60 protein-coding genes, 1 other RNA gene and 1 pseudogene (1 of these 62 running past the window's edge) are annotated in these 54,373 nt (G+C 63.4%); 30 read left to right on the top strand and 32 right to left on the bottom strand.

The features are described from left to right. Positions 1-152 precede the first annotated feature (152 nt). From Q6D67_RS12235 to Q6D67_RS21805, 16 genes and pseudogenes are all read right to left on the bottom strand, one after another. The gene (locus Q6D67_RS12235; RefSeq protein WP_304705894.1) at positions 153-362 is read right to left on the bottom strand and encodes a hypothetical protein; all 210 of its coding nucleotides are present in this window, start codon (positions 360-362) and stop codon (positions 153-155) included. Continuing rightward, positions 363-659: a P27 family phage terminase small subunit gene (locus Q6D67_RS12230; RefSeq protein WP_304705893.1), complete on the bottom strand. Its 297-nt coding sequence runs from the start codon at positions 657-659 to the stop codon at positions 363-365. A gap of 299 nt (positions 660-958) precedes the next feature. Beyond that, on the bottom strand, positions 959-2,071 hold the full coding sequence (locus tag Q6D67_RS12225) for a phage major capsid protein (RefSeq protein ID WP_304705892.1): 1,113 nt from the start codon (positions 2,069-2,071) through the stop codon (positions 959-961). A gap of 6 nt (positions 2,072-2,077) precedes the next feature. Next, positions 2,078-2,746 (bottom strand): HK97 family phage prohead protease, encoded by a 669-nt coding sequence (locus Q6D67_RS12220; protein ID WP_304705891.1) that lies wholly within the window; start codon positions 2,744-2,746, stop codon positions 2,078-2,080. A 133-nt stretch (positions 2,747-2,879) separates the two neighbouring features. Beyond that, positions 2,880-3,107: a hypothetical protein gene (locus tag Q6D67_RS12215; protein ID WP_304705890.1), complete on the bottom strand. Its 228-nt coding sequence runs from the start codon at positions 3,105-3,107 to the stop codon at positions 2,880-2,882. Further along, positions 3,097-3,267 carry a hypothetical protein gene (locus Q6D67_RS12210; protein WP_304705889.1) on the bottom strand — a complete coding sequence of 57 codons (171 nt, stop codon included), beginning with the start codon at positions 3,265-3,267 and terminating at the stop codon, positions 3,097-3,099. Before Q6D67_RS12210 ends, Q6D67_RS12215 begins: the two co-directional genes overlap by 11 nt. 327 nt (positions 3,268-3,594) lie before the next feature. After that, positions 3,595-3,951, bottom strand: a complete 357-nt coding sequence (locus Q6D67_RS12205; RefSeq protein ID WP_304705888.1) for a hypothetical protein — start codon at positions 3,949-3,951, stop codon at positions 3,595-3,597. After that, on the bottom strand, positions 3,932-4,258 hold the full coding sequence (locus Q6D67_RS12200) for a helix-turn-helix domain-containing protein (RefSeq protein WP_304705887.1): 327 nt from the start codon (positions 4,256-4,258) through the stop codon (positions 3,932-3,934). The genes Q6D67_RS12205 and Q6D67_RS12200 overlap by 20 nt, the downstream gene beginning before the upstream one ends. Beyond that, positions 4,255-4,512 (bottom strand): hypothetical protein, encoded by a 258-nt coding sequence (locus Q6D67_RS12195; protein ID WP_304705886.1) that lies wholly within the window; start codon positions 4,510-4,512, stop codon positions 4,255-4,257. Before Q6D67_RS12195 ends, Q6D67_RS12200 begins: the two co-directional genes overlap by 4 nt. Before the next feature lie 205 nt (positions 4,513-4,717). After that, entirely contained in the window at positions 4,718-5,128 is a 411-nt protein-coding gene (locus tag Q6D67_RS12190) for a hypothetical protein (RefSeq protein ID WP_304705885.1), read from the bottom strand. A gap of 144 nt (positions 5,129-5,272) precedes the next feature. Next, positions 5,273-5,491 (bottom strand): hypothetical protein, encoded by a 219-nt coding sequence (locus Q6D67_RS12185; protein ID WP_304705884.1) that lies wholly within the window; start codon positions 5,489-5,491, stop codon positions 5,273-5,275. 253 nt (positions 5,492-5,744) lie between these two features. Then, positions 5,745-5,963: a hypothetical protein gene (locus Q6D67_RS12180; RefSeq protein WP_304705883.1), complete on the bottom strand. Its 219-nt coding sequence runs from the start codon at positions 5,961-5,963 to the stop codon at positions 5,745-5,747. A gap of 122 nt (positions 5,964-6,085) precedes the next feature. Continuing rightward, positions 6,086-6,709, bottom strand: a complete 624-nt coding sequence (locus Q6D67_RS12175; RefSeq protein ID WP_304705882.1) for a hypothetical protein — start codon at positions 6,707-6,709, stop codon at positions 6,086-6,088. After that, positions 6,706-7,977 carry a site-specific integrase gene (locus tag Q6D67_RS12170; protein WP_304705881.1) on the bottom strand — a complete coding sequence of 424 codons (1,272 nt, stop codon included), beginning with the start codon at positions 7,975-7,977 and terminating at the stop codon, positions 6,706-6,708. Before Q6D67_RS12170 ends, Q6D67_RS12175 begins: the two co-directional genes overlap by 4 nt. 239 nt (positions 7,978-8,216) lie before the next feature. Continuing rightward, positions 8,217-9,086: an integrase core domain-containing protein gene (locus Q6D67_RS12165; protein ID WP_304705880.1), complete on the bottom strand. Its 870-nt coding sequence runs from the start codon at positions 9,084-9,086 to the stop codon at positions 8,217-8,219. An 18-nt stretch (positions 9,087-9,104) separates the two neighbouring features. Continuing rightward, positions 9,105-9,227: pseudogene (locus tag Q6D67_RS21805) on the bottom strand (IS481 family transposase); the annotation flags it as partial. A 252-nt stretch (positions 9,228-9,479) separates the two neighbouring features. On the opposite strand from Q6D67_RS21805, the gene Q6D67_RS12160 reads away from it, so the two are divergent. After that, on the top strand, positions 9,480-9,983 hold the full coding sequence (locus Q6D67_RS12160) for a DUF86 domain-containing protein (protein ID WP_304705879.1): 504 nt from the start codon (positions 9,480-9,482) through the stop codon (positions 9,981-9,983). Positions 9,984-10,298: 315 nt separating this feature from the next. After that, positions 10,299-11,066: a hypothetical protein gene (locus tag Q6D67_RS12155; RefSeq protein ID WP_304705878.1), complete on the top strand. Its 768-nt coding sequence runs from the start codon at positions 10,299-10,301 to the stop codon at positions 11,064-11,066. A 35-nt stretch (positions 11,067-11,101) separates the two neighbouring features. On the opposite strand, the gene Q6D67_RS12150 is transcribed toward Q6D67_RS12155, so the two are convergent. The 5 genes from Q6D67_RS12150 to Q6D67_RS12130 all read right to left on the bottom strand — a co-directional run bounded on the left by Q6D67_RS12150 (position 11,102) and on the right by Q6D67_RS12130 (position 15,797). After that, complete coding sequence (locus Q6D67_RS12150; protein ID WP_304705877.1) at positions 11,102-13,333, bottom strand: serine/threonine-protein kinase; 2,232 nt, start codon at positions 13,331-13,333, stop codon at positions 11,102-11,104. 305 nt (positions 13,334-13,638) lie between these two features. Next, the gene (locus tag Q6D67_RS12145; protein WP_304705876.1) at positions 13,639-13,959 is read right to left on the bottom strand and encodes a thioredoxin family protein; all 321 of its coding nucleotides are present in this window, start codon (positions 13,957-13,959) and stop codon (positions 13,639-13,641) included. 148 nt (positions 13,960-14,107) lie between these two features. After that, the gene (locus Q6D67_RS12140) at positions 14,108-14,797 is read right to left on the bottom strand and encodes a DUF3618 domain-containing protein (RefSeq protein ID WP_304705875.1); all 690 of its coding nucleotides are present in this window, start codon (positions 14,795-14,797) and stop codon (positions 14,108-14,110) included. Continuing rightward, the gene (locus Q6D67_RS12135) at positions 14,794-15,222 is read right to left on the bottom strand and encodes a phage holin family protein (protein WP_304705874.1); all 429 of its coding nucleotides are present in this window, start codon (positions 15,220-15,222) and stop codon (positions 14,794-14,796) included. Before Q6D67_RS12135 ends, Q6D67_RS12140 begins: the two co-directional genes overlap by 4 nt. After that, entirely contained in the window at positions 15,219-15,797 is a 579-nt protein-coding gene (locus Q6D67_RS12130; RefSeq protein WP_304705873.1) for a hypothetical protein, read from the bottom strand. The genes Q6D67_RS12135 and Q6D67_RS12130 overlap by 4 nt, the downstream gene beginning before the upstream one ends. A gap of 199 nt (positions 15,798-15,996) precedes the next feature. Between Q6D67_RS12130 and Q6D67_RS12125 the strand changes: the two genes are divergently transcribed. Both Q6D67_RS12125 and Q6D67_RS12120 read left to right on the top strand, forming a co-directional pair. Then, complete coding sequence (locus tag Q6D67_RS12125) at positions 15,997-17,340, top strand: MFS transporter (RefSeq protein ID WP_304705872.1); 1,344 nt, start codon at positions 15,997-15,999, stop codon at positions 17,338-17,340. Between the two features lie 134 nt (positions 17,341-17,474). Next, positions 17,475-18,161: a transposase gene (locus Q6D67_RS12120; RefSeq protein WP_304705871.1), complete on the top strand. Its 687-nt coding sequence runs from the start codon at positions 17,475-17,477 to the stop codon at positions 18,159-18,161. 19 nt (positions 18,162-18,180) lie between these two features. On the opposite strand, the gene Q6D67_RS12115 is transcribed toward Q6D67_RS12120, so the two are convergent. Both Q6D67_RS12115 and Q6D67_RS12110 read right to left on the bottom strand, forming a co-directional pair. Then, complete coding sequence (locus Q6D67_RS12115) at positions 18,181-18,840, bottom strand: TetR/AcrR family transcriptional regulator (protein ID WP_304705870.1); 660 nt, start codon at positions 18,838-18,840, stop codon at positions 18,181-18,183. Positions 18,841-18,911: 71 nt separating this feature from the next. Then, entirely contained in the window at positions 18,912-19,391 is a 480-nt protein-coding gene (locus tag Q6D67_RS12110; RefSeq protein WP_304705869.1) for a hypothetical protein, read from the bottom strand. Here Q6D67_RS12110 and Q6D67_RS12105 point away from each other — a divergent pair. The 6 genes from Q6D67_RS12105 to Q6D67_RS12080 all read left to right on the top strand — a co-directional run bounded on the left by Q6D67_RS12105 (position 19,390) and on the right by Q6D67_RS12080 (position 24,492). Continuing rightward, the gene (locus Q6D67_RS12105; RefSeq protein WP_304705868.1) at positions 19,390-19,674 is read left to right on the top strand and encodes a hypothetical protein; all 285 of its coding nucleotides are present in this window, start codon (positions 19,390-19,392) and stop codon (positions 19,672-19,674) included. The genes Q6D67_RS12110 and Q6D67_RS12105 overlap by 2 nt on opposite strands. Positions 19,675-19,704: 30 nt before the next feature. Further along, positions 19,705-20,340, top strand: coding sequence for a SatD family protein (locus tag Q6D67_RS12100; protein WP_304705867.1), 636 nt, complete (start codon positions 19,705-19,707; stop codon positions 20,338-20,340). Next, complete coding sequence (locus tag Q6D67_RS12095; RefSeq protein ID WP_304705866.1) at positions 20,330-21,067, top strand: hypothetical protein; 738 nt, start codon at positions 20,330-20,332, stop codon at positions 21,065-21,067. The genes Q6D67_RS12100 and Q6D67_RS12095 overlap by 11 nt, the downstream gene beginning before the upstream one ends. A 92-nt stretch (positions 21,068-21,159) precedes the next feature. Next, complete coding sequence (locus Q6D67_RS12090) at positions 21,160-22,116, top strand: UDP-glucuronic acid decarboxylase family protein (protein ID WP_304705865.1); 957 nt, start codon at positions 21,160-21,162, stop codon at positions 22,114-22,116. Continuing rightward, positions 22,113-23,492, top strand: coding sequence for a lipopolysaccharide biosynthesis protein (locus tag Q6D67_RS12085; RefSeq protein WP_304705864.1), 1,380 nt, complete (start codon positions 22,113-22,115; stop codon positions 23,490-23,492). Before Q6D67_RS12090 ends, Q6D67_RS12085 begins: the two co-directional genes overlap by 4 nt. Before the next feature lie 7 nt (positions 23,493-23,499). Beyond that, positions 23,500-24,492, top strand: coding sequence for a glycosyltransferase (locus tag Q6D67_RS12080; RefSeq protein WP_304705863.1), 993 nt, complete (start codon positions 23,500-23,502; stop codon positions 24,490-24,492). Here Q6D67_RS12080 and Q6D67_RS12075 read toward each other — a convergent pair. The 6 genes from Q6D67_RS12075 to Q6D67_RS12050 are packed head-to-tail and all read right to left on the bottom strand — an operon-like array spanning position 24,475 to position 31,173. Beyond that, positions 24,475-25,278 carry a WecB/TagA/CpsF family glycosyltransferase gene (locus Q6D67_RS12075; protein WP_304705862.1) on the bottom strand — a complete coding sequence of 268 codons (804 nt, stop codon included), beginning with the start codon at positions 25,276-25,278 and terminating at the stop codon, positions 24,475-24,477. The two genes, Q6D67_RS12080 and Q6D67_RS12075, sit on opposite strands and share 18 nt — an antisense overlap. Beyond that, positions 25,271-26,263 carry a sulfotransferase gene (locus Q6D67_RS12070; RefSeq protein ID WP_304705861.1) on the bottom strand — a complete coding sequence of 331 codons (993 nt, stop codon included), beginning with the start codon at positions 26,261-26,263 and terminating at the stop codon, positions 25,271-25,273. The genes Q6D67_RS12075 and Q6D67_RS12070 overlap by 8 nt, the downstream gene beginning before the upstream one ends. Beyond that, positions 26,253-27,632, bottom strand: a complete 1,380-nt coding sequence (locus Q6D67_RS12065) for an undecaprenyl-phosphate glucose phosphotransferase (RefSeq protein WP_304705860.1) — start codon at positions 27,630-27,632, stop codon at positions 26,253-26,255. The genes Q6D67_RS12070 and Q6D67_RS12065 overlap by 11 nt, the downstream gene beginning before the upstream one ends. Next, a complete protein-coding gene (locus tag Q6D67_RS12060) occupies positions 27,629-29,059 on the bottom strand; it encodes a hypothetical protein (RefSeq protein ID WP_304705859.1) in 1,431 nt (476 codons plus the stop codon). Before Q6D67_RS12060 ends, Q6D67_RS12065 begins: the two co-directional genes overlap by 4 nt. Positions 29,060-29,077: 18 nt before the next feature. Beyond that, complete coding sequence (locus tag Q6D67_RS12055) at positions 29,078-30,319, bottom strand: hypothetical protein (protein ID WP_304705858.1); 1,242 nt, start codon at positions 30,317-30,319, stop codon at positions 29,078-29,080. A 53-nt stretch (positions 30,320-30,372) separates the two neighbouring features. Continuing rightward, complete coding sequence (locus Q6D67_RS12050) at positions 30,373-31,173, bottom strand: tyrosine-protein phosphatase (protein WP_304705857.1); 801 nt, start codon at positions 31,171-31,173, stop codon at positions 30,373-30,375. Between the two features lie 116 nt (positions 31,174-31,289). Between Q6D67_RS12050 and Q6D67_RS12045 the strand changes: the two genes are divergently transcribed. The 16 genes from Q6D67_RS12045 (at position 31,290) to Q6D67_RS11970 (ending at position 47,824) form a co-directional block, all read left to right on the top strand. Then, positions 31,290-32,768, top strand: coding sequence for an O-antigen ligase (locus Q6D67_RS12045; protein ID WP_304705856.1), 1,479 nt, complete (start codon positions 31,290-31,292; stop codon positions 32,766-32,768). A 75-nt stretch (positions 32,769-32,843) separates the two neighbouring features. Beyond that, the gene (locus Q6D67_RS12040; protein WP_304705855.1) at positions 32,844-33,632 is read left to right on the top strand and encodes a polysaccharide biosynthesis/export family protein; all 789 of its coding nucleotides are present in this window, start codon (positions 32,844-32,846) and stop codon (positions 33,630-33,632) included. An 18-nt stretch (positions 33,633-33,650) separates the two neighbouring features. Then, positions 33,651-35,960: a polysaccharide biosynthesis tyrosine autokinase gene (locus tag Q6D67_RS12035; RefSeq protein WP_304705854.1), complete on the top strand. Its 2,310-nt coding sequence runs from the start codon at positions 33,651-33,653 to the stop codon at positions 35,958-35,960. Positions 35,961-35,975: 15 nt separating this feature from the next. Then, on the top strand, positions 35,976-37,661 hold the full coding sequence (locus Q6D67_RS12030) for a DnaJ domain-containing protein (RefSeq protein ID WP_304705853.1): 1,686 nt from the start codon (positions 35,976-35,978) through the stop codon (positions 37,659-37,661). A gap of 21 nt (positions 37,662-37,682) precedes the next feature. Further along, positions 37,683-38,990, top strand: a complete 1,308-nt coding sequence (locus Q6D67_RS12025; protein ID WP_304705852.1) for a hypothetical protein — start codon at positions 37,683-37,685, stop codon at positions 38,988-38,990. Positions 38,991-39,054: 64 nt separating this feature from the next. Then, positions 39,055-39,151, top strand: an RNA gene (gene ffs / locus Q6D67_RS12020) — signal recognition particle sRNA small type. A 121-nt stretch (positions 39,152-39,272) separates the two neighbouring features. Continuing rightward, positions 39,273-41,057 carry a DNA polymerase III subunit gamma/tau gene (dnaX, locus tag Q6D67_RS12015; protein ID WP_304705851.1) on the top strand — a complete coding sequence of 595 codons (1,785 nt, stop codon included), beginning with the start codon at positions 39,273-39,275 and terminating at the stop codon, positions 41,055-41,057. A gap of 9 nt (positions 41,058-41,066) precedes the next feature. Continuing rightward, a complete protein-coding gene (locus Q6D67_RS12010; protein ID WP_304705850.1) occupies positions 41,067-41,387 on the top strand; it encodes a YbaB/EbfC family nucleoid-associated protein in 321 nt (106 codons plus the stop codon). Between the two features lie 22 nt (positions 41,388-41,409). Next, positions 41,410-42,018, top strand: coding sequence for a recombination mediator RecR (gene recR / locus Q6D67_RS12005; protein ID WP_304705849.1), 609 nt, complete (start codon positions 41,410-41,412; stop codon positions 42,016-42,018). Between the two features lie 2 nt (positions 42,019-42,020). Next, on the top strand, positions 42,021-43,133 hold the full coding sequence (gene rnd / locus Q6D67_RS12000; protein WP_304705848.1) for a ribonuclease D: 1,113 nt from the start codon (positions 42,021-42,023) through the stop codon (positions 43,131-43,133). Then, positions 43,130-43,420 (top strand): YcgL domain-containing protein, encoded by a 291-nt coding sequence (locus Q6D67_RS11995; RefSeq protein ID WP_304705847.1) that lies wholly within the window; start codon positions 43,130-43,132, stop codon positions 43,418-43,420. Before rnd ends, Q6D67_RS11995 begins: the two co-directional genes overlap by 4 nt. Further along, positions 43,413-43,856 carry a YcgN family cysteine cluster protein gene (locus tag Q6D67_RS11990; protein ID WP_304705899.1) on the top strand — a complete coding sequence of 148 codons (444 nt, stop codon included), beginning with the start codon at positions 43,413-43,415 and terminating at the stop codon, positions 43,854-43,856. The genes Q6D67_RS11995 and Q6D67_RS11990 overlap by 8 nt, the downstream gene beginning before the upstream one ends. Further along, entirely contained in the window at positions 43,856-44,206 is a 351-nt protein-coding gene (locus tag Q6D67_RS11985) for a hypothetical protein (RefSeq protein WP_304705846.1), read from the top strand. Before Q6D67_RS11990 ends, Q6D67_RS11985 begins: the two co-directional genes overlap by 1 nt. A gap of 14 nt (positions 44,207-44,220) precedes the next feature. Continuing rightward, positions 44,221-45,738, top strand: coding sequence for a vWA domain-containing protein (locus Q6D67_RS11980; protein ID WP_304705845.1), 1,518 nt, complete (start codon positions 44,221-44,223; stop codon positions 45,736-45,738). 60 nt (positions 45,739-45,798) lie between these two features. Then, positions 45,799-46,644, top strand: a complete 846-nt coding sequence (locus Q6D67_RS11975) for a MoxR family ATPase (protein ID WP_304705844.1) — start codon at positions 45,799-45,801, stop codon at positions 46,642-46,644. A 4-nt stretch (positions 46,645-46,648) separates the two neighbouring features. Then, on the top strand, positions 46,649-47,824 hold the full coding sequence (locus Q6D67_RS11970) for a VWA domain-containing protein (RefSeq protein WP_304705843.1): 1,176 nt from the start codon (positions 46,649-46,651) through the stop codon (positions 47,822-47,824). Positions 47,825-47,875: 51 nt separating this feature from the next. Here Q6D67_RS11970 and Q6D67_RS11965 read toward each other — a convergent pair whose 3' ends face one another. Together Q6D67_RS11965 and Q6D67_RS11960 are read right to left on the bottom strand one after the other, a co-directional pair. Next, a complete protein-coding gene (locus tag Q6D67_RS11965; RefSeq protein ID WP_304705842.1) occupies positions 47,876-48,655 on the bottom strand; it encodes an RNA methyltransferase in 780 nt (259 codons plus the stop codon). A 4-nt stretch (positions 48,656-48,659) separates the two neighbouring features. Continuing rightward, positions 48,660-49,568 (bottom strand): IclR family transcriptional regulator, encoded by a 909-nt coding sequence (locus tag Q6D67_RS11960; protein WP_304705841.1) that lies wholly within the window; start codon positions 49,566-49,568, stop codon positions 48,660-48,662. 171 nt (positions 49,569-49,739) lie between these two features. Here Q6D67_RS11960 and Q6D67_RS11955 point away from each other — a divergent pair, with 171 nt between their 5' ends. Next, positions 49,740-49,979 carry a glutaredoxin family protein gene (locus Q6D67_RS11955; RefSeq protein ID WP_370551956.1) on the top strand — a complete coding sequence of 80 codons (240 nt, stop codon included), beginning with the start codon at positions 49,740-49,742 and terminating at the stop codon, positions 49,977-49,979. A 54-nt stretch (positions 49,980-50,033) separates the two neighbouring features. Here Q6D67_RS11955 and Q6D67_RS11950 read toward each other — a convergent pair whose 3' ends face one another. Then, the gene (locus Q6D67_RS11950; RefSeq protein WP_304705840.1) at positions 50,034-50,483 is read right to left on the bottom strand and encodes a universal stress protein; all 450 of its coding nucleotides are present in this window, start codon (positions 50,481-50,483) and stop codon (positions 50,034-50,036) included. A 138-nt stretch (positions 50,484-50,621) separates the two neighbouring features. Between Q6D67_RS11950 and Q6D67_RS11945 the strand changes: the two genes are divergently transcribed. From Q6D67_RS11945 to Q6D67_RS11935, 3 genes are all read left to right on the top strand, one after another. Continuing rightward, positions 50,622-51,077 (top strand): hypothetical protein, encoded by a 456-nt coding sequence (locus Q6D67_RS11945; RefSeq protein ID WP_304705839.1) that lies wholly within the window; start codon positions 50,622-50,624, stop codon positions 51,075-51,077. 88 nt (positions 51,078-51,165) lie between these two features. Then, complete coding sequence (gene topA, locus Q6D67_RS11940) at positions 51,166-53,922, top strand: type I DNA topoisomerase (RefSeq protein WP_304705838.1); 2,757 nt, start codon at positions 51,166-51,168, stop codon at positions 53,920-53,922. Then, positions 53,919-54,373: the 5' portion of a DUF6586 family protein gene (locus tag Q6D67_RS11935; protein WP_304705837.1), read on the top strand. 10 nt of this gene lie beyond the right edge of the window; 455 of the gene's 465 nt are visible here — the first part of the coding sequence; it begins with the start codon at positions 53,919-53,921; the stop codon falls past the right edge of the window. The genes topA and Q6D67_RS11935 overlap by 4 nt, the downstream gene beginning before the upstream one ends.

Below are 54,373 nucleotides of genomic sequence, written 5' to 3'. Positions count from 1 at the left end.
GCACAGCGTCCAGTCAGGTCTGGTGACTGCGATCAATGCCCTGCTCAAATCGTGGAAAGAAAAGCCCGTAACTGATCCCGGCAGCGCAGGGAAAACCAAACCTTCAGAATGAAGAAGCCCCCGCCGCTCGGCTGATCCGGGACAAGAAATAGCTACTGCTCGCCAGCAGGCGGGCCAAGCTGCATCTCAGCGAATGAGTCTGGATTGTGGCGGCGGTATTCCGCTCCGTACAGATTCCACAGCCTTTGCACTTCCTCGTTGCCGTATTGATTCCAGCCGCAGCCAACACCGAACAACGCCTTCGTCTTTTCATCCAGCCCAGTACCGCGCAGTCGGGATACTCTCTTTCTGGTAGTGGCCATTTAAGCTCCTGGGGGGCGGCCTACGCCATCCCGTAAAGGTTCAAGGTCTAGGTTCAGGGCTTTGAGTGCAGACAGCATCTGTGCCCTTGCATCGCGCTCAGTGGCCAGCAGCGGGTGCGGCTTCAACTGGTCGAAGCGGTCTTTAATCATTGCGCCGTCACGCGTCACGGCTGCCTGACAGTCGCGCATCCTGTCGAATGACTCCAGGGCGGTCTGCATCAGCAGCAGGCCAGCATCGTCAGCAATGCCGTACTCAGCCAGCAGGCGATCCCACCAGCTCCGGGCCTCGGTACTCAAGTGCTTTGGTGCTGTGGATTTTTTCAAAGGAAATACTCAATTAAGTTATAAGGCATGTACCACGCCGATATTGTATTCGGTCGGCCAGCACTTCGCATCGGCCCCCCTGGGGTGTCTCCGGTCGAAACCGAATACTGCGGACGTGGGACTGTAAGCAAACACGCGGTCATGTGTATCCGTTGCGGGCCACTTGATCCGGCCCCCTGGTAGGGTGGCACCGCGCCTCGGGTTGGTGAGCTTTCCGAGACACGGTGCCGAGTGGTGCTACTGGCGAGGATGACCAGCAGCACCGGGACAACTCAGAATGAGCCGTGAACAATGGCAGCCGGACGGATCACAGACAGACCATAGCGGCCCTCGCCCAAAACCGTCCAAAGATTGCGCTGAACATTATCTTCATCCTGTTCATAGAACTGGACAGTAGCCTGCATACGGTCCCAAAGGATCGCGGCTTGATCGAAGTCAGCAACCAGGAACTGCCCCTGTGCCATTGAGTTACTCACAGCAACCGGGATACCCCACACTGCGGGAATCGGTGTACCTGCCGGGCCTGCCATGAGGTAGCGCGACTCCGCATCCTTCACGCGAGTAATGGCGCGCCAGTCAGCAGGGTGCAGCACAAAGCCGGTAGGCATCCAGTCGGCACGGTCCAGTTGCTCCGCAGCACGGCTCAGGGTATCTACCAGGGTATCGCCGGTATCGGCCAGACTGTAGGCGGTGGCGTTGTTAATCAGGCCATCCAGGCTACCGCTTGCGCCAGTCCCGTTGATAACGTCTGCCTGCACCTTGAGCATAACGCCATACCGCAACCGCGATTCAATGAACCGGGCCAGGGCGGGCGCATCGTCAATGCTCTGCTTGGAGACTTTCAGCCAATGGGCATAGGTCACCATGCGCGACTCGATCAGCTCAAACGTCAGATCCGATTGCGCCTTAGTGTCACCCTCGGCAGCCTGGGCAGCAGCGTTATTGGCGAAAGCCGCCTCCCGCGTGATCTCTATCATGTTGCTGGTGCTGGGCAAGCGCGGCATCAGGTCCAGCAGATTGATAGTGCGGAATGCGCCGCCAACAATGCCGGACATACGCTGCGGTTGGACAATCACATTAGACGGTTCGGCGGGTGAGCCCGCGTCGCCGGTAATGGTGTTTTTGGTTTCCAGCAGTGAATGCTCAAGGGTCAGCTTGCAGTTTCCGGCATTGCCTGCCACAAGGTCTTTGAAGCCTTCGCTATCGAATACCTCAGCCGCAAACTGGCTTGCATCGCGCTTGCCGGTAAAACTGCCGTTGAACCCGCCAGCGGTGGCTTGCTCCAGGTCTTTAACGCGCATGCCAAGCTCATCGGCAAAGTCTGCAATGTTGCCGACAGCTTTGGCGTGATCTTCTAACGCTTTCGTGATGATTTCCATAGTCATGGGGTACTACCTCGCAAGTGATTTAGTGATGCTCTGAAGTCTGGCGGCGATTGCTGCCAGCTCTTTGCTGTTGTCGTCTGATCCATCACGGACCATTGCACGCCAGCCACCAGCCGTTAGGCGTTTTGCCTCTCGACTGGATAGGTTCAGTGCCTCACGCACTGCGGTTTCGAACTCTCGGGGGTTTTCCAGATCGTAGCCTTTAACGGCTCGGATCGTTGCGCCAGTGTCGGCAGGGATCGCGACCAAACTGATCTCGAACAGGTCCAGGTCTTTCAGCATACGGACCCCATCGGATCGCACCTCGGCACCACCTGGGGCAACTCGGTAGCCAATGGAAAGACCCAGTGCGCCAGCCTGCATTAATGCGCGGGCTGATTTAGCTTCAGGAACGTCCATTGTCAGGCGTCCCATTGCTTCCAGTCCTGCGCTGGTTTCCTTCAGGTCTACCCAAGCCCCTACAGGGCGGCTCTGATCGTGTGACCACAGCATTGCAGGGCGGGTGCCTTCGAGACTGTGCAGACTTAAACTGCGCTTGTAGGCTCCAGGCACAACAATGTCGCCATGCCGGTCTGGTCGGTCACGGAATGCGGATGCTATGCCGGTAAACTCGCCCTCGGCAGTATCGGCCTGGGCAAACTTGATTTGTAACGGGGTACTTTGAAATGTGTGCATGTTCTCTACTCCGAAAAGAGACAAAGGTTCAGTAGTTCACCATTTGCCGCTTCTCGAAATGCGTCACGCACAATGATCTGCGGGGTGCCGACCGTCACGGTCGGGCATGGTGCAATTGTATCAAACATTGCCATTAGTGGCAGCGCGTGATTTGGTTTTCTCCCATACTTTCCAGGAGGGTTTGCAGGCTGGCAGCGTCACGGATAACCACCTCGGCCAGCTTGTCCAGGTCGCCCGACTCCGCAACTTCGGAATACAAAGCTAACTGCCTGATCATGGTGGAGAGTAGTTCGCCGCGTGCCTGGGCAATCAAGCCAACATCGTTCTCGGTGGCGGGCTTGTGGTCGATTTCATACCTCATCGCTGTAACCTCTCAGTTTCTTAAATTCGGCCTCGGCCATAAGGCGCAGCACCTCGCGTAATCCATCGGCCAGGGCGCGGGCATCATGCTTGGCTTCGTCGGCAATGAACTCCTGGGCCTGCTCTGGTGCCGGTTTCGCCAATGCTTGAAAATCAATCATTTCGGCTGCTCCTGTTAGCGGTTCCGGCGGGCCTCTAATCGGTCGGCCAGTAGCTCGGGCCTACTCAGCACTAACTCAATAACGGACTGTGTGGCCGCTGGCTCGCCTGCAATGGCTCGGGTCAGCAATGCGTCCACGGATGAATCTAAGGCCCTGCGGAGTTGTACGGCGGCTTCAGTTGAGCCTTTCGGACGGCCTGCTTTTCTCTGTGTCTGCATGATTTTTTTCCATAAAAAAAGCCCCGGCGCGTTAACGTCGAGGCTTGTGTTTTGGGTTGCTCCATTCTACTGTTTAAATATACAGTAGTGCGCCGCAATTGTCAATTAATTAGCGGTTAATTGTCATCCAGCAAGCAACGAAACCGAGACCCCCGTCTGCCAGTCTTGCGACAGTATCGCGGGTGCGAGGCTTGCCGGTGACTTCATCGGGGTGCCTCTCTCCGATAACCGTGAATGCCAGCCCGCGCCCGTATTTCTCAACGATCACCGAGTGTATCAGCGGTTCCTCTTTGGCCAGGGCAGACACAGCATTGTCTACAGTATCCAGGGCCAGCGGGTCATCGCTGCCAGTGCCGGAGATTAGCCGCGCCAATGGGGAGCGCGAGTACCCAAGTCCGTTGGATCGGTTGCGGTAGTACCTACTGCCCCACAGCTTCAAGTGTTGTTCAGCTTCCGATAGATCCATTGCGGTTGCTCCTCTTGGTTGTATGCGTTTGAGTCAGAATGGCACCCTTCCGTTTTGCATCGTTGCATACGAGGTCGAAGACACGATGATCTTTCCGGCTAAGAATTCGGCTTACAGTGGATTGCGATACCCCAACCTCGGCAGCGATCTGCCTTGTCGATTTGGTCTTGTAGTAAAGGGGCTTGCCGCTGCGGATACGGCGCGAGACAGTGCCCTGGTTAAGTCCGGTGATCTCTGCCAGTTGTCCCTGGGTATATCCATTCGCCAACAGGTGCATGGCGCTTTCGTGTGATATGAAGTCGGTCATTGCGCGGCCCTCCTGTTTAAACTGGTTTGCTGGGCAGGCGTCAAGCCTCGCCGCCACAGCTCGACATTGATTGCACCGAGTCCGGTTGTTCTCAGTGCCTGAATGAACACGCCCGAACCGTCATAAAGGAAAATGGCCGATTCATTTCTAGCGATGACTTTCATGCTCAACAGGTCAGAATCCGGCACCTGGGCATAGTCGAATTCATGCCGATCAGTGAGCCTTTGCCAGTTATCCATGCGCTTAGTGCTCATAGCCTGTAACCCCCTAGAGCCTTCGAGGGATGGTAGATATCTATAGAGGGGTGTTTCTCCGCACCACAGAAACCGAAAAAACAGCCTTTTAAGTAGTTTCTCCGCACCTCAGACGCTGATTTGTGGCTGAAATCGTTGCTCTGTGGTGTTTCTCCGCACCTCAGAAGGGTTTTAAGGTGTTTCTCCGCACCATGGAAAATCGAAATCATGCTCTTAGGCTCCTGACTTTCTGACTGTGTGCGCCAGGGTCCAGCCTTGGCGCTCCGTCCCACTTGTCTGTCGGCATCCAGGTCAGCCGGTACAGAATCGGGTCGCGCTTCGCCCTGGGGTATCGTGTGACTTCAATCCAGCCGTATGCTTCCGCTTCCTTCCTTGCTCGCATCAGCTCCCACTTAGTCCAGCCGTGATCGCCCATGACGCCCTCGGCGGCGCTCAGGTTGCCGTTGTTGAAGCCGTTGTACTGGCGGGCTAGATCACAGAGAAACGCCCTTGTGGGCTTCCTCAGTGCCTTGTAGTCCGGGTGATCCAGAACAGCGTGCAGCATCCTGACAAACTGCGGTCCTGACTTCTTGCGCCCGTTGGGGAGCATCCCTTTACTATCGGCCCTTGCGCTCATCAGCGAACCCTGACCAGCGACGGCGCTGATTTGGTCTCGCGTTTTGCTGCCGCTACTGCATCGGCAATGCTGTTTTGTGCTATCATTCTAGTGTCCTCCGAATAGGACAATTTCACTTAACGCCAGCCGCAAACTGGCGTTTTTTTATGCCTCGCGAATCATGCGCCATGCGCCCCGGCAGGCATCGGCAATCAACACCAGATCGTCAATGTCGCTGGTGATCGTCCAGGGCCTGCCCTTGATCCGGGTCATAATCTCGATGTCATCCACCAGGACGCGCACGGTGTACTGGCCGCGCTCCAGGGTCACGCTGCGGGTGTGCTCGGGTGCGATTGAAGGCAGCAAAATAGTTTTGGAAGTCATGGTCATGCACTCCGCTGGTAGGGTCGGAAATTCCACAGCGGGCACGCTGGCGCGCTACAGTCTCGGATCTCATCCCGAAAACCCGGCTCCAGGTGTTCAGCGGTACAGCCCATGCAATGAGCACATTGGGCGTCAACAGCCGCTCGCAGGGACTTTGAATTGCCGAGGTTGCGCACTACGGGGTTGTGTTCGGGTCGCAGGCTGATCGTTGAATCTAGCTCGCTGCGGGGCGCGTCTTGCTGGTCGCAGGGATTCATTGTGCGGCCTCCACTTCAAGAGACTCCGCAAACTCCCGGTCCTGCTTTGCGGTAATGATCCGCTTGCGGCCAAGCTTCGTGCTTTTGAGTTTCCCGGCGGCTATCAGGTCATAAGTAAAGTTTCGACCGAATCCCCAGCGGGCTCGCCATTCATCAATCGAGAAAGCTTGTCTCTCCACTTCCGGGGGCAAGTGTTTAGCATTGGTTTTTGACATTGTGTGACCCTCGTGACAGGTTTTTGCTGTTTACGAGAGGCACAGTACAGGGCGGGAAAGAGCAATAAAATTTGCTGGGCGGGCCGGATAATTAGTTATCCGACCGGGTGGCGAATTGTTTTTTACCTATTTTTTTTCGGTCGGCCTCTGCTACGCACGTATTCTGGCAAGTCACCATCGGCCAGCCACTTGCGCACCCCATCCGGTGTGCCCGGCAGGTAGGCTTCATGTTCCGTTCCAACCAGATCGCGGTAAACCTGATCCGCTAGCGCGCCCATGCGTAGCTTCTGGCCCTCGTCATCTTTGAGGTGAAGTCGGGCGCGACCCAGAGCGTAGTGCTTGGCCGCAGTTTTGCCAGCGTTGTTAACGAGAATATTGTTTCGTTGCTCGGCCTCAGTTTGAAGCAAGGCAACATCTTCTATTAAATAGGCAGCTCCCAAAGCCATATTATGGATGATTAGCTCTACCATCCCTCGGGTCTTGTCATCGCGTTGCGCAAGCATCCGTGCTACACGCAGCGCGCCCTCAAACAGTTCGGCTGAAAATGCTTTGGTTTCTTCACTCGGCACAATCTGCGAACAATGTTCGAGTAGATCCTCTATGGCTTTGAAGTTTACTTCCGTACCATCGGCGTCACCAGCAATGAGCCAGTCACGGTCGTCCTCAGCCGAAAACCACTCATGTAATGGCCCCACTATGCGCTTGTGGGTGGGGGTGTCGAATTCGCTAAGTTTGCGCTTAGTCATTTCGCACCTCCGAATGCGCGATCCAGCGCCGCCGCTTTATGGTCTGGGCTCAAGTGCGCGTAAACCAGAGTCATCTTGATGTCGGAGTGCGTCATCAGCTCCCGGACGGTGTTTATGTCCACGCCTGCCATGACCAGCCGCGAAGCGAAAGTGTGCCGCAGATCATGGAACCGAAACCCCGCAATGCTGGCGTCTTTGAGAACGGCCTCGAATCCCTTCTTAACGTCCGTCAATGGCCCGTTGGAAATAGGGGAGGGGAACACATAGGGGGAGTCGCCGCGTTGATTGTGGCACTGTTGCAGCACCCTGTGGGCCTCGGCAGACAGCGGCAGGACAGCGGGTTCTAGTTTCTTGCCAGCCTTGCGCCTCGCGTGAGAGGTCTTGTTGATAATCTTGCGAATCTGCCTGCGCTCCAGGTCCACCTGATCCCACGTGAGGTTAAACAGGTCTCCACGGCGCAGCCCGGTATTCATCGCCACCAGAGTCAGGGGTTTAATGTGGTCGGCGTAGTGATCGGCTGGAATGGCAGGGGAGAGGGCCTTACCTCGTTCGCGCTGCCATGCCCGCATACGGTCTCGGCCTTCGCGCAATTCCTGCTCTCTGGCGTCCAGTGCGGCCCGCAGCCGCTTTTCTTCATCATCGGAGAGGAACCGCACCTTAGCCTCGCCCTCGCCATGCTTGAGGGTGCCCTTAACCCTGACCTGCGCCAGCTGGTGTCCGGGAATGATCTTTTTGCTAACAGCGTGATTCAGAACGGCCTTTAGATAACTCAGCTCCCGGCGCTGGGTCTCAAGAGATACGTTTTTGCGCTCCCGTTTCCACTTGGCTAGATCCAGTTCAGTGATCTCGGTCATGGGCTTGTCGAGGACATGCTCGAACACCTTATTGATCCGGGCCAGCATGTCGCGGTGGCTGGCAATGTTGGCCTGTGCGTGCTCCGTAAACGGGCCGTCCAGATAGCTTCGCAAGGTGGAATCCTTCAATACCTTTTTCTGCCGCCGCTCCGCTTGGAAGTCATGCCCCCCTGCTGCCTTGCCCACGATCTCCTTTGCCCGTTCGCGGGCAAATGTTAATGTGAGCTGGCTGGCGTCTCCGATGCGCTCCCGTTTGCCTCGGGTGATCTCGACATAAAACGCTTTCGTTCCGCTGGGCTGGACCCTGACCAGGAGGCCCTTCACGGAATGCTTGCCGCCCTTGTCGCGCACCTCGTAGGGGGAGGGTCCGGGGCTCAGGTTTGGGATGGTTTTTTCGGTGAGTGTCGCCGCCATGATTGCACCTCGTAAGTGCAGGGTAAGTGCAACGAAGTATATCACCGGCAACCGAAGAAAAACAAAGGCAAACTTAAACGGTTGATTTATAAGGGAAAGATACTTTAAGTGATTGATACTAGAGGGGTAAAATTCCGCCTTCTAAGCCGTAGGTCGAGGGTTCGAATCCTTCTGCCCCCGCCATTCAAAGGCGGGTCTGTACCGGAGACATCCTTTACAGATCATACCGGGCAAATAGTTTACAGTTCCGGTACAAATGGATTGGTGGCGGGTTCAAGCCGCCCCACATCCTCATCAAAGAATCCTAGATCATAATCCATAAAGCTGACCAGCCATATACGGTCTGCGACTTCCCGAATACCAATAGTTTGACCTGCAAACACGGTGCTAAGGTTGATCTTGCGTTTGCCGATGCAAATGCGCCCGCACTGCGTGACCCTCACCGCCCGGTCGTGATACGGATAATCGATCTCTGAGGGCGGCTCGTAAGAGCGCACTGAGGGTGTATAGAGGTCACCGGGATAGCGTCCGCCCAGTGCCTGGTGGGGTCGCTGGTGGTTGTAAACCTCTATGAAGTGATCAAAGCGGCCCTGCTGTTGCAGGAAGTTGAAGCCGGGAGGCTTGGTGGCTTCTTTCTTCAGAGTCAGGTGCATACGTTCGTGCCGCCCGTTCTGCTGAGGATTACCCGGTTTGATGCGTTCGATTCGAATACCCAGGCGCAGCCACCAGACGGAGAGCCTGCTCAGCCCAAAGAGTGCATTGGCGGAGGCGAAAGGGGAGCCGTTGTCGGTACGAATCGCTTCCGGTACACCGAATTCGCGGAATACTCGCTCAAATATCGTAAATGCAAAGGGTGACTTGGTGGATTCGAGTCCCTCGCAGGCCAGCAGGTAGCGAGACGGGTAGTCGGTGATTGTGGGGGGGTAGCAATATTTTTTGTTACCCAGCAGAAACTCGCCTTTGTAGTCGGCGCACCACAGCGCATTCGGAGCCCGGGCGTCACTGAGCGCCGTCCCCTGTGCCTTGTGGCGACGCCGCTTGCGGCTCTTGACCAAGTCGTGCCGGTTGAGCACGGCATGTACCGTGCTCTTGGCCGGCGGCTTGATCATGGGATATTTGCGTAACAGTTTCTCGCGGATTTTGGGTGCGCCCCAACTGGGGTATTCCCGTTTGAGCTGAAGGATCGTGCGCTCCAGCTGAAAGGGTAGCTTATTGGCGTGCCGGTAGGGCCTTCGGCTTTGATCATCCAGGCCCTCGAGCCCCAGCGTCTTATATAGCGCTTGAAGATCTTGTAGCCGGTGGGCCGGGAGATACCGAACTCGCGGCAGAGAGCCGACATGTTCTCGCCATCAAGGCATCGGGCAACAAATCTGAGACGTTCGTCCATTGGTTTACACTCCTTCCAAGGCATCTGAAGTCCTCCCTCAAATGCCTAAAGGTGTAAACCATGTCTCCGGTATATGCTGTAAGTTATGTCTCAGGTACTACACAGGGTGCCGCTGATGGATAACCCTGCACTGGACATCCTGATTGCCGCCTTGCAGGCTCAGCCCCATATTGAGGTGGCGTGGCTGTACGGCTCACGGCGACGGGTCGGGCCACTGACTTTCAACGAACGCAATGCCGCCGAACGTGGCCTACAGGTGCTGGTGGAAATGGCCATTGGTTGCGCGAAACACGTGCTCAAGTGTCGCGGCAAGCCTGTCCCCACAGAAGCGCGTGCCGCGATTGAACGTGTTTACGAGCTAATTGCCATAGTCGAGCCATCGGCCACGGCCATGCGGGGCGCAGTGGGGATGCGCAATGCCATCTTCCACGACTACCTCAATATCGACTGGCGGTTATTGGAAGCGGTTTTGAACGAGCGCAACTACCGCTCTGTTGCGCAGTTTATCGAGACCGTTGCCGCAAATTGTTGTAACAGGAACCCGATCTGGTGTTGGACAGTGGCCCTCAGAATGCAAACCACACCCGTAGCTGCGGCACAACGAGCATCAGCACGATAAGTCCAAGCATGAATGAGCACAGTGTCCCCCGAGCCTTGAGTTTTTCCTGGCCGAACAGCCGCGTCTCAATCAAGTCCACGCGAGCTTGAGCAGCTCGCTCTGCCACAGCCAGTACATAGAAAAACTGCGCATCAAGTTCATGGCACGATGAAAATTTTACAAAAGAGAACTTCTCGTCTTTAATAAACGCGAATGTCGGAATCCGGGCAAAGCGGTTTCCAGTCTGACTATGATGTTTCCGACTGACACCAAAAATTCATAACAAGGGTGACCAGCTAGCTCAATTACTGAACTCAGCGCCCCCGGAGGTTTAGTGTGAGATCAAATATTGCGGTGCACATGGCAACTGCGGTCGTTTTCTTGTCGATAATCGGTACAAGCGAGGCACAGGACGACATCAATGTGGTTACCTACGCCGAGTTCATTCTGGCGGACTATTCACTCGAGCAAGATGGCACTATTCTGATTCCAAACGTCGGAGTTCTTGATTTGAAATCTGCCTTCCGGGTGAACCCTGCGGCACTTAAAGTCGGTTCAGGCATCACATGGAGGGATTGGTACGCAAGTGTTTATTTTCAGGGAACGAATGACGCCAGCGACTCATTTACGGTGCCATTTATAGGTGACATCACATATACAGGAAACCGAAAAGAATGGGTCGGCGCGCTCGGTTACCAGCTTCAAGGCAATACCAGTATATTCTTGGGGTATCGTGACTCAAAGATCGAAGGCAACGGCTCTCCTGCGGCGAGTTTTACGTTCGAAAGTGACGGCTTTTTCCTTGGAGCGAGTTACTGGCTACCTTTGATACCCCAAGGGGGGCTCACTTTCACCTTTGCACACGCCTGGCTTGACGGTAGCGCCAAACAGGAGGTTTCGGGTGGCCCTGTCAACACCGGTACAGGCAGCGGTACCGGGGTAAAATTTGGCGTGGGCTGGCGTGGTGACATCAATGAGGATTGGGGCTATTCCATTAACGTTGATTCTTTTACCTACAAACACGATACGAGAAGTGACAATGTGAACGTTGATATCGAGGAGTCTGAGATCACTTTTGGCATCGGCCTTTCCTACGCATTCTGAAGGGCACTAACCTCCAGGAGTTTCGGCTGGGCAATTCAAAAACTGGGAAGATCTTTTCTCCTGTAAGGTGCCATGGTTTTTAGCTGTTCCCTCATACTCACCAATAACGCTTGCTGGACCACGGACTGACCAGCAACTCTCTCGAGTTCCCGAATAGAGATCCTCGCTGAATCGATATCTCCAGAATCCACGCAAGCGTTAAAGAATTTTTGATACGCGGTCAATAGCTCTGTTTTCGTGGCAATGGTAAGATTTTTGTAGGGCTCGACGCGCTCTGCCAGGGTCAGCTCTGCCAGCGCGTCTGCTATTCTACGCATTGTCATCAAATCACCGCCAAGCGTGCGAGATGTAGAACGGTCGTCCGCTCTGACTTCCCGCAAGACATTTTCTGCAAAGGAGATGGCCGCCACGACCCTCTCTCGGTCTTGCTCCAGTCTTGTTGTACGGGCTTCGATTTCAGCTAGCCTGCCATCTTCCGGCACGACCCTGTGTAATAGAGCTAGCGAAGTCCTGGCGCTCTCCACATCGCCTCTGGCGAGCGATGCTCCGGCATGATCCAGTTCGCGCGCAACTGCATCGTTGAAACCTGCTTCAATAGTGCCGCGACCTGATTCCAATTTAAAAAGTTCGGCATACGCCGATATCAACTCTCTGTTGGTCGCCGGCTCATCAACAGCCCTGTCTGCGAGCGCCGATATCCGGGTATTCAGTGTGGATAAATGCCTTTTTTGTTCCTCTAGATCTTGTTGCTGTCTGATAAGCCTGATCCGGTAATCCCTGGTCATTGCACTGCCCGCCGCAACTTCCCAATCATCAATATGGCGCTCTGCATCCCGTAACTTTCCGGCTTTCAGAAGCCCGTCAACCTGACGTCCGGCAGCTCGATTGAGGGCATCAAGTGCTCGCTGGAACTCGGTTGCCGGGAGGTTCTGCGTGCGGAGATGTTGTAGATCATAGTAGGCGCTGTCCTGTGCAGTGACCCGCAGGTTGCCACCCCTGACCCTCTCCTGAAACATTGTCAGCGCACCAGCCAGCTCTGGACCTTGAGGCACCTCAATCGGTTCCACCGGAACCTCATCCAGCTGTGGCTGTACCAGGTCTGGCGGAATGGTATCCACCTCATAACCAGAATCCTGAATGGCGAACTCCGCTGACGCTGAATCGGTCGGATCGCTGATCCAGTTCGTCTTGGGCATCCAGCCCCACACCAGTTTACTTCCGCCAGCTGGAGCGTGACTCGTAAAAAGCCCCGTCAAAAGGAGGGCAGAGCCAACCACTACGATCACTCCGGTGAGTCCAGACCACAATATTCTCTTTGACTGATGCTTCCGTGAGCGGATTTTCAAGCTATGGCGTTCGGAGCGACGTCGCACATACTTCAAACTGCCACTCGATCTTGAGTGAGCCGAACTGCCCGGCGCATCCGACTCCTGCAGGAGCAGGATGGTTGACTTCAGCTCCATGGGAAGATTGTCCGCCAGCTTTTCCGCGTCATCAATTAGCTCAGTTATCTCCTGATAACGGTCGTCGGGTGATTTCTCCAGCATTCGGTTGATAATAGGCTGGAAAAGAAGCAGTTCCTCAGGGAGGGGTGGCACTTCGGCATTTATGTGCTTCAGGCCGATTCCCGCGGCGCTGTCTGCTGAAAATGGCACGGTGCCGACCAGTAGCTCGTAGAATACGATGCCCAGGCTGTAGATGTCAGCGCGATAGTCCGTCGGTTCCCCGAGGGTCTGCTCAGGGCTCATATACTGGGGTGTTCCAAGTACCGTTCCCGCTGCTGTCAACAGGGTTTCACACTTGAAATCGTGCGCTATCCCGAAGTCAACGAGAGCGAGGCTCCCGTCTTCCCGGAACATGATATTGGTTGGTTTGATGTCACGGTGAACGACGCCCTTGCGAGCAGAGTAGTCAATGGCATCTGCGGCTGCTATGACGATAATCAGGGCTTCATGTATTGAAACGCCCTTGGATAGCGCTCTACGCAGATCCCCACCGGAGAGATGCTCCATCGCCAGATAGTACATGCCGTCAATGCAGCCGGTATCGTAAACCGTCACTATGTTCGGGTGATTGAAGCTCGCGACGAGTCTGGCTTCTCGGAGAAAACGACGTCCGAATTGCTCATTTTCGGCTATTTCCGGGGAGAGTACCTTCAGGCCCACCTGCCGCCCGAAAGTTTCCTGCACGGCAAGGAATACTGAAGACATACCGCCCTTGCCCAGTGGCTTGAGAATCCGATATCCTGGAATGGCAAATTCGTTCATAAGATTCAGCTTTCACAGGCTGACACAGTCTTGCAGGTCGCTTGCAGCGTGTTACATGAAACCGACGCCTTTCGGTTTGTAGCCGCCACAATAAAAAATAGCACAAATCCAGACTTTCGAGTGTCAACGGCTGCCGGGAGCAAGGTTTTGGGCGGTTAGGGTTCCGGAATCAAGCGAGTAGTAGCTGGACATGCCGTGCAAATGCTACGATTGGTGGCAAACGTCCGGTATTGGCTGAGTTTCGGCTCTCACCCGGGTGACAGGTTTTCCAGTACACCGGTGCCACGGGGCAATCATCAAATCCGCTATTTACCTGCCCTGGCCAAGAGCTCCTGCACCGCCGCCCCGCTGGCAGGGCGCACCAGCCGGCCGACCTCTTGGCCGTCGCGCAGGCATATAAGGGTGGGCCACAGCTTGACGCCGAATGAGCGGCCCAGGGGTCGGCCCTTGCCGTCTTCGACCTTGAGATGGCGTAGCTCAGACTGTTTTGCGATTGCTGCGGCGATAATGGGCTGCGCCATCCGGCAATGTCCGCACCAGTCAGTACCGAATTCCAGCAGCGTGACGCCGGCCAGCGCATCAATGTCGTGGCGGGCCGGCGCGTCCGAATTGTAGGAAGAGCTCACAGTATTCTCCAGTGACAGAATGTGGGAGCCGGGCTCCCCGGCGGTCACCAGAAGAATACGTCAGGCGCGTGCTCAAGTCCCGCGGCAAATCAAGCGCAGGCTGGAGACGAGCCCGCATGCAGTATTGCTGCATGCTGCCCCAACTCGCTTAGGTCGTTGATTTCGACCGCGCCGACTCCCGCACCTCGTCGTACTTGTTTACGGCTTCGGACTTCGCGGCCTCGACGCTGCGATCTCTCGCTTCGCCGAGCATGTTGTCCTCCATCTCCGTTGGTGGCACCAGCGCACCGAGGGCGGCGCCGATGGCGATGCCAAGGCTTCCCGCGAGCAGCGGTTGGTCGCGATAGAACTTCACCAGGCTGTCCCGGGCGTTCTGCGCTGACTCGCTGGCATGCGCGGTGGCACCGTGCACGCGGTCGCCCACGGCGGAGGCCGCGTCCCGCGATTTCGCGGCGGTGTTGCCAAGCGCGTCCTTGAAACCGTGCCCCTCGCTGCCTGTGCCGGTATCGTGCGTGCGATGGGTCTGCGCCGTGCCGTTGTTGCCGGACGACATCATCATCCAGGAGATGCCAACGCTGGTGAGAATCATCGGTATCGGGTTGTTTTTCACCTGGGCGCCCAGGTTGCGGCCGAACTCCCCGCCGTGCTCGCGGGCCATGCCCAGCGCCTGGTCCATGAGTTCACCGGGCGAAAGCCGATCCGAGAGCTCGCTCGCGGTCCTGCCGAGGCGGGCGCGCGCCTGGTCCACTTCGCGTTCCAGCCGTTCCGGGCTTTTCGTTTCGTCGTGTTGCTTGTCGTGGCGAGTGTCATCGCCGCTGGTATCGGTAGCGTTGCTCATCGGGCAGCCCTCTTCAGTGTCTCTTGGTCCTTCTTCGCGGAATCCAGCGTGCGATCCGGCACCATTGAGCTCGCGCTCATCTTGCCCTTGGCCGAATGGACCATCACGTAGCCAATCAGCAGCGCGGCCGCGCCGACAATCAGCGCTGCCAGCCACGGCTCAACGACGTTGCTGAGTCCGTACACCGCGCTCATGAGCAGTACAACGAGCCCCGCCATGGCGATGGCCGCGCCCGTTGCAAGCGCGCCGACTGCGGTTTTGGCTTCCGAGACAGACTCCCCGACCTCGGCTTTCGCCAGCTGGATCTCCTTGCCCAGCAGGCTGGACAGGTCCGTGGCGAGATCACGAATCAGGTCGGCGATCGATTCATTGCCGTGTTCGCGGCTCGCCGGTACATTCGGCGCGGTTTCATGTTCCTGGTTCATAGGATTTCCCTCCCGTCACCACTGCCTGGGGCAGTCGGTGTTCTGTAGGTTTCCGTCATACGTGGTTGCACTGGCGTGCGGGTCGAGAAGTCCTCATTCCGGGACGTTCCAGCGTTACGCGGGGCGTTGCTATCGTCGTGGTGGTCGCGCTCCGCGCTCGCCTTGAAAAACCGCGACAGACCAAAACCGACTGCGATACTGCCAAGCATGAACAGCGCCGGATTGTCCCGCGCCAGACGCTTGGCATCCTTCGCCAGGTCATCGACGCTGCGGTCTTCCAGCTGTCCCGCCGCGTTCGCCAGATTGCTGCTCAACTCGCGCGCGTAGCGGGCCAGCCCCTCGCGGTCGTGATCGTCGAGGTTTGAGGCGGCTGCATCAATGGCATCCGACAGGGCGTCCGCACCTTCCGCGAGCTTGTGCTGGCCGGTTTCTGCCTGCTCGCGCGCTTTGGCACCCGCTTCGCGTTTCGCGTCCCGGGCGTCTGCTTCAATTTTCTCTTGCGCGGTCCCGCTCTTGGGGTCGTCTGGCGTACTGCCCCCGTCGCCGCGATTGGGGTCTGGGTAAGATGGTGTCATTACACACTCCTCGGCATTCAGTTGAATGCTCGCTACTAGCACATTCCTGTCGAAGTGCTTTGAGTTCAAGTTTTTCACGGTTTCGGCGCAGGTTCTGTGCGTTAACAGACGGCAGGGCACAGGGCGCGCACAATGCTTGCACCCGACTTTGCAGCCGCTATGATGGACCGCGCCGCCGCCAGCCCGGAAAGTTAGATCCATGAATGACCGTGAGCCCCTTCCCGTACCCGCCGCAGAGGGTCTGCGCGTCTACCTGAACCCGCGGGTCATCGGCATGCTGTTCCTCGGCTTTTCCGCCGGCTTGCCGCTGCTGCTGGTGGGGGGCACCTTCAGTGCCTGGCTGCGGGACCTCGGGGTAGAGCTCGCGGCGATCGGCTTTCTCAGCTGGGTCGGCATGGCCCATTCCATCAAGGTGCTGTGGGCGCCGCTGATCGACCGCGCCCAGTTGCCCCTGCTCAGCCGTCTGCTGGGGCGGCGGCGGGCCTGGATGCTGCTGGCGCAGTTGGTCATTGCCACGGCCCTGCTGGGCATGGCCTTCACCGACCCGCGAGAACAGCTGGGGCTGGTAGCGCTGTGGGCGGTGCTGGCGGCCTTCGGCTCCGCCAGCCAGGACGTCGCCATCGACGCCTACCGGGTGGAAGCAGAGGCGAAGCACCGCCAGGGGGCGATGGCAGCCACCTATGTCACCGGCTACCGGGTGGCGATCCTGGCGGCGGGGGCGGGGGCCCTGCACCTGGCCAACCTCGACAGTTGGTCGGTGGCCTACGCGGTAATGGGGCTGCTGATGGCGGTGGGCATCGTCACCACCCTGGTCATCGCCGAGCCCGCGATCACCGTCAGCCAGACCACGGTACAGTTCGAACAACGGGTGACCGACTATCTGGCGAGCACGGACCATCGCGGCTGGCGCCGTGAGATGCAGGCCTGGTTGATTGGCGCGGTGGTCTGCCCGTTTGCGGAGTTCTTCCAGCGCTACGGCCGCGTGTCCCTGCTGATTCTGGCCTTTATCGGCACCTTCCGCCTCACCGATATTTTCATGGGGGTCATGGCCAATCCCTTCTACCTGGACCTGGGCTTCAGCAAGGCGCAGATCGCCAATATCGCCGCCGCCTTTGGCCTGGGCATGACCCTGCTGGGCGCGGTGGTGGGCGGGCTGCTCGTGGCCCGCTACGGCATTGCCCGGATCCTTCTGCTGACCGCCTTCATGGCGCCGGCCACCAATCTGGCGTTTGCCTGGCTGGCGTTTATCGGCCCGGAAACCTATGGCCTGGTGCTGGCGATCATTGCCGACAATGTCTCCGGCGGGCTGGCGATCTCGGTGTTCATTGCCTATCTGTCCAGCCTCACCAATACCGCCTACACCGCTACCCAGTACGCGCTGTTCAGTTCCCTGATGACCCTGCCCGGGCAATTACTGGCAGGCTTTACCGGGGTATTGGCGGAAATGGTGGGCTGGGTGCCGTTCTTTTTCATTACCGCCGCCACCGGGTTGCCGGCGATCATCCTGGCATTTGTGCTGTTGCGGGTGGCGCGGCCTGGGTAAAAACGGACCTGACCCTTTATTTTTTGGAAAAAGGGGCAGGTCCCTTTATTTTTCACCCAATCTGGCCAGACGCTTTATCCGGCTTTGGAGCAGAGGCAATACTGGCGCTCCATAGGCTCACTTCGGAATTCGCCATGCCACGTCAACCTCGTCTGGAGCTGCCCGGATACCCGCACCATGTTGTGCAGCGGGGCGTCAATCGAGCGACGGTGTTTTTTGATGCGGACTGCCGCCTCGCGTATCTCAGCCTGCTCAGGCATTACGCCGGGATTTACCGGGTGTCGGTGCACGCCTGGTGCCTGATGACCAACCACGTCCACTTGCTGGTAACTCCCGAAATGGAAGGCGGGCTCGGCAAGCTTATGCAAAATCTCAACCGTGACTATGCTCAGCGTGTGAATCGCCGATTTGAACGAACGGGAGCACTGTGGGCCGGTCGTTACAAGTCCAATATTGTCGACACGGATCGCTATCTTTTTGCTTGCATGTCCTACATAGAATTTAACCCTGTACGTGCAGGTATGGTTGCTCAGCCGGGCGATTGGCTCTGGTCATCGTGGCACACGAACGCGGGCGAGCGCTCATCGTTGCTCGTGGTTCCGCGGAGGGAATATCTGGCGCTGGGTGATAAACCCGGTTCTCGGCGGCAACGTTATCGCACCATTGTGGCACAGCAGTTGCCGGAGTCCGTGCTGGAAGCACTGCGCCGCGCCGCGGCCCAGAACCGGGCCGTTGGCAGCGAAGAGTTCCTGGAACGTATCGGCAAACTGGCTGGCAGGGAGGTCGCCCCCCGGGTGACGGGGCGACCGCAACTGCGGTGACTTCACGAAATTTAAAGGGTCAGGTCCGTTTTAAGGACGGACCTGACCCTTTATTTTGTCCTTGGCGCACGCCATCAAGGAAAGTGTAGGTACTGGTTTCCAGCAGGGAATAAACGTCCGCCTGCGGCAGAAATCGCTCGATGTGCCCATGCATGGCAATTCCGCTCAGACCATGTGCCATGCCCCAGAGCTTGATTGCGAGCGTAAGCGCATCCTCATCGCCGCGATCATTTTGCTCACACCAGGCGCGCACCGCGTCAACCAAAATATAGAAACCTGAGCTGCGAAGCTCGGTGTCGGTCTGGCGGACTTCCCGATCACCGAGGTCCCCCCACATCAATGCGTAGAACTGGGGATGTCCCGTCACAAAACGGATGTAGGCCTGGCCCAGGGCGACGATGGTCGCGATGCTGTCCCGCGCGTTTTGGGGAATGACGGCCTCCATATCCCTGGCCAGGGCGAAGAAGGCGAACTCGACCACCGCCTCCAGAATGGCAGACTTGTCCCGAAAATGGCGATAGGGAGCCGCGCTGCTGACGCCTGCCCTGCGCGCGGCGTCAATCATGGCGAAATCGGTGCTTCCGCTTTCTTCAATCAACTCTGCAGCCGCGATGATCAATGCATTGCGAAGATCCCCGTGATGGTAGTTCCGGGGTGTTTCCTGCCGGGATTTGCTCACGTCTGCCTCCCCCCTGTGTCCAAAAATAAAGGGTCAGGTCCCTTTTCTCTCTTCCCCCCCTTTCTCCAAAATTAAAGGGTCAGGTCCCATTTGGTTGGGCGCAGCAGCAGGAACAGTTGTGGCAGTTGCGTACTGCGCTCGCTGCGCAAACGCGCCAATTCCAGATCCGCCTCCACGCTGGCGAGATCCGCCGCCGCGGCCGCACGCCGGGCTTCCAGTTGCCGGGTATCCAATTGCCCTAGCACCGCCCTTGCGGCCACGCGTTCGCCTTCCCGCGCGTCCAACGACAGCAGCAGGCCGGGTACCTCGAACGCCAACTGCGCCCGTTCCCGCGCCTGCAGCAGGCCGGTGAGGCGGAGTGTCTCCTGGTAGCTATCCTCCTGTTGAAAAAGGAGCGTGGCGACCGGCAGCGGTGCTGATTGGGCCTGTTCAGGAAGACTGGCGCGGAGCGTGATGACAGTAGTCAGCAGCGCGGTAAGCCCGGCGGCGAAGCCGAGGCTTAGCAGTAGCGTGCCGTAGCTACCGATCTGGGGATGGCGGGAGGCTGACATGGGTGGCGACCAATATCTTGTTGGTCTGACGGACGTGGCGGACATCGTGTGTATTTACCGCCAGGCGATGCGCAAACTCATGCTCGCCCACCGCGCGACATTTCCCTTACCGGTGCACGAAGGCAGTGTTTCGCTCTCGCATCTCACGGAAGTTCTGGATTGGCTCAAGACACGAGGAGGCTACGAGTTTGATGCCGGTGTGTTGGAGGCCGCAAGAGTCGCACTGGCACCCCTGGATTTAACCATTTCGGTTGAAAATCAGAAAGTAAACCATTATGGTTGAAATCAAGCATTTTCAACCAGGACGGTTGACATGAATTATCTGGCGTTGATCGGCGATATCTGCAGTTCCCGCGAGGTGTTGGAACGGGGCGAATTGCAGACGAAGCTGGAGGTCGTGCTCACAGAGCTCAATCTTCGCAACAAAAAAGCGCTGGCATCGCCTCTCACCATCACCCTGGGTGATGAGTTCCAGGCGGTGTTGACCACAGCGACACCCCTGTGGGCAATGGTCGCCACCATTCAAAGCCGATTGTTTCCCACCAAGGTGCGATTCGGCGTAGGTTTGGGGCGAATCGATACGCCAATCAACAGGAAGGCGGCGCTGGGTATGGATGGCCCTGCCTTCCATCGTGCGAGAGATGCGATTGATGTATTGAAGCAACACGGTGGGTTATATCGGGTTGAAGGGCTGCCGCAGGGAGAGCTGACCAATCACTCATTGGCGCTGGTGTCTCACTTGCAAGAGCAATGGCAGCACAACCGTCTTGAGGTGTATCGATTGCACTTGGCTGGTCATCCAGTTCGCGACATCGCCAACGAGCTTGAAATAAGCAAATCCGCAGTCTACAAAAACATCGCCGACGGACTGCTCGGAACTCTGGCCGACATTTCCAGTGCCATATCAACATGTCTGGATGACGCCTTGCGAGGTAACCATGGTAATTGAGTATCAGGTTTTCCTGTGCATCGTGTTAACAACCCGGCTAGTGTATCTGCAGAGGGATGACGCTGTTGGTTGGAAGTTTGCGGGTATATTGGGTCTTGCGCAGGCTGCAATTATACTTGTCGTATTTGGTTCAAGTCTTTTCACCTGGATTTCTGGGGGCGTGGCTCTTGCCTTTTCAGTAGTGGGGGGCTGGCTGGAAACCAAAGGGAAAGTTCACTGGGCGCGACTTGGCGTACTGGCCAGCGTTGCCCTGGTTCCTGCCGTGCTGTACCCGGTGTTGGGCGGCTTTTCGCTTTCTACGGTTTCTATATCCATGGCAGGGTATTGCAGCGATATTATCGCCTCCCTGGGCTATCACCAGCCTGTTGCCGCGGGGCGCATCGCATCGATATTTGTGGCGATGCTGGTGTTGGCCAACGAAGTCAATATTGCCATGAGGGGTATTTTTAGTGCCCTGAATCTGGTGCCGCGTCTTGCTTCGCCTCCCGCAGATGACCTCGATATAAGGGAGTACAACGCAGGCCGGGTTATCGGCATATTGGAGCGCTGGCTGATGCTTATGGTGGTTTTGCTCGCCGACGACTGGAGCGCTCTCGGCTTTATTATCGCCGCCAAGGGATTAGTGAGATTTGACAAGCTGAAAAACCCGATATTTGCCGAATACATGTTGATCGGGACATTGTTGTCAGCCCTGTTCGCCATCGCGGCTGCGTCGCTGGTGAGATAGGCGCGCCTCAAGCGGCTCCTTGTTGCGCGCGAGTGACGCACCACCGCTGATCGGTCACAATAGCGACCTTTTGCACCGCTGGAGCAGTAGCATTGCACACTCGGAAACGCATTTTGGTCACCGGCGGCGCCGGATTTCTCGGCAGCCACCTCTGCGAGCGACTGCTGGCTGCAGGCCACGACGTGCTCTGCGTGGACAATTTCTTCACCGGCTCCCGGGACAATGTGCTCCACCTGCTGGACCACCCTCACTTTGAATTGCTGCGCCACGACGTCACTTTCCCGCTGTATGTGGAAGTGGACGAGATATACAACCTGGCCTGCCCGGCGTCGCCGATTCACTACCAGTTCGACCCGGTGCAAACCACCAAGACCAGCGTCCACGGTGCCATCAACATGCTGGGGCTGGCCAAGCGGGTCAAGGCGCGCATTCTCCAGGCCTCCACCAGCGAGGTCTACGGCGACCCGGAAGTCCATCCCCAGCGCGAAGACTACTGGGGCCGGGTAAACCCGCTGGGCCCGCGCGCCTGTTACGACGAAGGCAAGCGCTGCGCCGAGACCCTGTTTTTCGATTATCACCGCCAGCACGACCTGCGCATCAAGGTGGCGCGCATCTTCAACACCTACGGCCCGCGCATGCACCCGAACGACGGCAGGGTAGTGTCCAATTTCATCGTCCATGCCCTGCGCAACAAGCCCATCATCCTCTACGGCGACGGCCAGCAGACCCGTTCGTTCTGCTATGTCGACGACCTGGTCGACGGCCTGATCCGCCTGATGGAGACGCCCGACGAGGTCACCGGCCCGGTCAATCTCGGCAACCCGGTGGAGTTCACCATCCGCCAGCTGGCAGAGCAGGTGCTGGCCCAGACCGACTCCCGCGCACAGATCATCAACGAGCCTCTGCCCGCGGACGACCCGCGCCAACGCCAGCCGGATATCGGCCTGGCCCGGGAACTGCTGGGCTGGGAGCCCACGGTAGCGTTGACCGAAGGCCTGGAACACACCATCGCCTACTTCCGGCCCCTCCTCGCATCAGCAGCTGAATGAAGGCACGGCTGTTGCGGGGAGGGCGCCTTCTGGGGCGCAGTGAGGTACTGCGCTCAAGCGCGGTGGCGGCGGTCATTCGCGCCGTCGGCCTGGCGGTGGTATTCCTGCTGCAGATTCTGCTGGCGCGCCTGGCGGCGGACGCCACTACCTACGGCGTGTATGCCTGGGGCCAGAACCTGCTGTTCCTGCTCGGCACGCTGTTTGCGCTGGGCATTCCGATGATGGCCAGCCGGCTCGCCGCGGTGCATGTCCACCGAGGGGACTACACCGCTCTGCGCCAATTGAGCAGAAACGCGCACGGCTGCGTCATTGTGATCAGCTGCGCCGGTGCCGGGGCAGGGCTGCTGATCGTCTGGAGCCTGCCGGCAGCGCTGTTTACGGAGCTGCCGCGCGCGGTCGTCAGCCTGGCCCTGCTGGCATCCCCGCTGCTCGCCCTGATTCTGTTGCGCCAGGCTTTGGCGCGGGCGGCGTCGCGGCTGTTCTCCGCGTTCGTCCCGATACAGGTGCTGCGCCCGTTGCTTACCGGCCTGCTGGCCCTGGGCGCATTCCTGCTGGTCCAACGGCCGCTGACAGCGCTGGACATTCTGACTGCACTCGCGCTCAGCCTGCTGCTGGTATTGCTGGCGCAGTTGCTCTGGGAGGGCGCGCGGCCGCCGCTTGTCAGCGCGGCGGCGGGCAGCACTGAGCCTGCGGTTGACCCAGCCATCACTGCTGACACTACTGGGGACAACCGCGACACCACCCCGGGGGCCGCGGACCTGCTGCGCCAGTCCATGCCGGTGTTCGCTACCCGGGTCGCCGACATTGTCATGACCTACGGCAACACCCTGCTGCTGGGCCTGATCGGCGGGCCGCTGGCCGCCGCCAGTTTTTTTGTCGCCGACCGCCTGGCGCAGTTGGCGGGCATGCCGGGCGCGGTCACCTCCGCGGTGATCCAGCCCTGGCTGGCCAGCGCCCACGCCGAGGGCGATCGGGCGCGCCTCCAGCGCGTGGTGACTCAGGCTGCGCATGTGAGCCTGTGGCCGAGCGTAGTCGCGGCCGCGCTGCTATTTACCGCCGGCCCCTGGTTGCTGGCTTTGTTTGGGGGCGAATTTGCCGCGGCGTTGCCGGTGCTGGTGGCACTGTTGCTGGCGCAGTTGTGCGCCGTGCTGTTCGGGCACTGCCAGCAGGTGCTGGTGATGAGTGGCCACCAGCAGCAGGTAATGCGGCTCACCGTGCTGGCGGCGGCGCTGCATCTGCTGGTGCTGGCGGTGTTGATACCCGTGCTGGGCGCCCTGGGTGCGGCGCTGGCCAGTATCGCCAGCAGCCTGCTGCTCGCCACCGGTTGCTGGTGGCTGGTGCGCCGCCAGTACCATTTACGTACTACTGTTTTTTGAGGATACCGTGCGTCTGTCGGTGGTAGTGGACAACTTCAACTATGCGCGCTACCTGCGCGAAGCACTTGATTCAGTGCTGCCGCAACTGGCGCCGGATGATGAGCTGATTGTTGTCGACGACGGCTCCACTGATGCCTCGCCGGAGATTCTCGCCGCGTACGCACGCCTGCCACAGGTAACAGTTTTGCAGCAGGCCAACCAGGGCCAGCTCGCGGCCCTGTGCAATGGCCTGGAGGCCGCCCGCGGTGATCTCTGCCTGTTGCTCGACAGCGACGACTACTTTCTGCCCGGCTATCTGCAGCGCCTGCGCGCGCTCGCCGGGGCCTGGCCCGACATCGAGCTGTTCTTCTGTGCAGCGCAGGTTGGGGGCGAATCCTCAGCCAGTGTCCGCGGGATAAGGCGCATGCTCGCCGACATGGCCTTGCCGGAAGGTCCCACCGGCACGTCCCGCTGGAGTACCGTGTCAGGCGGTGAATATGTCGGCGCCCCGACCTCTGGGTTGGCACTGCGGCGCAGCCTGGCCCGGCGCCTTCTGGCCGTGCGTGAAAACCTCCCCGACCAGATGCCTGTGAGCACCCGCATCGCCCGCTGGCTGGGTATTCCCCGGCACTCGCACACCGCGGCGCGCCTGTCCGGGGATGGCATTATCGTCCGCGCTTCCTCGGTGGCGGGGTGCCGCAAGTACCATTCGGCAACGCCCGGATTTTTCTACCGCATTCACCGCAGCAACGCCTTTGCCAGCATCGGCAGGCCGGGGCGGCTGTACCTGCGCTGGCAACGCAGCCGGCAGATTGTCCGGCTCGCCCGCACGGCGCTAGGCTTGCAGCGCCGCCCCGAGCTGGCCGAGGTGGTGGCGGAGATGGGTCAGCGCAGTCGCCCGCTCCGGTTGCGCCGCCGCCTGACCATGGTGCGCAATTACGGCCGGGCCATCGTCATGGCACGGGGCTCGCTGCTGGGCAAGGCCGGCGCACTGCTGCGTGCGCTACGCTGCGCGCTGTAGCCGCCGTTCCGCACGCAGTTCCCGCCGCAGGCGCAGGGTCGGGCGTAGCAGCGCCCAGGGTGTCAGCAGATAGCGCCGCCAGAGCCGTTTCGGGTCGTGCAGCAAGCGGTACAGCCAGGCCAGCCCCAGCCGGCTCAGGCCCGCGGGCGGCTGCGCCTGCAAACCGGTGTAGTAGTCCAGGGTACCGCCGGCCTGGAAAATGGCGCCGGCCTGTAGCTGCGCCCGGTGGCGCAGGATCCACTGTTCCTGCTTCGGCATGCCCATGCCCACCAGCAGCAGCTGCGGCCTGAAGGCATTGATCGCGGCCACCACCGCGGCCTCGTCCTTGCTGTAGCCGTGCTGCCAGGCGATCTCCAGCTGCGGCCAGCCCTTCGCCACCCAGCCCTGCGCGCGCTCGATGGCGGCGTCTTCCGAACCCAGGTAAAACACCCGCAGTTTCCCGGTCTGGGCGAAGTCCAGCAGTTCCGGCAGGCAATCCATGAACGAGAAGCGCTGCGCCCCGCGTATGTCGATGCCGGCCGCACGCAGCAGCCACAGCACCGGCACCCCATCCACATAGCAGCTGTCGCACTGCCGGTAAAACGCCGCCACCTCCGGGTCCCGCTGCTGCAGATACAGGCTGTACAGGTTGTGGTGGCCCACCAGCAGGGGTGCAGCGCCCGCAGTCAGCCGCGGCAACAGCTTCTGCAGCAGCGCCTGCAGGCTCTGCGGCTGCAGCGCGCAGCCGGCGAACCGGCGCAGGGCCGGGCCGGCGAGGGCGCTGTCCAGCATGCGTAATTCAGGCATCGCCCAGCCAGTGCTGCAGATCGCGCCCGGTCAGGCGTTCGAGTTCGCGGATTTCCGCGGCGAATTCCCGGGTCAGTTGGCGGCGGGTTTCTGGCGGAATCGGCGGCAGCCACGCCAGGTTCACCGCATCCAGCTGCCCCTTGACCCGGGCCACAAACGACAGCGGCAGTAGCTGCTTGACGCGGCGCTTGAATCGCTCCGAGCGCAGCAGCTTGTGCAGCAGCTGGCTGCGCGGCATGCCGGAGCGATTCTGCCGGTGCGCTGCCGGTGCCTGTGTGTGGCTGATCTGCAAAAACTCGCAGCACTGGCGCCACAGTGTCTCGGGCTGGTGGAGCAGGTCCTCGTAGAACAGCACCAGCACCCGCTCGGGCCCAAACACCTGCCGGTAGCGGCGCAGATAGCGGGCATAGTGCCCCAGCTCCCGGTAGCGCAGCAGGTGCGAGGGCTGCACCCGCTCTGCCTCTGCGGCCAGCGCATCCTCGAACCGGGCGCAGGGCTCCTCTTTATCGCGCAGGGCGTGGCACCAGGCGGAATAGGCGCGGTCCGCAGGCTGGCGCAGGAGCATCACAATCCGGGCGTCGGAGTTGAAGGCCTGCAGCTTTTCCGCACAGCCCGGCTCGGACAAATACCAGGTGCTGGCTTCCCCCAGCACCCGGGCCCGGGCCGGCGCTCCCTGCCACAGGGCCAGGTAGTCCCGCTCGGAACGCAGCACCCAGCCGCTGGCCGCAGTGGCTGCGCCGTGGCCATCGCGGCAGGTATAGCCCTGCTCGCCAAAGGCCAGAAAGCCCGGCTCCTTGGGCGTCGCCATGGCGACCTCGGGGTGGCTGGCCAGCATCACCGCCAGGGTGGTGGTGGCGCTTTTCTGCGCGCCCACCAGGAACAGGTTCGGGCGCCTGGCTGCAGCGGCCCGTGGCTCAGCAGGTAGTGGCTCACCAGTTAAGGGTTCATCAACCAGGGGCTCGGGAGATAGCGGCTCAGTAGGCATTGGCACCGGTCCAGCCCAGCAGGGCCGTTTTGGCGAGAATCTGCAGGTCCAGCCCCGGGGACCAGTGCTCGATGTAGTAGAGATCATGCTGCAGGCGTTTTTGCATTTTTTCCAGGGTGTCGGTTTCCCCGCGGTAGCCGTTGATCTGGGCCCAGCCGGTAATGCCGGGTTTGACCCGGTGCCGCTGCATGTAGGCGGCCAGCTTGGCCGCGTATTCCTCGTTCAGCGCCACCGGGTGCGGCCGCGGCCCCACCAGGGACATGTCCCCGCGCAGCACGTTCAGCAGTTGTGGCAGTTCATCCAGGCTACTGCGGCGCAGGAACCGCCCGCTGCGGGTTACCCGCGAGTCATCGCGGCGGGCCTGGCTGAAGGAATCGCTCGGCGCGCCGTCGCTCATGGTGCGGAACTTCAGCACCTCGATCAGCTGGCCGCCGCTGCCATGGCGCAGCTGCCGATACAGCACCGGCCCGGGGCTGTCGAGGCGCACCAGCAGGGCGACCAGCAGCAGCAGGGGCGCCAGCAGGAGCAGCAGCAATAGCGCCAGGGAGATATCCATAAGACTCTTGAGCCAGGCGTCGGGGCCGTCCAGCGGCGTGGCGTTGAGCGCAATAACGGTAACGCCGTCTACCTCACTGGCGCGCTGGTTGAGCAGGTTCAGCATGCTCAGGTCCGGCACATAGCACACCGGCAGGCTGTAGAGCCGCAGCCGGGTGAGCAGGGCGTCATCATCGCGCCCCGGGGGCTGGTCCGGCGCCAGCCAGAGTTCGGTTACCGCGGGCTCCGCCGCCGCCAGGATTGCCTCCAGCTCCGCCAGGGTGCCCAGGCAGTGCAGCACGGGCGATCTGGAGGGCGCCTCTCCGGGCAGACGCACACAGCCGGCCACTGCCGCCGGTCCACCACTCAAGCTGAGCTGTTGGGCAGTCTCCCGCGCCAGCGCGCCGCTGCCCAGCAGCAGCACCCGCCGCCCCGAGGCACGGCCGAAGTGGCCCAGCAGGAAGCGCCAGCCGCTCATCAGCGGCAGGCTGAGCAGCACCCAGCCGGCCATCCACAGGCGGGAAAAATCGGCGCTGGTCTTGGTCAGGGTGGCGATCAGCATCAGTGCCCCGAACAGTGCCACCAGCCCCGGTGCCGCCGCCAGCACGCCGCGCAGCGGGTGCCACCAGAGTGGCGTGCGGTAGGCGCGGGCCGCGGGCAGCAGCACCAGCGCCAGACACAGGCCAAACAGCAGCGCCAGCAGATAGTGTGAGGCAACTTCCGGGCGCGACCAGCGCAGCCACCAGGAGCCATAGCCAGCCAGCAGTATCGCCGCGGCATCGAGCAGGGGGCCAAAGCGGCCCAGCTCGGGATTGGGCTGGCGCTGCGCACTCATTCCTGTGCCCTGCCAGCGGCGGCCCGGGGCAGCAGCGGCTGCAGGCAGGCGAAGGCGACAAATACCGCCAGCGGCGTCAGGTAGAGGAAGCTGCGGTGGAAGGTGATGCCCTGTTCCAGGCGCTGGCCGTACTGGGTGAAGCCGAAGACCAGCGCCAGTACGACCGCGCCGCCGGTCAGCAACAGCAGGGCGATGCTGTTGAGGCTGGCGGGGCCGCAGGCAAGCACCCGCGCCAGCAGGGCGGCGAGGAGCAGCACACCCAGCAGGTGCCAGTTGTCGTAGACGAAAAATGTCTGCCCCAGGTAGGGGAGCAGGGGGCTGAGCTGCAGTTTCAGCGCCGGCAGGTGCCCGGGCAGCGCCAGCACCGGCTGCTCCTGCAGATAGCGCACCAGCTCCGGGTTCAACCCCGCCAGCAGGCCCGCCAGCAACAGCAGCAGCCCGCCCAGCACAGTCGCACGCACCCAGGCCGCGGGGGGCCGCCACCAGAACAGCAGCGTAGCCAACACCAGCAGCAGGGCAAACCCCGTACCGGGTGTCTTCAGCAGGGTACAGAACAGCGCCAGCGCCAGGGCCAGACCCGCGTAGCGCCGCTCGCCGCTGTGCTGCCACTGGGCCAGCGCCATCGCCCCCAGGGTGAAGCACACCCCCAGCCAGAGGTCCGCATATCCGGGCAGCACCGCATGGGTAGTCAGCAGGGGCATGCTCAACAAAAGGTAGACTGCGATGGCCGTGGGCACCCGCCCCAGGCCGACCAGCCGCAGGTGGCCCCACAGCGCCAGCGCGCAGGCAGCGGCCAGCAGCAGCCAGGGCAGGTACAGCAGGGTGTGGTCGAAGGTCCCGGCGCCCAGCATCTGCCACAGCAGCAGCAGCGGCACGCCCGGCGGATAGGCACCCGCCCGCCAGTTGCCCAGGGTATAGAGTTCGCTGCCGGGCGCGGCCGCCAGCCAGGCCGGGGGCAGGACAAACTCGGTCAGGCTGCCGTGTTCGAACCAGACCACCGCCCGCGGCACCCAGTTCATCCACGCATCCCAGGCAAACAGCGGGCGCAGCGCCAGCTCTGCCACCAGCACCGAACCCCGGCTCCAGAGGAACCAGGCCAGGGGCAGCAGCCACAGCAGGTCCGCGGGACTTAAACAGACAGTGGGGCGCCAGTGGGCAGGGTGGCGCCGCAGGCTGAGCGCCCACAGGCCAGCGCCGAACGCTGCCAGGGCAGTGGCCAGCGGCCACCAGGCAAGGGTGAAGCCCAGCGCGTCCCAGGTCAGCAATAACAGCACCGCGAGCAATTGCCCGAGCAGATAGCCGTGGCCCAGCAGCAGGGTGGTCGGCACTGGCCCCAGCCAGCAACGGACCGCACCGCAGCCCGCCAGCCAGGGCAGCAGGGTGGCCAGCGCCAGCCCCACGGGGTGCAGGCCTTCGAGCAGGGGCATTAGCGGCGCCTCCGCGGTTTACTGCGCATGGCCGGGCTCCGCAATGCGATACAGGCTGCCGAGCGGGTGCGTGTCCAGCAGGGTGGCCGCCACCTGCTGCGCACCGTCGTCGAGCAGCCCGCGGGCCGGGTCGTAGCGTACTCCGGCTACGGGTTTGAGCAGCAGCACCAGGTCACTGGGGCGCAGATGCTCCGGGGCCACCAGGGTATTGCCGTAGTTGTAGATGTTCAGCGGCAGCAGCCTGAACTGCAGGCGCAGGCGGGTGAAGTTGTGCCCCTGGTTCGCCTCGTGCAGCAGGAACAGGCGCTGGTGGCGCAGGGGCTGCAGGATCTGCTGCAGGTGTAGCGCATAGCGCTGCAGGTCGGCGTCGATCGCGCGTTCGTGTTTTTCCGCCTGGCTCAGGGCGCCGAATTGGGCGCGGGTCTCCTGCAATTGCCGCTCCAGCTGTACCTGCCAGAGGTAGTCCAGCGCCAGCCAGGGAATCAGCAGCGCCCACAGCCCGGCAACCACCAGCGTGCCGCGCGGACCGCGGCGCCAGAGATGCCAGCCAAGCACCAGCACCAGTGCCACCGCCGCCCAGAGTCCGGCCGCGGCTGCGGGCCGGATGAGTGCCGCGCCGGGCACACCGGCGTACCAGTTGGCGGATGATTGCTGCCAGGGCTGGAAGCGCCGCCACTCCGCGAATACGCGCTGCGCTGCGTCATAGCGGTTATAGCCGCCGAAATCCAGTTCCCGCAGACGCAGGGGCTCCGGCCCGGGCTCGCCAAACACTCCCACGGCCAGTTCCAGCAGTTGGCCCTGCCAGGTATCGAGCTGCCCCAGGTTCAGCCAGCTGACGCCAGCGGGACCGTGCCCCAACTCCGCGTAGTGCAATTGCTCGGGGGCAAGGGCTGAGCGCCAGAACAGCACCACCTCCTGACCGGGCTGCACGCCTTCCAGCTCCAGGCGCAGTTGCGCGAGGTCATCCGCGCTGAGCCCGGGCTGTTCCAGGCGCCAGACCGCTTCGCCAATCTGTTGCTCCCCGCGCTCCGCTGGCTGCATGGCCTGCACCACCATGCTGTCGCCCTCGGCAGCGGCGCGGGCGGCGACCACGGCTGCAAATTCCCTGCCCGGCAGCACCAGTGCCGCATCGGACGCCGCCGGCGCATCGGGGGGGTAGACAGCCGGCAACATGGCCCACAGCAGCACAACAGCCGCCGCGGTGGCCGCGACCCCCTGTAGGGCACCGAAAAGCCACTGTAGGCGGAGTTCCTGCTGCATTTTCCCCGTTTGGACGCTGTAGATTCGATGGAGCTATTTTTACGAAGAGGGTATCACAGGCTGTCTTGTGTGGTTCCCCCAAACCACCACCAGCGCCGCCTGGGCGCGGGCGCTGCCGGGTTTGGCGGCGCCACCTCCACCGGAGCGGCATCCGCCAGTACCGCCGCCGGGCGCTGGCTCACCAGCCTGTGGGCCTCGGCTTCACCCACCAGCTCTACCAGCACTGCCCGCGCCGGGCCCAGGGTAGGGCTGCGGTTGCTTTGATTGTGGCCGTCGCTGGCGACCAGGTGGGTAATGCCGTCGGCCAGAAAGCGCTCGCTAAACGCCTTGACCCGCGGCCCCCACACTCCCAGCAGGCTGCCGCCGGTGAGCTGGATCCAGGCACCGAGGCGCGCGGCTTCCGCGAACTGGGTATAGGCGCCTTCGGCCCAGGTCAGACGCTCGGGGTGGGTGATGACCGGCACATAACCCGCGGCCACCGCGCTGTGGATCAGCTCCAGCATGCCCGGGGGCTGGATGTGGTGGGGCGGTTCGAACAGGAAATAGCGGCTGCCGTGGAGGGTGGGCAATGCGCCGCCCTGCAGCCCCGCCACCAGCTCCGGGACAATCTGGATGTCGGCGCCGTAGCTGACGGTCAACGGAATCCCGGCGTTTTCCAGCTCCGCCCGAAAGGCACGGGTTGCCGCCGCGATACCGGGCACGGTGTTTTCGTACAGGCCGGGGTAGATGTGCGGGGTGCAGACCGTGTGGCGAATGCCATCGGCCACCGCCAGCCGCGCCATGTCCAGAGCGCTGGCGAGATCGCGGGCACCGTCGTCGATGCCGGGGAGCATGTGGCAGTGCAGGTCAATCATGGATCCTCCAGGTGCGAGAGGGTACTGGCGGCGGGTGCCCGGCGCAAGCACGGCCCGCGTTGCGGGCGGGGGTCAGGCTGGTACACTGGCGGCCCGTTTTCAAGCAAGTGAGCACCGTGCCCAACCTGACCCGCTCGACGCTGCTGCTGTGGCTGCTGGCCGCCACCCTGTTGCTGGCGCCACTGCTGCGTAGCGGCAATACGCCGCTGGCCCTGCTGCTGCTGGAGCTGCTGGCCCTGGCGCTGCTGGTTCTGGCCCTGTGGGATCCGAGGTTCTGGCTGCAACTGCCGCGGCTACAGCAGCTTTTCCTGGGGGGAATCGTGACACTGCCCGTGCTCTACCTGATTCCGCTGCCCGCTCTGCTGGCCTCCATGCTGCCGGGGCGGGAAACCTACGAGCTCGCCACCTCCCTGGCGCTGAAGGGCGAGAGCGGGGGCTGGGGCGGGATCTCCCTGGTGCCGGGGGAGACCGGGGCCGGCTTCCTCAAGCTGCTGCTGCCGGTGGCGGTATTTCTCGCCGCCATCCAGTTGCGCCACAAGCGCCAGCAGCAACTGGTGTTTCTGCTGCTGGGCATGGCCGCCCTGCAGGCGTTTCTCGGCCTGGTGCAGTACGGCGCCGGCATCGGCGGGCCCGCAATGATCGCCACTGACCACGCCAACGCCGGTAACGCCGCCGGCACCTACACCAGCCGCAACAATTTCGCCGGCTTTCTCTACCTGCTGCTGATGCCCTGCCTGGCCCTGTACATGGCCACCCTGGGCCGGCACCGGCCGCGGGGGCCTTCGCCGATTCGCCAGCGCCTGCTGTTCTGGTCCAGCCTCAAGGGGCACCAGGCCTTCCTGTTCGGCGCCCTTGCACTGCTGCTGATTCTCGGGGTCGTCTTCAGCCGCTCCCGGGCAGGGATCGGCCTCACCATGCTGGGCGTGGGCCTGGTTTCCGTGCTGCTGGCGCGCCGTATCGGCGGCGGCAAGACCAGCGTCAGCCTGATCGGCAGCCTGCTGTCGGTAGCGGTGGGGCTGGCGGTGGCCATCGGCCTGGCCCCCGTGTGGCAGCGCTTTGCAGTCTCGGACCCGGTCAGCGACGGCCGCTTCACCATTTTCACCGGGGCGCTGGATGCCATCCGCAACAGCTTCCCGCTGGGGCTGGGGCCGGGGGTATTCCAGGAGAGTTTTTTCCCCTGGCAGCACCTGAGCCAGGCCAGTTATTTGATCAACCAGGCCCACAACGGCTTTCTGGAGTGGGTCTACGACGGCGGCCTGCCGGCGCTGCTGCTGATCGGGCTGGGGCTGTTCCTGTTCCTGCAGCGCTGGCCCGCGCTCTGGCGCGCCGGGCACTGGGGCGATTTCCGCTACCTGCAGGTAGGCACGGGGCTGGGCCTGGGCCTGATGCTGTTGCACGAACTGGTGGACTACAATCTGTTCGTGCCGGCCAATATGGCGGCCTTTGCCCTGCTGGCGGCGGTGTTCCTGCAGGAGTATGAGGAACCCGTGGTGCAGCGCAGCCGGAGCACGACGCGCCGCGAGGCACCCGACCCCCGGGCCGTGAGCCTGCCGCCGCCCAACCCGGCGGCGACCAACCCCTTCATGAATTCCTGAAAAGCCGGGTTTTTCCTCAGTGAAGACAGTGCAATGTGGCATAATCCGCGGCTATCTAAAACCACGAGAGTAACCATGCTGAACTACGGCATTCCGCGCCTGCTTTTGCTGACCCTGCTGCTGGTAGCAAGTGGCTGTGGCGGCAACAAACCGCAGCCCAATGTGGTGCCCGGGCCCGCCGCGGCGGGGCAGGGCGGCAGCCTCGCGCCCCTGCGCGGCAGCAACGTCGACGAAGCATTGTGGGCGCGCACCGACCAGGCCCTGCCCGATTCCCCCACCGCCAGCGCCGCGCCCCTGAACCTGAGCGAGTTTGACTATGTACTGGGGCCCTCCGACGAACTCGACATCACCGTATTCCAGATACCGGATCTCTCCGGCACCCGGGTGGTGAACTCCCGCGGCCAGATCCGCATGCCCCTGCTGGGCGCGGTGGATGTGGCCGGGCTCTCCGCCCAGCAGGTGGAGGATCTGCTGGTGACGCTCTACAGCGCCGACTATCTGCAGGACCCGCAGATCAGCGTCGACGTCAGCGTCCACGCCAGCCAGCAGATCACCCTGCTGGGACAGGTGGTAAGGCCCGGAGTCTATCCGCTCACGGGCCCCACCACCCTGTTGCAGGTCATTGCCATGGGCGGCGGCCCCACCCGCGTGGCCAACGAAGAGGAGGTGGTGGTATTCCGGCAGGAGCCCTCGGGGGATGTCTATGGCTACCTGATCAACCTGGATGAGATCATCGCCGGCATCAAGGGCGACCCCGAAGTGATCGGCAGCGACCGCATCATGGTCCCCGAATCCGGTCTCTCCAGTTTCATGCGCGGCTTCTCCATCGGGATCCCGGGCTTCGGCGGTTATCGCCAGTACTAACACGGCAGTACACTTGAGATGAGTTCAGACACACCCCGCAACGAGCCTGTCGCCCCGGATCACCAGCTGGTAATCGCGGAGATGCGCAAGCAGCTCGCCCGCTATGAGGAAAACCTGCAGAACGCCGCGGTAGAGCGGGATGACGAAGTCATCGACCTGCGCGAGCTTTGGGCCATGCTGGTGCGCCGGCGCTGGACCGTGCTGGTGACCGCGCTGGTCATCGTGGTGGCGGGCACCGTGTACACCGCGATGCAGACGCCGATCTTCCGCGCCAGCACCACGGTGCAGATTGAGCGCGAATCCAGCAATATCGTCGAATTCGAGGACGTGGTGGCATCCGAGTCCGGCAGCCGCGATTTCTACGAGACCCAGTACGAGCTGCTGCAGAGCCGCAACCTGGCGCGCCGGGTTATCGACCAGTTGGGCCTGCAGCCGCCGGTGGCCGCCGAAACCGAAGCCGAGGCCGGCCCCCTGGACGGGTTCAAGGCCATGCTCGGCGGTCTGTTTGGTGCGGCGCCCGACACCGCTACCAGCGCCGAACCGGAACCGGCACAGGCCCCCAATCTGGAGGGCCGCTTCCTCTCCAACCTGACCGTGGAACCGGTGCGCAACTCCCGCCTGGTGCGCCTGCATTACACCAGCCCCGACCCCCGCGAGGCGGCGCTGGTGGTCAACACCCTGGCCGGGGCCTACGTGGACATGAACCTGGAGCGCCGCTTCGAGGCCTCCACCTACGCCAAGAGCTTCCTCGATGAGCGCATCAAGCAGGTGCGGGCGGACCTCGAGGACTCCGAGCGGGTGTTCCTGGAATACACCCAGGCCCGCGGTATCGTCAGCACCGAGGACAAGCTGGGCACCCTGACCGACAAGTTGCGCTCCCTCAGCAGCGCCCAGGTGACGGCGGAGAGCGAGCGCATCAGCGCCGAGTCCCGCTACCAGGAAATGCTCGCGGCGGACCTGGACAGCATGCCGCAGATGCTGGAAAGCCAGGTCATCCAGGAACTGAAAAAGCGCAAGGTGGCCCTGCAAACGGAACGCAGCGAACTGGCACGCCTGTTCAAGCCCGACTACCCGGCCATGGTGCAGTTGGCGAGCAAGATCGAGGAAGTGGACGCGGAAATAGAGCGCGAGGTGGCCAACATCCGCGACAGCATCCGGGTGGAATTCCAGACCCGCCTGCGCGACGAGGTAAAGCTGCAGGAGAGCATCGCCGCCACCCGCGAGGAAATCCTGCAGCTGGAGGAGAGCAGCACCGACTTCACCACCCTGAAGCGTGAAGTCGACACCAACCGCGAACTCTACGACGGCTTGCTGCAGCGGATGAAGGAAGTGGGCGTGGCAGCCGGCATCGCCAACAACAATATTTCGGTGGTGGATGCGGCCGCGGTGCCGCGTGGACCCTACAGCCCCAATATCAAACGCAGCATTGCCCTGGCGCTGGTCCTGGGGCTGTTCGCGGGGGTCGGGCTCGCCTTCCTGTTCGAACTGCTGGATGACACCTTGAAAAGCAGTCCGGAGCTGGAGAAACTGCTCGGCAAACCGGTGCTCGGGGTGATTCCCAAGGTCCCGGAGCGGGAACTGCGCGGGGCGGGGGCCGCGCTACTGGCCTTCCATCAGCCCACCTCGGCCTTTGCCGAGGCCTACCGCTCCATGCGCACGGCGCTGAGCTTCAGCACCGCCGAGGGCGTACCCAGGGTGCTGCATGTGACCAGTGCCAGCGCCGGGGAGGGCAAGACCACCACCGCGGTCAGTGCGGCCATCAACCTGTGCCAGACCGGCGCCAACGTGCTGCTGATTGATGCCGACCTGCGCAACCCCAGCCTGCACAAAGCCTTCGACGTGCCCAACCACAAGGGGCTCAGCAATTACCTGTCCGGTGCCGCAGACCCGGCGGAGGTGACCCAGCCCACCGGGGTCAAGGGCCTGTTCCTGATGAGCAGCGGGCCCATTCCGCCGAACCCGGCCGAACTGCTGCACGGCGCCCGGATGATAGACCTGGCCAGCCTGGGGGCCAAGCGCTTCGACTACGTGATCATCGACAGCCCACCCCTGCTGGGGCTGGCGGACGCGCTGATTCTCGGCGATGTGGCCCAGGCCACCCTGCTGGTGGTGCAGGCCAACAGCACCCGTCAGGGCGCGGTGGAAGCGGCGCTGAAGCGCCTGCGCCACTCCCGCGCCAACGTATTGGGGGCGGTAATGACCAAGTTCGACATGTCCAAGAGCAGCTACGGCTACGGCTACGACTACCAGTACAGCTACAGCTACGGGGCCACGCCGGAACAGGTGGCGGCTGCGAATGACGAGGCGGCGGCGCCCCGTCGCGCCTGACGCGGTTTGGCGGGCATGATTCCCGAGCTGTTACCGACGGCGCTGGCCTTCTATCGCGCCCCGGGGCAGTACGCGCAGTTGCGCGATGCACGGGTGCCCCTGCCGGCGGGGGTGACCGAACTGCTGGCGGCCCACGCTCACGCCCTGGCCCCGGAGCAGATCGACGACACCGCCGCGCGCCTCGGCAGTAGCCCGCAGGAGTGCCACGCCGCGGTCATCTTTTTTATCAAGCAGGCCCTGCTGGAAGCCCGCGGTGACTACTACCGCACCCTCGGGGTGGCTCGCGATGCCGACAGCGCGCTGATCCGCCAGCATTACCACTACCTGATCCGCCTGTTTCACCCGGACCGCGACCTGGACAGTGAGGGCTGGGAAACGCTCTATGCCCCGGCGATCAACGAAGCCTGGAACCAGCTCCGCACCCCGGCCAAACGCGGCAGCTACGACGCCGGCCTGCCACCGCCGGATGCCTTCGACGCAGTATTGGCTCGGGGCAGGGAAGCCAACAGCGGCACCGCTGCCACGGCGCGAGCATCCGCGGCAGGTGCCCGGACGGCCGCGCGGCCTTTGGCCGGCATCCTCGCGGGCCTGTCGCCGCGCCTGGTGCTGGGTCTGCTGTTCGGCCTGCCGCTGCTGCTGGTGCTGCTGTGGCTGATCGCCAAACCCGCTCCGCAGGAGCTGCGGATAGCGGATCGCGAACCGGCGCTGGGGGCGTCCGGGAAAGCGGACACCAGGCAAACGCGACCGATAACGGAGGCCGATCGGCTCCCGGGCGTTGAGGGTACAGCCGCGGGGCAGGGGGGAGACACTTCGGCGCGCTCTGCCCCCGCCACCCGAACCGCCCCCCGCCGCGCCACCAGCGCCGAACTGGAACAGCGGGTGCGTGAGCGCCTGGCCACTGCTACCAGCGCGGTACGGGGGCCCGGAGCGGCGACGCGGCCCCGGCGGCAGGCGGGGCAGCCGGCAGCAAGCACAGCCGCGGAACCGATTGTGCGGACTCCCGAGGATACCCGGCAGTCGTCCTTGCCCGAGTCAAAGGCCGGTGAATCAGTGGTCGCTGCGGCCAAGGCCAAGTCCGCAGCGCTGCCGCGGCTGGCGCAGTTTTCCGAGACCGTGTCTGAGCCAGCGCCCGGGCCCAGGTCGGACCCGGACCCGGGGCCAGCACCCTTAAGCGAACCCAATCCCGGGCTAGAGTTCGAAACGGTCGCGGTAGCAGAGCCCGCACCCGAAGCCGAATCCGTGCCCGCATCACAAGCCGCAATCGCGCCAGCGGTTGGGCAGCCCCCGGCAATCCAGGAGGAGCTCCATTCATCCCCAGCCCCAGCCCCGGGCCTGCCTGCCCTGGACGGCGCCCAGCTAGGCGCGGTGGTGGCGGCCTTCGCCCGCAGCTACGAAGCCGGCGATGCCCAGCATTTCAGCGCCCTGTTCGCGGAAAACGCGGACACCTCCGATGCCCGCGGCCGGGCTGCAATCCGCGATCTCTACAGCGGCTTTTTCGCCCGCCCGGAAACCCGGGAGATACGCTTCGGCCAGATGCTGTGGGAGTACCACAGCCCGTTCCACAGCCGCGGTACCGGTCCCGCCCGGGTCACCACTGTTCCGCTCGACGGCGGCGAGCCCGCCAGCGGCGAGTTGATGATCACCCTGGAGGTCGAGCAGACTCCGGCCGGACCCGCCATCGTTGCGCTGTACTACCACTGAGAGCACCACCAGGAGATCCACTTGCCCGACGCACAGTCCTACCGCCCGCAACCTACGCCGCCCGCCGCTGAGGCGCCGCGGCACGCCCTGCCGGTCTGGCGTGGCGCGCTGCTGGTACTGGCGTTATTGCTGGCCTGGCAGGTCGTGGCGATCAACATGGCCGAGCATCACCTGGAGCAGGCTGCCGCCGGTGACCGCGACGCGGTCGAGCGCGCGCTCTGGTGGCGCCCGGATAACCCCCGGGCCCAGGCCCTCATGGGCCGCTGGCTGATCCGTGACGGTGAGTGGGCCGCCGCCGAAAGCTGGCTGCAGCGGGCGGTAGAGGGCAACCCGGCGGACGCCCGGCCGCTGGTGGACCTCGCCAGCTTGCGCGCCCGGCAGGGCGAACAGGCGCTGGCGGATGACATGATGGACGCTGCCCATCGCCTGATGCCGGTGGACCCGCGGGTGCAGCGCGCCATCGGTGCCTACTGGCTGGAACGCGGCGAAGTGAAGCGCGGTATCGCGCATCTCGCCACCGCCCTGTCCGGGGACCGCAGCCTGGCCGCCGACGTATTCCCGCTGCTATTGCTGGCGGCGGAGACTCCCGAGCTGCAGTCCGCTCTGGCGCCGTACACTCGTGAGCCGCCGGGTTGGTGGCAGGCCTTTATCCGTCATGTGGCCCGGGATGCGGCCAGCGCCGATACCCTGGGCACATTGGTCGGCATGCGCCAGACAGCGGCCGTAGCTCCCCTGGAAGCCTGGGAGCGGGAAGCCTGGCTGCAGCGCCTGCGCCGCGATGGCCAGGTCGGCGAGGCTTATTTGCAGTGGGTCAACGGCCTCGACGCGGGAGCGCTGCAGGAGCTCGGGTACGTGTTCAACGGCAGCTTCGAGCGACCCCTGGCCAACAGCGGCTTCGGCTGGTTCAGCAGCACCCCGCGCAATGCCGGCTTCAGCATCGCCACCGGCACCACCTATGGCGTGGTCGGCCAGCGGGCCCTGCGGGTAACGTTCAGCGGCAAGCGGGCGCGCTTCAACCACCTCTATCAGCAGGTATTCCTCGGCCCCGGTGAATACACCGTGTCCGGCCTGGCGCGCCCCGACGGCCTGCAGGCCCGGCGCGGCCTGCAGTGGCGCCTGCATTGCAGCAGCGGCGGCAACCAACTGCTGGGGGAGAGCGAACTGCTGCTCGGCAGCGGCGACTGGCGCCGCTTCGAATTCAATGTCGCAGTGCCCGCCGACTGCCCCGGGCAGATCCTGCGCCTGTACTCCGCCGGCAATCGCGAGGTCGACCACGAGTTCAATGGCGGCATCTGGTTTGACGACCTGCGCCTGGTGCTGGCCAACTGAGCCCTTGACCGACTTCGCTTGCAGCCCGCGAGGGTTTCGGGGAGAATGCTGCGCTTGGTGACCCGGGTGGTCCCCTCGCAATGCCAGGTAGCAAACCCCGCCAGGCCCGGAAGGGAGCAACGGTAGTTACTGATGCGTGTGCCGGGGTGTGGCTGCTCGGGTTGCCTCTATCCCCAAAAGTGGACCTGACCCTTTATATTCGGTGGGCGGAGCCGGAAAATGTACCTGACCCCTTTTCCGGGTTGGTGTATCCTCTACGCTTTTCCGCAAGGCCGCTGTTTAATGTCCTATCAGGTTCTCGCCCGCAAGTGGCGCCCCCGCCGTTTCAGTGAAATGGTCGGCCAGGAACACGTTTTGCAGGCGCTGGTTAACGCCCTGGACCACGACCGCCTGCACCATGCCTACCTGTTTACCGGCACTCGCGGCGTCGGCAAGACCACCATCGCCCGTATTCTCGCCAAGAGCCTCAATTGCGAAACCGGCGTCAGCTCCGAGCCCTGCGGTACCTGCAGTTCCTGCACCGAGATCGCCGAGGGCCGCAGCGTGGACCTGCTGGAAGTCGACGCCGCCTCCCGCACCAAGGTGGAGGATACCCGCGACCTGCTGGAAAACGTGCAGTACGCGCCCACCCGCTCGCGCTACAAGGTGTACCTGATCGACGAGGTACACATGCTCTCCAACAGCAGTTTCAACGCGCTGCTGAAAACCCTGGAAGAGCCACCGCCGCACGTAAAATTTCTGCTCGCGACCACGGATCCGCAGAAACTGCCAGCCACGGTGCTGTCGCGCTGCCTGCAGTTCAACCTGAAAAACATGGTGCCGGAGCAGATCGCCGGCCACCTGGGCCAGGTGCTGGAGGCGGAGATGATCCGCTTCGAGGAACCGGCCCTGTGGCTGCTCGGCCGCGCCGCGGATGGCAGCATGCGCGACGCCCTGAGCCTCACCGACCAGGCCATCGCCTTCGGCTCCGGCAGCATCACCGAAGCCGGAGTGCGCAGCATGCTGGGCACCGTAGACATGAGCTTTGTCTACCAGTTGCTCGACGCCCTCGCGGCGGGAGAGCCGGCGACGCTGCTGGAAACCGTGGCGCACATGGCCGAACACGCGCCGGATTTTGAATCCAGCCTTGAGGAGATGCAGTCGCTGCTGCACCGGATCACCGTGGCCCAGGTGCTGCCCGAATTGCGCGACAACAGCCGCGGCGACGCCGAGCGCATCGAGGCGCTGGCGGGCAAGCTGACCGCGGAAGATGTCCAGCTGTTCTACCAGATGGCCCTGAACGGCAAACGCGACCTGCCCCACGCCGCGGACCCCCGCAGCGGCTTTGAAATGACCCTGCTGCGGATGCTGGCCTTCCGCCCGGCGCTGTTGCCGGATTCCGGCGCTGGCGGGAGTAATGAGTCTTCCGCCGAACGCTCGGACTCGGGTTCGGAAAAAGGGGTCAGGTCCACTTTCGCGCCGGCTGAGCGCGCGACAGTCGGCGAGGGTGCGGCGAAACCAGACCCGACCCCCGCAGCCTCCACTGAGCCCGCGCCAGCCGGGCCCGCACCACAAGCCCAACCCGCACCGCCGGCCGCAACAACATCAGCCCACCATGAAAATGGGGTCAGGTCCACCTTTGCACCGCCGGCCGCAGCAACCCCAGCCCCCCGCATCGACCGCGCCACCGCGCCGCAAATGGTGGCGCCCGAAGACTGGCCGGACCTGCTGGCGAAGCTGGGGCTCGCGGGCATCGTGCAGAACATCGCCTCCCACTGCGTCCTGCAGGCCCAGCAGGGCAGCGACTTCCAATTCGTGCTGGACGACACCAACCTGGCCCTGTTCAACCCCGGCCACGCCGACCGCATCCGCCTGGCGCTGCAGAACTACTTCGACACCCCGGTGTCAGTTTCCATAGAGCCCGGCCGCCCGCAGCTGGAAACCCCCGCTCAGCGCAGCGCGCGCAGGGCCGCGGAGCGGCAGTTGGAGGCGGAGCAGGCCATCGAGCACGATCCGCTGCTACAGCAGCTGATCCAGCGCTTTGACGGCGAGCTGGACCGCGCCTCAATTACCCCCCTGGATTCCTGAGGAGACGACATGAAAGGCATCAACGACCTGATGCAGCAGGCCCAGAAAATGCAGGCCGACATGCAGCAAGCACAAGAGGAACTGGCCAAGGCCGAGGTTAACGGCGAGGCCGCCGCGGGCCTGGTAACCGTGACCATGACCGGTCGCCACGACGTCAAGCGCGTACACATCGACGACAGTGTGCTCAGCGAGCCGAAAGAGGTGCTCGAGGATTTGCTGGCGGCCGCGGTCAACGACGCGGTGCGCAAGGTCGAGGCCCACAACAAGGAGGCCACGGCCGGGCTGGCCTCGGGCATGAACCTGCCCCCCGGCTTCAAGATGCCCTTCTGACCTCTTTCATTGCAGGAACAGCATGAAATTCAGCCCCGCCCTCAGTAACCTGATGGACGCCCTGCGCTGCCTGCCCGGCGTCGGCCCCAAGTCCGCCCAGCGCATGACCCTGCACCTGCTGGAACGCGACCGCGATGGCGCCCTGGCCCTGGCCGATGCACTGCAGACCGCGGTGGACCGGGTCGACCACTGCAGCCGCTGCCGCAATTTCACCGAGCTGGAGGTCTGCGAAATCTGCGGCGATCCGCGCCGGGACCATCACACCATCTGCGTGTTGGAAACCCCCGGCGATGTGCTGGCGGTGGAGCAGAGCGGCAGCTACCGCGGCCTGTACTTTGTTCTTATGGGGCACCTGTCGCCGATCGACGGTATCGGACCGAAGGAAATCGGCCTCGACCGCTTCCAGGCCCGGGTGGTGGAAGAGGGCATCACCGAGGTGATCCTGGCCACCAATCCCACGGTGGAGGGCGAGGCCACCGCCTACTACCTGTCGGACATGCTGCTGCCGCGGGGGGTCCGCGTGTCGCGCATCGCTCACGGAGTACCCCTCGGCGGGGAACTGGAATACGTCGACGGTAACACCCTGGCCCACGCGTTCACGGGTCGCCGGCAGATGGCACAGGAGTCCTGAGCGTGGAATGGAAACTGATTGCTAGCGACGACGCCCTGGCGGCCCTGCTGGCCGAGCATGCAGGTGCCGAGGCGGTGGCGGTGGACACCGAATTCATGCGCACGAACACGTTTTACCCCGAGGTGGCGCTGGTGCAGCTCTGCTTCGGTGACAAGGCCTGGCTGGTGGACCCGCTGCCGCTGACCGACCTGACGCCGCTGCGGGCGCTGCTGCAGGATCCGCGCACAGTAAAAGTGCTGCACTCCGCCAGCGAGGACCTCGAGGTGTTCGACCGCTGGCTGGGCGTATTGCCGGAGCCGCTGTTCGACACCCAGCGCGCCGCCGCCCTGGTCAACCACGGCTTCGGCATGGGCTACCGCGCCCTGGTGCTGGACTTTGAGGGGGTTGACCTGCCCAAGGGCGAGACCCGCTCGGACTGGCTGCAGCGCCCGCTGACTGAATCCCAGTGCGAATATGCCGCCCAGGACGTGGCCCACCTGCTGCCGGTGTGGCGCAAGCTGCAGAACATGTGCGTGGAGCAGAGCAAACTGGACTGGGTGCTGGCCGACGGCGCCGACGCCCTCGCGGCGTTTCGCACCGAAAACCCCAACTTTGCCCAACGGATCAAGTCGGGCTGGAAGCTGGACCGGCGCGCCACCGCGCGCCTCTACGCCCTCTGTGCCTGGCGCGAGGAAACCGCGCGCAAGCGCAACAAGCCCCGGGGCTGGGTGATCGACGACAACGCCTGCCTGGTGCTGGCCGAGGCGGACCCGGATAGCCCTGCGGCGATCGAGCGCAGCGCCTGCCTCAGCGCAGGCAGCCTACGCCGCGACGGCGAGACCCTGCTGGCCCTGCTGGCGGCGCAGCGGGAGCGGCCGGAGTCCGAGCTGCCGCCGCGCCTGCCGCAGCCGCTGGAGGCGCCGCAACGCAAGCAGCTGCAGGCACTCAAGAGCCGGGCGAAAAAAATCGCCGCGCAACTGGGCGTGGCGCCTGAGGCGCTGTTGCAGGCGAAGGACTATGAGACCCTGCTGCGCCAGCAGTTGGGCGAGGAGCTGCCCGATCCTCCCGCCTGGAGCGGCTGGCGCGCGGAGCGGGTCATTGCGCCCCTGCGCCAGGCTCTGGAGCAGGCGGTGTGAGGCGCATCTGCCAGATTTTCCGCAGCCCGCGCAAGCCGGAAATGTACCTGTACGTGGACAAGGCAGATGGCCTGCTGCAGGTGCCGGAAACTCTGCTGGCCCAGTTCGGCGAGCCACACCCGGTGATGGTGCTGGCGCTGGATGCCAGCCGCAAGCTGGCCCGGGTCCAGGCTGCGGAGGTGCTGGCAAAAATCGACAGCCAGGGCTTTTTCCTGCAGATGCCGCCCACCGACGCGGAACTGCTGCGGCGCGAGGGTGAGCGTGCCCAGAATCGCGCCGATGATTGACTGGTGGCAGCAACCGCTGGCGGCGCTGACCGACGCGCAGTGGGAAGCGCTGTGCGACGGCTGCGGCCGCTGCTGCCTGCACAAGCTGCAGGACGAGGACAGCGGCGAGGTGTTCTACACCCGGGTCAGCTGCCGCTATCTGGATACGGACAGCTGCCGCTGCACCCAGTACCCCCGCCGCAGTGCACTGGTCGCGGACTGCGTCACTCTGACCCCCGACAACTTCGAGGCCCTGGAGTGGCTGCCCACCACCTGCGCCTACCGCCTGCGGGCCCGTGGGGAGCCCCTGCGGGAGTGGCACCCGCTGGTGTCCGGGGACCCGGACTCGGTGCACCGCGCCGGCATATCCGTGCGCGGGCGCGCCCTGTCGGAAGACCATGTGCACCCCGACAGCCATGAGGAACACATAGTACACTGGGTCGAGGAGGACAATTGATGCTGCAGGATCAGAGCTATCTGGTCGCACTGGCGGTCTACGCCGGCTCGGCGCTGTTGGCGCTCGGCGCCATGTTCTATTGGCTGCGGCGCAGCTGGCGGCCGCTCTGGCGCTGGCTGCTGCTGCTGACCGGGCTGGCCCTACTGCTCACTCCGGCCTATCCTTATGCAGGGGCCGACACCCTGGCGCCGGCGCTGGTTGTCGCCGCCTTCCAGCTGCTCACGGTCGGGCCGGAGGCTGCCCAGCACGCCCTGCGGCCCCTCGTCGCTGCGCTGGTGTTGGCCCTGGTACTGACACTGCTGCTGCGTATCACTTTCCTGCGCAAACCCCGGGTCGCCACTGGGCCCTGAAAGGAGGATTCACCATGCTCAAGATGAGCACGAGATTACCCGTTCTGTTCGCTGTGGGACTGTTGCTGCTGGCGGTTCTGCTGCCCGCCGCCAGGCTCCACGCCCAGGCACCGCTGGGTCCGCAACCGGACCTGCGGCTGCTGATCGACATCTCCGGCAGCATGAAGGAGTCGGACCCCGACAACCTGCGCGGCCCGGCCCTGGAACTGATCGTGCGCCTGTTGCCGGAGGGTGCCCGCGCCGGGGTCTGGATCTTCGGCGAAGAGGTCGAGCAGATCGTGCCCCACGCCACGGTCAATACGGCCTGGCGGGAGCAGGCCCTGGAGGCGGTGGCGCGGATCGACAACTCGGGCCAGCGCACCAACATTCCCGCAGCACTGGCCGCGGCGACCTACGACCTGGGCAGCCTGAGCTCCGACTACCGCACCAGCATCGTGCTGTTGACCGACGGCAAGGTGGACGTATCGCCCTCGCCCATGGCCAACGCCGCCGCAGCGCGGGAGCTGCTGGCGGAGACCGCCCCCGACCTGGGCGCCACCGGGATTCCGGTGCACACCATCGCGCTGTCGGATGAAGCCGACTGGACCTTTCTGCGGGCGCTGGCGGACAGCACCGCGGGCATTGCGGAGAAAGCGCAGAACGCCGGGGAACTGACCGGTATCTTTGTCCAGTCCCTGGAAATGGTGGCACCGTCGGCGCGGGTGCCGGTGGTGGGCAACATTTTCCTGATCGACGAAAGTGTCGAGGAGTTCACCGCCCTGGTGTTCTTTGACGAGCCCGCCGCTGATGTCACCCTCACCAGCCCCGGCGGCAGCGAGTACCACCCGGATGAGGCGCGCGACGGCGTCGAGTGGTTCCGCAGCGGCCAGTTCGCACTGGTGACAGTAGACAGCCCGGAGCGGGGCGCCTGGACCCTGGCGGTGCCGGACGGCGCCAGCAGCCGGGTGTCGGTAATTTCGGACCTGCAACTGGAAGTCGACCCGCTGCCCAACAGCCTGCCCGCAGGCCGGGTCACCGAGCTGGGGATCCGCCTGCGCGACAGCGGCGAGGTGATCAACAGCGAGGAGGTGATGCAGCTCTTCGAGATCAGCGTGCTGATTACCGGCCCGGAGGACTTCAGCGAGACCATTGATGTCACCGGCAGCTATCCGCTGCCCGCCACCGGCGAGTACCGGGTGACCATTCCGGCCTTCGAAGAGAGTGGCCGCTATCAGCTGCTGGTGGAGCTGAAGGGCGAGACCCTGGATCGGGAACTGCCGCTGTATGTGGAGGTGATCGCGCCCAGCGCCGCGCCCACCATCAGCACCCGGCCGCCAGAGATTCCCGAGGAAGACCTCAAGGGCCCGGCCCTGAGCCTGGCGGCAATCCTGCTGCTTGCGATCATCATCGGCGCGGTCGTGTACTGGCGCCGCCGCCAACGCAAGCTGGCGATCTGGCAGCGCCGCTTCGAGCAGAACCGGGACACGCCCGCCGACCCCGCGGTGAGTGGCATGCACGCGGACGCGGACGCAGATCACGACAAAGCGCCTTGATTCGCGCGGCGGCCATCGCTACCCTTGGCCGCTTTCTTTTTGCCTGCTGATGGACTGACTATGAAATTTGAGGGAACAGAACGCTACGTTGCCACGGACGACCTGCGCATGGCGGTCAACGCCGCCGTGACCCTGCAGCGGCCGCTGCTGATCAAGGGCGAGCCCGGCACCGGCAAGACCATGCTCGCGGAAGAAGTGGCCCTGGGCCTGGGCAAGCGCCTGATCCAGTGGCACATCAAGTCCACCACCAAGGCCCAGCAGGGCCTGTACGAGTACGACGCCGTCTCCCGCCTGCGCGACTCCCAGCTCGGCGACGCCAAGGTCCAGGACATTGCCAACTACATCAAGAAGGGCAAGCTGTGGGAGGCCTTCGATTCCGAGGAGCAGGTGGTGCTGCTGATCGACGAGGTGGACAAGGCGGACATCGAGTTTCCCAACGACCTGCTGGTGGAACTGGACCGGATGGAGTTCTTCGTCTACGAAACCGGCGAGACCATCAAGGCGAAACAGCGCCCGATCATCATCATCACCAGCAACAACGAGAAGGAGCTGCCGGACGCCTTCCTGCGGCGCTGCTTCTTCCACTTCATCAACTTCCCCGATCGCGAGACCATGCGCAAGATCATCGACGTGCACCACCCGGGCATTGCCCAGGCCCTGGTACAGGAAGCGATGGAGGTGTTCTTCGACTTGCGCTCGATTCCCGGGTTGAAGAAGAAGCCCTCCACCTCGGAGCTGATCGACTGGCTGAAGCTGATCCTGGCCGACGACATCCCCGACGAGGTACTGAAGAACCGCGACGCCAGCAAGGCCATCCCGCCCCTGTACGGCGCCCTGTTGAAGAACGAGCAGGACGTGCACCTGCTGGAGCGGCTGGCCTTCATGCACCGCCGGGAAACCCGCTAGCCCCATGCTGGTCAATTTTTTCCACGGCCTGCGTGACGCCGGCATTCCGGTCACCACCCGGGAGCTGCTGGACCTGCTGGCGGGCATGAAAGAGCACGTCGCCTTCGGCTCCATCGACGAGTTCTACTATTTCAGCCGCACCTGCCTGGTGAAGGACGAGAAGTACTTCGACCGCTTCGACCGCGCCTTCGGCCTGCATTTCAAGGATCTGGAAGCGCTGGACGATGTGATCGAGGCGATGATCCCCGACGATTGGCTGCGTGCGGAGTTCATGAAACAGCTCTCCGAAGAGGACCGGAAAAAGATCGAATCCCTGGGTGGGCTGGAAAAGCTGATCGAGGAGTTCAAGAAACGCCTGGAGGAGCAGAAGGAGCGCCACCAGGGCGGCAGCAAGTGGATCGGCACCGGCGGCACCTCACCCTTCGGCCAGCAGGGCTACCACCCCGAGGGTATCCGGGTCGGCCCCAACGGCGGCAATCGCAAGGCGGTGAAGGTCTGGGACAAGCGGGAATTCCGCAACCTCGATGACAGCGTGGAACTGGGCACCCGCAACATCAAGGTGGCCCTGCGGCGGCTGCGCAAGTTCGCCCGCACCGGCGCCGCCGACGAACTGGACCTGGACGACACCATCCGCTCCACCGCCCGCAACGCGGGCCTTCTGGACATCAAGATGGTGCCCGAGCGGCACAACGCGGTGAAGGTGCTGCTGTTCTTCGACGTCGGCGGTTCCATGGACCCGCACGTGCGCGTCTGCCAGGAGCTGTTCTCGGCGGCGCGCACCGAGTTCAAGCACATGGAGTATTTCTACTTCCACAACTTCATCTACGAGAGCGTGTGGCGCAACAACGTGCGCCGGCACAACGAGCGTATGCCGCTGCTGGACGTGATGCACAAATACAGCCACGACTACAAGGTGATCTTCGTCGGCGACGCGGCCATGTCCCCCTATGAGATCGCCCAGCCCGGCGGCTCGGTGGAGCACTGGAACGAGGAGTCTGGCGAGGTGTGGATGCGGCGTCTGCGCCAGACCTACGAGAAAGTGATCTGGATCAACCCGGTGCCGCAGGAGGAGTGGGAGTACACCCAGTCCACCGCCATGACCCACAAGCTGGTGGAAGGGCACATGTATCCGCTGACCCTGCGCGGCCTGGAAGAGGCGATGGGCTATTTGTCAAAGTAGCCGGTGAAGGCGCGCAGGCCGCAAGCCCGTTCCGCTGCAAGCGTCGAAAATCTAGCTGGCCAACGAGCCGGCGAAGGCGATCAGGCTGGCGGTTACCGCCACGTTGAGCGACTCCACCCCGTTGCGCATGGGAATCGCCAGGGCCAGGTCGGCCAGGGCGTCGGTGGCGGCGGACACACCCTCGGTTTCATTGCCCAGCACGTAGACGCAGTGCCCGCCCGGCCGGTGGCCGAACAGGCTCTCGGCGGCGTCCGCGCGCAGGCTGCAGATGCTGAACCCCGCGCTCTTGCAGGCGCCCAGCGCTCCGGGCAGCTCCTCACAGGCCAGCAGCGGCGCGCGGTACACGGTGCCGGCACTGGCCTTGATCACCAGCGGCCCCAGCGCCGCGTTGCCGCGCTTCGCCAACACAATGCCATCGATCTGCCCGGCGGCGGCGGAGCGGATGATCATGCCCAGGTTCTGCGGGTTGGTGATGCCGTCCAGGGCCAGCAGCCGCTGGGTCGGCGCCGCCGGCAGGTTCCCCAGGTAGTCCTCCAGACGCTGGAAGGCGGGGCAGAGGATATCCGCCGCCACGCCCTGGTCCTGGCGCCCGTTGCGCGAGATTCGCGCCAGCTCCGCCCGGGCGTGGTAGCGGGGTTCAACCCCGCGCCGCTGTGCTGCCCGCAGGATTTCTGCCAGCACGCCGCCGTCGCGGTTGCTGTCGGCAATGTGCAGGGCGTGAATGCTGAGGGCGGGATCGAGCAGGGCTTCCAGTACCGGCTTGCGCCCGTAGACGGTGAGCACGCGGTCAAAGAACGCCTTGCGCGCGGCGTAGTCGCTGCCGGTGGTCAAGTGTTCAGACGCCGCTGTGTTCGTGGCCGCTGGCGAGCCGGGTGACCTTGTCCGCGGACTGCTTCATGCGCCCGGCGATGTCCTCGATCTGGGCCCCGGTAATCGGTGCGGCCATGGAGCCGGCGACAAAACACATCACCGGTACCTGGCGGTAGACGAACACCGGCACCGCGATGGTGCTGACATCGTAGCGTGCCTTGGGATCGATCCGGTCCAGGTGGTAGTGCTCGAGGCAGGCATCCTGCTGATATTTGTTGGTCGCTTCCTCCAGCTCCTCCAGGCTCCAGGACTGGTGGATGCGGGTGAGCTCCCGGGTCAGCTCTTCCTCGGCCCTGGTCTTCAGGGTGACCTCGAAACCCCGGGCGCGAATGGCGATCACCGAGACCCGCAGCTTCTGGTCCAGGCGCTCGTTGTAGCCACCGCGGGATTCGTGCGCCCGGGTCAGCCAGGCTTCAAGCTGCTTGGCCGGGGAAAAGGCGGTAAAACAGGCGGCGATTGGCGCTGTGTTGGGCAGGCGCAGGCCGAGCTGGAAGGAGTCCATCAGCGGCGTGGCGTTGCCGTACAGGGCCAGCAACACCTGGTGCAGCTTGGAGCGGGCGGTGACCGCGAAGCCCAGGCTCAGGTCGCTGTTCAGGCTCTCCAACTCCGGCCGCGCGTACTCCAGCACCGGAAACTGTGCAAAGGCGGCGTTGCCCGCGGCTATAATGGAGGGTCCCAGGCGATAGGCCTTGGTTTTCGGGTGCTGGACCAGGAAGCCATAATTGGACATGGTGGTGAGGATGGCGTGGCAGGTGGCCTTGTTCAGGTTCAGGCGCCGGGTCATCTCGGTCAGGCCGAAGGCCTGCTGCGGGTTGGCCATCAACAGGTCGAGAATGGCCAGGGCGCGGGCGGTCGGTTGGGAAAACAGTGCCACGTCAGGTACTCCAGGCTTTGCTATTATGCGGTTCAGAATACTGTACCGCTTGATCATAACCTCCGGTCGGTAACGACCGCAATGCCATGGGTCCCGCCGGTGATCACACGCGATGGGCATTAAACAACAGGGAGCGCGTCGGTGCCAGAGCTTTGTCAGGACCAGCCAATCTTGTACGGGACCAGTGCCTGCCACCTCTGCGAGCAGGCCGAGTCCCTGCTGCAGCAGGCGACTCGCGAGGGCCTGGCCGGGGACTTCATCAAGGTGGATATCAGCGATTCAGACGATCTGTTTGCGCGCTATGGTTTGCGCATTCCGGTGCTCAAGCGTCGCGACGGGGCGGAACTGGGCTGGCCCTTCGGCGCCGCGGAGCTGGCGGCGTTTTTAACTGAGCCACAGCGGCAGGCCTGAAGCGCTGACACCGCGGCACCGGGGCGCCGGGCCGCCGGGCCACCGGGGCGGGAGCTAGCTTTTGGTCTTGCAGGCGCCGACCCGCACTGCCAGCACGTCACAGCTGGCGCCGTGCAGCACGCCATTGGCGGTAGAACCCATCAACAGGGCCAGACCGTAGCGGCCGTGGCTGCCGACCACAATGAGGTCGGCGCCGATCTCCTCGGCCTTGCTGTGAATTTCCACTTCCGGCCGGCCGAGCACGATGTGCTGGCGCTCCGGGGGGATACCGTACTGCTCGCCGAAACGGGTCAGTTGCTGGGCCGCCTGTTGATGGATTTCGTCCTGGATGCCGGAGAAGTCCATCGGAATGTCACCGCCGTAGGCAAAGCTCAAAGGCTCGATAACGTGGATCAGGTGCAGCTCGGCACCGGAGTCGGCCGCCAGCCCTTGCGCCCGGTCGGCCACCGGAGCGGAGTCCTCGCTCAGGTCGACGGCGATAATCAGTTTCTTGTAATTGGTCATTTACAAACCCCCACAGCGTGCCAGAGAAATCAGGTGCTGTTATAGCATACAATGCCGTGCAGGCCATGTGTTACTGACAGCCTGCCGCGGCAACCGCCGCCTACTTTATCCGCATCTTTGATTTGAGTCAGGCCCCCCTTGCCAGAATACCTGCTGATCGCCTTTATCGTTGTCGTCGCGCTGGCTCCGCTGACCCACTTCCTGCCCAGCAAACGCCAGCGGCGGCAGGCTGCCTTGCGCGAGGCGGCGGCCCTGGGAGGGCTTTTCGTCGAGTTTCGCTCCCTGCCGGGTGCGGCGGCGGGCAGGGTGCCCCAGGCGCAGCAGGACGTCATTTACTATGGGCGCCGGCTGGCGCCGTCAAAGGGGCGCGGCAGCCGCCGCGGAGCCTGGCTGCAGCGGGACGGCGAGTGGCGCTCGGTCGGTGCCGGGCCCCGCCTGCCACTGCCGGAGCCGCTGCAGGCCGGCGCCGCGGATATCCTCGGCGCCAGCGTCGATGAAGGCAGTTGCGGGGTGTACTGGCAAGAACAGGGCGATACGGCTACCGTAGGGGAGATCCGCGACATTCTGCTGGCCTGGGCGCAACAGATTCCTTGACCCGGGCGGGCTGGACCCTTATATATGCCACCTTTTCAGTCCGTTGGCAGTCCGCGCGGGAAACGCCATCAGCGACACACAGGAATTTATGGGTAAATCACTGGTCATCGTAGAGTCGCCTGCCAAGGCGAAAACCATCAACAAGTACCTGGGGCCGGATTTTATCGTCAAATCCAGCATCGGCCATATTCGCGACCTGCCCACCGCCGGCAGCGCCGAGCCGGTGGATCCCAAGGAGCGCGCGGCCCAGGCGGCCATTACCCGCAAGTTGTCCCCGGAAGACAAAGCCGTACATCGCAAGAAAAAATCCCGGGAGCAGCTGGTGCGGCGCATGGGCATCGACCCGGAGCACGGCTGGAAGGCCTCCTACCAGATCCTGCCCGGCAAGGAAAAGGTGGTGGCCGAACTGCGCAAGCTGGCGGCCAGCAGCGATGCCATCTATCTCGCGACCGACCTTGACCGGGAGGGGGAGGCCATCGCCTGGCACCTGCGCGAAGCGATCGGCGGCGACGACTCCCGCTACCAGCGGGTGGTGTTCAACGAAATTACCAAGAAGGCGATCGGCGAAGCCTTCGAGCACCCCTCGCATCTCGACCAGAACCGGGTCAATGCCCAGCAGGCCCGGCGCTTCCTCGACCGGGTGGTCGGCTACATGGTGTCGCCGCTGCTCTGGGCCAAGGTCGCCCGGGGGCTGTCCGCGGGCCGTGTGCAGTCGGTGGCGGTGCGGCTGATCGTGGAGCGGGAGCGGGAAATCCGCGCCTTTATCCCGGAAGAGTACTGGGAAGTCCACGCCGACCTGCTGCCGAAGGGCGAGGACAGCGTGCGCTTCCAGGTCCGCAAGCACCGCGGCGAGACCTTCCGCCCGGACAACGAGGCGGCCACCCGGGCGGCCACCGCGGAGCTGGAGCAGTTGCCCTACGCAGTCAGCCAGCGGGAGGACAAACCGACCCGCTCCAAGGCGCCGGCGCCGTTCATCACCTCGACCCTGCAGCAGGCCGCCAGCACCCGCCTCGGGTTCACCGTGAAGAAGACCATGATGATGGCCCAGCGCCTGTACGAGGCCGGCTACATCACCTATATGCGTACCGACTCCACCAACCTGAGCAATGAGGCGGTGGCTGCCTGCCGCGAATATATCGGCGCCAATTTCCCCGCCCCCTACCTGCCCGAGCACCCCAACCGCTACAGCAGCAAGGAAGGCGCCCAGGAGGCCCACGAGGCGATCCGTCCGTCGGATGTCAATGTCCTGCAGTCGGGCCTGCAGGGTATGGAGCGCGACGCCGAGCGCCTCTACGAAATGATCTGGCGCCAGTTCGTGGCCTGCCAGATGACACCCGCGGAATATACCGCCACCACCATCACCGTCACTGCCGGCGACTACGAGCTGGCGGCCAAGGGCCGGATCATCCGCTTCGACGGCTACACCCGGGTCCAGGGCGCCGGCGGCCGCAAGGGCGAGGACGAGGTCCTGCCGGATATCCAGCAGGGCGACAGCCTCACCCTGCAGGCGCTGGATCCGGCGCAGCACTTCACCAAGCCCTCACCGCGCTACGGCGAAGCCAGCCTGGTACGGGAGCTGGAGAAGCGCGGCATTGGCCGGCCCTCCACCTACGCCTCGATCATCTCCACCATCCAGGACCGCGGCTATGTGCGCCTGGAGAACAAGCGCTTCTACGCCGAGAAAATGGGCGACATCGTCACCGAGCGCCTGCAGAACAGCTTCCAGGAATTGCTCGACTACGGCTTCACCGCGAGCATGGAGGAGCGTCTGGACGAAGTCGCCCAGGGTGGGCTGGACTGGCGCGAGCTGCTGGACAACTTCTATGCCGACTTTCGCCAGCTGCTGGACAAGGCCGAGGAGCCGGAACCGGCCGGCATGCAGCCCAACGAACCCACGCCCACGGACATCCCCTGCGGCAAGTGCGGGCGCCCGATGCAGATCCGCACCGCCAGTACCGGCGTGTTCCTCGGTTGCTCCGGCTACGCGCTGCCACCCAAGGAGCGCTGCAAGAACACCATCAACCTGACCCCGGGCGATGAGGCCATCCGCGAGGACGCCGACGACGAAGCGGAGTCGCGGCTGCTGCGCAGCAAGCACCGCTGCAAGCTGTGCAACGCCGCCATGGACAGTTACCTGATCGACGAGCAGCGCAAGCTACACGTCTGCGGCAACAATCCGGACTGCCCGGGCTACGAGGTGGAGCAGGGCAAGTTCAAGATCAAGGGCTACGACGGTCCGGTGCTGGAGTGCGACAAATGCGGCGCCGAGATGCAGCTCAAGACCGGCCGCTTCGGCAAGTATTTCGGCTGTACCGCAGAGGACTGCAAGAATACCCGCAAGCTGCTGCGCAGCGGCGAGGCAGCGCCGCCGAAGATGGACCCGGTGCCAATGCCGGAGCTCGCCTGCGACAAGGTCGAGGACCACTATGTGTTGCGCGACGGCGCCGCGGGCCTGTTCCTGGCCGCCAGCCAGTTTCCCCGCAATCGCGAGACCCGGGCGCCGTTCGTCGACGAGGTGTTGCCGCACAAGAGCGAGATCGACCCCAAGTACACTTTCCTGTTCAGCGCCCCGGTGGCCGACCCCGACGGCAATCGCAGCCAGATACGCTACAGCCGCAAGGCGGGCGAGCAGTATGTGATGACCGAGGCGGAGGGCAAGCCCACCGGCTGGCGCGCAGTGTATCGCGGCGGCGCCTGGCAGGCGGAGGAGGGCAAGGCCAGTGCACCCGCGGGGAAGAAAGCCCCCGCGCGCAAAAAGAAGGCGCCCGCGAGCAAGAAGAAGGCACCCGCGAGCAAGAACAAAGAGCCGGCCCCGAAACGCAAGGCCGCACGCGAGGAGTCATGAGCTCACCCCGCGGCCAGGCCAACCACCGGCTGTACCTGGCCAGGCTGCTGCTGGCGGCCTGGCGCCGGGACCTCGCCGCCGAGGATATCCCCGCCAGCGTCCTCGCCCAGGCCTTTGGGCCTGCGGTACGCAGCCACCTGCTGGACGCCTACGGCTGGTTCCTGCTGGACTTGCAGCAGCCGGCCCAGCTTCCGGCCACACCGCCCCACAGCGTTACCGCACTGCCGCCGGTGGCTCCGGGCAAGGCGGTGCCGGCGGAAATCGCGGAATTTGCCCAACTGGAGCAGCAGGGCTGGCTGGCGGAACTGTTACAGGAGCCGGGGGCAGAACAGCACCGGCGCAGCGCTGCCAGCCTGGCGGCCCCTGCGGCCCACCTGCTGGATCCAGACAGCCTGCAAGCCCAGGCGCAGCTGCTGGACGATGCCTTCGCCCGCATGGGCGACTTTCTGGA

This window comes from Haliea sp. E1-2-M8, from assembly GCF_030649675.1.
Taxonomy (GTDB): domain Bacteria; phylum Pseudomonadota; class Gammaproteobacteria; order Pseudomonadales; family Halieaceae; genus Haliea.
The sequence above is the reverse complement of the archived record's forward strand: the minus strand, read 5'-3'. Positions and strand labels throughout refer to the sequence as shown.

Bases quoted from the DNA above. Each gene is read 5' to 3' on its own strand.
- Q6D67_RS12235 (WP_304705894.1), bottom strand. From the start codon at position 362: ATGGCCACTACCAGAAAGAGAGTATCCCGACTGCGCGGTACTGGGCTG.
- Q6D67_RS12225 (WP_304705892.1), bottom strand. From the start codon at position 2,071: ATGACTATGGAAATCATCACGAAAGCGTTAGAAGATCACGCCAAAGCT.
- Q6D67_RS12220 (WP_304705891.1), bottom strand. From the start codon at position 2,746: ATGCACACATTTCAAAGTACCCCGTTACAAATCAAGTTTGCCCAGGCC.
- Q6D67_RS12215 (WP_304705890.1), bottom strand. From the start codon at position 3,107: ATGAGGTATGAAATCGACCACAAGCCCGCCACCGAGAACGATGTTGGC.
- Q6D67_RS12210 (WP_304705889.1), bottom strand. From the start codon at position 3,267: ATGATTGATTTTCAAGCATTGGCGAAACCGGCACCAGAGCAGGCCCAG.
- Q6D67_RS12205 (WP_304705888.1), bottom strand. From the start codon at position 3,951: ATGGATCTATCGGAAGCTGAACAACACTTGAAGCTGTGGGGCAGTAGG.
- Q6D67_RS12200 (WP_304705887.1), bottom strand. From the start codon at position 4,258: ATGACCGACTTCATATCACACGAAAGCGCCATGCACCTGTTGGCGAAT.
- Q6D67_RS12195 (WP_304705886.1), bottom strand. From the start codon at position 4,512: ATGAGCACTAAGCGCATGGATAACTGGCAAAGGCTCACTGATCGGCAT.
- Q6D67_RS12190 (WP_304705885.1), bottom strand. From the start codon at position 5,128: ATGAGCGCAAGGGCCGATAGTAAAGGGATGCTCCCCAACGGGCGCAAG.
- Q6D67_RS12185 (WP_304705884.1), bottom strand. From the start codon at position 5,491: ATGACTTCCAAAACTATTTTGCTGCCTTCAATCGCACCCGAGCACACC.
- Q6D67_RS12180 (WP_304705883.1), bottom strand. From the start codon at position 5,963: ATGTCAAAAACCAATGCTAAACACTTGCCCCCGGAAGTGGAGAGACAA.
- Q6D67_RS12175 (WP_304705882.1), bottom strand. From the start codon at position 6,709: ATGACTAAGCGCAAACTTAGCGAATTCGACACCCCCACCCACAAGCGC.
- Q6D67_RS12170 (WP_304705881.1), bottom strand. From the start codon at position 7,977: ATGGCGGCGACACTCACCGAAAAAACCATCCCAAACCTGAGCCCCGGA.
- Q6D67_RS12165 (WP_304705880.1), bottom strand. From the start codon at position 9,086: ATGATCAAGCCGCCGGCCAAGAGCACGGTACATGCCGTGCTCAACCGG.
- Q6D67_RS12160 (WP_304705879.1), top strand. From the start codon at position 9,480: ATGGATAACCCTGCACTGGACATCCTGATTGCCGCCTTGCAGGCTCAG.
- Q6D67_RS12150 (WP_304705877.1), bottom strand. From the start codon at position 13,333: ATGAACGAATTTGCCATTCCAGGATATCGGATTCTCAAGCCACTGGGC.
- Q6D67_RS12140 (WP_304705875.1), bottom strand. From the start codon at position 14,797: ATGAGCAACGCTACCGATACCAGCGGCGATGACACTCGCCACGACAAG.
- Q6D67_RS12135 (WP_304705874.1), bottom strand. From the start codon at position 15,222: ATGAACCAGGAACATGAAACCGCGCCGAATGTACCGGCGAGCCGCGAA.
- Q6D67_RS12130 (WP_304705873.1), bottom strand. From the start codon at position 15,797: ATGACACCATCTTACCCAGACCCCAATCGCGGCGACGGGGGCAGTACG.
- Q6D67_RS12125 (WP_304705872.1), top strand. From the start codon at position 15,997: ATGAATGACCGTGAGCCCCTTCCCGTACCCGCCGCAGAGGGTCTGCGC.
- Q6D67_RS12120 (WP_304705871.1), top strand. From the start codon at position 17,475: ATGCCACGTCAACCTCGTCTGGAGCTGCCCGGATACCCGCACCATGTT.
- Q6D67_RS12105 (WP_304705868.1), top strand. From the start codon at position 19,390: ATGGGTGGCGACCAATATCTTGTTGGTCTGACGGACGTGGCGGACATC.
- Q6D67_RS12110 (WP_304705869.1), bottom strand. From the start codon at position 19,391: ATGTCAGCCTCCCGCCATCCCCAGATCGGTAGCTACGGCACGCTACTG.
- Q6D67_RS12100 (WP_304705867.1), top strand. From the start codon at position 19,705: ATGAATTATCTGGCGTTGATCGGCGATATCTGCAGTTCCCGCGAGGTG.
- Q6D67_RS12095 (WP_304705866.1), top strand. From the start codon at position 20,330: ATGGTAATTGAGTATCAGGTTTTCCTGTGCATCGTGTTAACAACCCGG.
- Q6D67_RS12085 (WP_304705864.1), top strand. From the start codon at position 22,113: ATGAAGGCACGGCTGTTGCGGGGAGGGCGCCTTCTGGGGCGCAGTGAG.
- Q6D67_RS12075 (WP_304705862.1), bottom strand. From the start codon at position 25,278: ATGCCTGAATTACGCATGCTGGACAGCGCCCTCGCCGGCCCGGCCCTG.
- Q6D67_RS12070 (WP_304705861.1), bottom strand. From the start codon at position 26,263: ATGCCTACTGAGCCGCTATCTCCCGAGCCCCTGGTTGATGAACCCTTA.
- Q6D67_RS12065 (WP_304705860.1), bottom strand. From the start codon at position 27,632: ATGAGTGCGCAGCGCCAGCCCAATCCCGAGCTGGGCCGCTTTGGCCCC.
- Q6D67_RS12060 (WP_304705859.1), bottom strand. From the start codon at position 29,059: ATGCCCCTGCTCGAAGGCCTGCACCCCGTGGGGCTGGCGCTGGCCACC.
- Q6D67_RS12055 (WP_304705858.1), bottom strand. From the start codon at position 30,319: ATGCAGCAGGAACTCCGCCTACAGTGGCTTTTCGGTGCCCTACAGGGG.
- Q6D67_RS12050 (WP_304705857.1), bottom strand. From the start codon at position 31,173: ATGATTGACCTGCACTGCCACATGCTCCCCGGCATCGACGACGGTGCC.
- Q6D67_RS12040 (WP_304705855.1), top strand. From the start codon at position 32,844: ATGCTGAACTACGGCATTCCGCGCCTGCTTTTGCTGACCCTGCTGCTG.
- Q6D67_RS12035 (WP_304705854.1), top strand. From the start codon at position 33,651: ATGAGTTCAGACACACCCCGCAACGAGCCTGTCGCCCCGGATCACCAG.
- Q6D67_RS12030 (WP_304705853.1), top strand. From the start codon at position 35,976: ATGATTCCCGAGCTGTTACCGACGGCGCTGGCCTTCTATCGCGCCCCG.
- dnaX (WP_304705851.1), top strand. From the start codon at position 39,273: ATGTCCTATCAGGTTCTCGCCCGCAAGTGGCGCCCCCGCCGTTTCAGT.
- Q6D67_RS12010 (WP_304705850.1), top strand. From the start codon at position 41,067: ATGAAAGGCATCAACGACCTGATGCAGCAGGCCCAGAAAATGCAGGCC.
- recR (WP_304705849.1), top strand. From the start codon at position 41,410: ATGAAATTCAGCCCCGCCCTCAGTAACCTGATGGACGCCCTGCGCTGC.
- Q6D67_RS11990 (WP_304705899.1), top strand. From the start codon at position 43,413: ATGATTGACTGGTGGCAGCAACCGCTGGCGGCGCTGACCGACGCGCAG.
- Q6D67_RS11985 (WP_304705846.1), top strand. From the start codon at position 43,856: ATGCTGCAGGATCAGAGCTATCTGGTCGCACTGGCGGTCTACGCCGGC.
- Q6D67_RS11980 (WP_304705845.1), top strand. From the start codon at position 44,221: ATGCTCAAGATGAGCACGAGATTACCCGTTCTGTTCGCTGTGGGACTG.
- Q6D67_RS11975 (WP_304705844.1), top strand. From the start codon at position 45,799: ATGAAATTTGAGGGAACAGAACGCTACGTTGCCACGGACGACCTGCGC.
- Q6D67_RS11970 (WP_304705843.1), top strand. From the start codon at position 46,649: ATGCTGGTCAATTTTTTCCACGGCCTGCGTGACGCCGGCATTCCGGTC.
- Q6D67_RS11950 (WP_304705840.1), bottom strand. From the start codon at position 50,483: ATGACCAATTACAAGAAACTGATTATCGCCGTCGACCTGAGCGAGGAC.
- topA (WP_304705838.1), top strand. From the start codon at position 51,166: ATGGGTAAATCACTGGTCATCGTAGAGTCGCCTGCCAAGGCGAAAACC.